Origin of the sequence: Streptomyces sp. SID10853 (assembly GCF_010548145.1) — a bacterium.
GTDB lineage: Bacteria > Actinomycetota > Actinomycetes > Streptomycetales > Streptomycetaceae > Streptomyces.
The window spans coordinates 1-55581 of record NZ_JAAGLN010000012.1 but is presented as its reverse complement, the minus strand read 5'-3'; the positions used below and the strand labels follow the sequence as shown (position 1 = coordinate 55581).

52 protein-coding genes and 1 riboswitch (1 of these 53 only partly in view) are annotated in these 55581 nt (G+C 71.1%); of the genes, 28 read left to right on the top strand and 24 right to left on the bottom strand.

The window, feature by feature from the left end:
- Both G3I19_RS04980 and G3I19_RS04975 read right to left on the bottom strand, forming a co-directional pair.
- A protein-coding gene (locus tag G3I19_RS04980; RefSeq protein WP_343234985.1) for a nucleobase:cation symporter-2 family protein crosses the window boundary here: on the bottom strand, positions 1-590 show its 5' end (the start). The gene continues 748 nt to the left of window position 1, outside the view; 590 of the gene's 1338 nt are visible here — the first part of the coding sequence; its start codon is at positions 588-590; its stop codon lies off the left edge, out of view.
- A 146-nt stretch (positions 591-736) separates the two neighbouring features.
- The gene (locus G3I19_RS04975) at positions 737-1819 is read right to left on the bottom strand and encodes an isopenicillin N synthase family oxygenase (protein WP_164259866.1); all 1083 of its coding nucleotides are present in this window, start codon (positions 1817-1819) and stop codon (positions 737-739) included.
- Positions 1820-2013: 194 nt separating this feature from the next.
- Between G3I19_RS04975 and G3I19_RS37265 the strand changes: the two genes are divergently transcribed.
- On the top strand, positions 2014-2298 hold the full coding sequence (locus G3I19_RS37265; RefSeq protein WP_164259884.1) for a hypothetical protein: 285 nt from the start codon (positions 2014-2016) through the stop codon (positions 2296-2298).
- A gap of 35 nt (positions 2299-2333) precedes the next feature.
- On the opposite strand, the gene G3I19_RS04965 is transcribed toward G3I19_RS37265, so the two are convergent.
- A complete protein-coding gene (locus G3I19_RS04965; protein ID WP_164259864.1) occupies positions 2334-2930 on the bottom strand; it encodes a TetR/AcrR family transcriptional regulator in 597 nt (198 codons plus the stop codon).
- 113 nt (positions 2931-3043) lie between these two features.
- On the opposite strand from G3I19_RS04965, the gene G3I19_RS04960 reads away from it, so the two are divergent.
- The gene (locus G3I19_RS04960) at positions 3044-4072 is read left to right on the top strand and encodes an aldo/keto reductase (protein ID WP_164259862.1); all 1029 of its coding nucleotides are present in this window, start codon (positions 3044-3046) and stop codon (positions 4070-4072) included.
- 101 nt (positions 4073-4173) lie between these two features.
- On the opposite strand, the gene metE is transcribed toward G3I19_RS04960, so the two are convergent.
- Entirely contained in the window at positions 4174-6498 is a 2325-nt protein-coding gene (gene metE / locus G3I19_RS04955; RefSeq protein ID WP_164259860.1) for a 5-methyltetrahydropteroyltriglutamate--homocysteine S-methyltransferase, read from the bottom strand.
- Between the two features lie 161 nt (positions 6499-6659).
- Positions 6660-6881: riboswitch (cobalamin riboswitch) on the bottom strand.
- Positions 6882-7098: 217 nt separating this feature from the next.
- On the opposite strand from metE, the gene G3I19_RS04950 reads away from it, so the two are divergent.
- On the top strand, positions 7099-7626 hold the full coding sequence (locus tag G3I19_RS04950; RefSeq protein ID WP_164259859.1) for a hypothetical protein: 528 nt from the start codon (positions 7099-7101) through the stop codon (positions 7624-7626).
- 98 nt (positions 7627-7724) lie between these two features.
- Here the strand turns inward: G3I19_RS04950 and G3I19_RS04945 are convergent, their stop codons facing one another.
- Complete coding sequence (locus tag G3I19_RS04945) at positions 7725-8558, bottom strand: SAM-dependent methyltransferase (RefSeq protein WP_239073971.1); 834 nt, start codon at positions 8556-8558, stop codon at positions 7725-7727.
- Positions 8559-8787: 229 nt separating this feature from the next.
- Here G3I19_RS04945 and G3I19_RS04940 point away from each other — a divergent pair, with 229 nt between their 5' ends.
- Positions 8788-10311 carry a carotenoid oxygenase family protein gene (locus tag G3I19_RS04940; RefSeq protein ID WP_164259855.1) on the top strand — a complete coding sequence of 508 codons (1524 nt, stop codon included), beginning with the start codon at positions 8788-8790 and terminating at the stop codon, positions 10309-10311.
- Between the two features lie 13 nt (positions 10312-10324).
- Here G3I19_RS04940 and G3I19_RS04935 read toward each other — a convergent pair whose 3' ends face one another.
- Complete coding sequence (locus tag G3I19_RS04935; RefSeq protein ID WP_164259853.1) at positions 10325-11218, bottom strand: LysR family transcriptional regulator; 894 nt, start codon at positions 11216-11218, stop codon at positions 10325-10327.
- A gap of 111 nt (positions 11219-11329) precedes the next feature.
- On the opposite strand from G3I19_RS04935, the gene G3I19_RS04930 reads away from it, so the two are divergent.
- From G3I19_RS04930 to G3I19_RS04905, 6 genes are all read left to right on the top strand, one after another.
- The gene (locus G3I19_RS04930; protein ID WP_164259851.1) at positions 11330-12859 is read left to right on the top strand and encodes an aldehyde dehydrogenase family protein; all 1530 of its coding nucleotides are present in this window, start codon (positions 11330-11332) and stop codon (positions 12857-12859) included.
- Positions 12856-14595: a hypothetical protein gene (locus tag G3I19_RS04925; RefSeq protein WP_164259849.1), complete on the top strand. Its 1740-nt coding sequence runs from the start codon at positions 12856-12858 to the stop codon at positions 14593-14595. Before G3I19_RS04930 ends, G3I19_RS04925 begins: the two co-directional genes overlap by 4 nt.
- Entirely contained in the window at positions 14592-15584 is a 993-nt protein-coding gene (locus G3I19_RS04920) for a membrane dipeptidase (RefSeq protein ID WP_164259847.1), read from the top strand. The genes G3I19_RS04925 and G3I19_RS04920 overlap by 4 nt, the downstream gene beginning before the upstream one ends.
- On the top strand, positions 15581-16330 hold the full coding sequence (locus G3I19_RS04915; RefSeq protein ID WP_164259845.1) for a hypothetical protein: 750 nt from the start codon (positions 15581-15583) through the stop codon (positions 16328-16330). The genes G3I19_RS04920 and G3I19_RS04915 overlap by 4 nt, the downstream gene beginning before the upstream one ends.
- 78 nt (positions 16331-16408) lie before the next feature.
- A complete protein-coding gene (locus G3I19_RS04910; protein ID WP_164259843.1) occupies positions 16409-16795 on the top strand; it encodes a RidA family protein in 387 nt (128 codons plus the stop codon).
- 171 nt (positions 16796-16966) lie between these two features.
- The gene (locus tag G3I19_RS04905; protein WP_164259841.1) at positions 16967-18316 is read left to right on the top strand and encodes an MFS transporter; all 1350 of its coding nucleotides are present in this window, start codon (positions 16967-16969) and stop codon (positions 18314-18316) included.
- A 103-nt stretch (positions 18317-18419) separates the two neighbouring features.
- Here G3I19_RS04905 and G3I19_RS04900 read toward each other — a convergent pair whose 3' ends face one another.
- Both G3I19_RS04900 and G3I19_RS04895 read right to left on the bottom strand, forming a co-directional pair.
- Positions 18420-18905 carry a TIGR03668 family PPOX class F420-dependent oxidoreductase gene (locus tag G3I19_RS04900; protein ID WP_164259839.1) on the bottom strand — a complete coding sequence of 162 codons (486 nt, stop codon included), beginning with the start codon at positions 18903-18905 and terminating at the stop codon, positions 18420-18422.
- Positions 18905-19729: an LLM class F420-dependent oxidoreductase gene (locus G3I19_RS04895; RefSeq protein ID WP_164259837.1), complete on the bottom strand. Its 825-nt coding sequence runs from the start codon at positions 19727-19729 to the stop codon at positions 18905-18907. The genes G3I19_RS04900 and G3I19_RS04895 overlap by 1 nt, the downstream gene beginning before the upstream one ends.
- A gap of 297 nt (positions 19730-20026) precedes the next feature.
- Here G3I19_RS04895 and G3I19_RS04890 point away from each other — a divergent pair, with 297 nt between their 5' ends.
- Positions 20027-20950, top strand: coding sequence for a TIGR03564 family F420-dependent LLM class oxidoreductase (locus tag G3I19_RS04890; RefSeq protein ID WP_164259835.1), 924 nt, complete (start codon positions 20027-20029; stop codon positions 20948-20950).
- Positions 20951-21042: 92 nt separating this feature from the next.
- Here the strand turns inward: G3I19_RS04890 and G3I19_RS04885 are convergent, their stop codons facing one another.
- Entirely contained in the window at positions 21043-21342 is a 300-nt protein-coding gene (locus G3I19_RS04885) for a hypothetical protein (RefSeq protein WP_239073970.1), read from the bottom strand.
- A gap of 26 nt (positions 21343-21368) precedes the next feature.
- Positions 21369-22232, bottom strand: a complete 864-nt coding sequence (locus G3I19_RS04880; RefSeq protein WP_164259833.1) for an isocitrate lyase/PEP mutase family protein — start codon at positions 22230-22232, stop codon at positions 21369-21371.
- Between the two features lie 338 nt (positions 22233-22570).
- Here G3I19_RS04880 and G3I19_RS04875 point away from each other — a divergent pair, with 338 nt between their 5' ends.
- Both G3I19_RS04875 and G3I19_RS04870 read left to right on the top strand, forming a co-directional pair.
- Complete coding sequence (locus tag G3I19_RS04875) at positions 22571-23161, top strand: Type-2Aa cytolytic delta-endotoxin (RefSeq protein ID WP_164259832.1); 591 nt, start codon at positions 22571-22573, stop codon at positions 23159-23161.
- A 255-nt stretch (positions 23162-23416) separates the two neighbouring features.
- A complete protein-coding gene (locus G3I19_RS04870) occupies positions 23417-24985 on the top strand; it encodes a glycosyltransferase family 39 protein (protein WP_164259830.1) in 1569 nt (522 codons plus the stop codon).
- 52 nt (positions 24986-25037) lie between these two features.
- Here the strand turns inward: G3I19_RS04870 and G3I19_RS04865 are convergent, their stop codons facing one another.
- Entirely contained in the window at positions 25038-25853 is an 816-nt protein-coding gene (locus G3I19_RS04865) for a class I SAM-dependent methyltransferase (protein WP_164259828.1), read from the bottom strand.
- A 183-nt stretch (positions 25854-26036) separates the two neighbouring features.
- The gene (locus G3I19_RS04860) at positions 26037-26480 is read right to left on the bottom strand and encodes a MarR family transcriptional regulator (protein ID WP_164259826.1); all 444 of its coding nucleotides are present in this window, start codon (positions 26478-26480) and stop codon (positions 26037-26039) included.
- Positions 26481-26793: 313 nt separating this feature from the next.
- Here G3I19_RS04860 and G3I19_RS04855 point away from each other — a divergent pair, with 313 nt between their 5' ends.
- Positions 26794-27663: an NAD(P)H-binding protein gene (locus G3I19_RS04855; RefSeq protein WP_164259824.1), complete on the top strand. Its 870-nt coding sequence runs from the start codon at positions 26794-26796 to the stop codon at positions 27661-27663.
- Between the two features lie 129 nt (positions 27664-27792).
- Positions 27793-28491, top strand: coding sequence for a hemerythrin domain-containing protein (locus G3I19_RS04850; RefSeq protein ID WP_203599186.1), 699 nt, complete (start codon positions 27793-27795; stop codon positions 28489-28491).
- Between the two features lie 252 nt (positions 28492-28743).
- Here G3I19_RS04850 and G3I19_RS04845 read toward each other — a convergent pair whose 3' ends face one another.
- The 4 genes from G3I19_RS04845 to G3I19_RS04830 all read right to left on the bottom strand — a co-directional run bounded on the left by G3I19_RS04845 (position 28744) and on the right by G3I19_RS04830 (position 32443).
- Complete coding sequence (locus tag G3I19_RS04845) at positions 28744-29712, bottom strand: amino acid ABC transporter permease (RefSeq protein ID WP_164259823.1); 969 nt, start codon at positions 29710-29712, stop codon at positions 28744-28746.
- Positions 29713-29735: 23 nt separating this feature from the next.
- Complete coding sequence (locus G3I19_RS04840) at positions 29736-30380, bottom strand: amino acid ABC transporter permease (protein WP_164259821.1); 645 nt, start codon at positions 30378-30380, stop codon at positions 29736-29738.
- Positions 30381-30391: 11 nt separating this feature from the next.
- Positions 30392-31336, bottom strand: a complete 945-nt coding sequence (locus G3I19_RS04835; RefSeq protein ID WP_164259819.1) for a transporter substrate-binding domain-containing protein — start codon at positions 31334-31336, stop codon at positions 30392-30394.
- Positions 31337-31507: 171 nt separating this feature from the next.
- Positions 31508-32443: a MurR/RpiR family transcriptional regulator gene (locus G3I19_RS04830; protein WP_164259818.1), complete on the bottom strand. Its 936-nt coding sequence runs from the start codon at positions 32441-32443 to the stop codon at positions 31508-31510.
- A 121-nt stretch (positions 32444-32564) separates the two neighbouring features.
- On the opposite strand from G3I19_RS04830, the gene G3I19_RS04825 reads away from it, so the two are divergent.
- Together G3I19_RS04825 and G3I19_RS04820 are read left to right on the top strand one after the other, a co-directional pair.
- Positions 32565-33761: a C45 family peptidase gene (locus tag G3I19_RS04825; protein WP_164259816.1), complete on the top strand. Its 1197-nt coding sequence runs from the start codon at positions 32565-32567 to the stop codon at positions 33759-33761.
- A gap of 1 nt (position 33762) precedes the next feature.
- Positions 33763-34581 (top strand): amino acid ABC transporter ATP-binding protein, encoded by an 819-nt coding sequence (locus tag G3I19_RS04820; RefSeq protein WP_164259813.1) that lies wholly within the window; start codon positions 33763-33765, stop codon positions 34579-34581.
- 90 nt (positions 34582-34671) lie between these two features.
- Here the strand turns inward: G3I19_RS04820 and G3I19_RS04815 are convergent, their stop codons facing one another.
- The 3 genes from G3I19_RS04815 to G3I19_RS04805 form a co-directional block, all read right to left on the bottom strand.
- Positions 34672-35100, bottom strand: a complete 429-nt coding sequence (locus G3I19_RS04815; RefSeq protein WP_164259811.1) for a subtilase-type protease inhibitor — start codon at positions 35098-35100, stop codon at positions 34672-34674.
- Positions 35101-35400: 300 nt separating this feature from the next.
- A complete protein-coding gene (gene bla, locus G3I19_RS04810) occupies positions 35401-36342 on the bottom strand; it encodes a class A beta-lactamase (protein WP_164259809.1) in 942 nt (313 codons plus the stop codon).
- Positions 36343-36439: 97 nt separating this feature from the next.
- Positions 36440-37402 (bottom strand): alpha/beta hydrolase, encoded by a 963-nt coding sequence (locus G3I19_RS04805; RefSeq protein WP_164259807.1) that lies wholly within the window; start codon positions 37400-37402, stop codon positions 36440-36442.
- 128 nt (positions 37403-37530) lie between these two features.
- Here G3I19_RS04805 and G3I19_RS04800 point away from each other — a divergent pair, with 128 nt between their 5' ends.
- On the top strand, positions 37531-38184 hold the full coding sequence (locus G3I19_RS04800) for a TetR/AcrR family transcriptional regulator (protein ID WP_164259806.1): 654 nt from the start codon (positions 37531-37533) through the stop codon (positions 38182-38184).
- Positions 38185-38336: 152 nt separating this feature from the next.
- Here the strand turns inward: G3I19_RS04800 and G3I19_RS04795 are convergent, their stop codons facing one another.
- A complete protein-coding gene (locus G3I19_RS04795; RefSeq protein ID WP_164259804.1) occupies positions 38337-39335 on the bottom strand; it encodes a helix-turn-helix domain-containing protein in 999 nt (332 codons plus the stop codon).
- 80 nt (positions 39336-39415) lie between these two features.
- Between G3I19_RS04795 and G3I19_RS04790 the strand changes: the two genes are divergently transcribed.
- Both G3I19_RS04790 and G3I19_RS04785 read left to right on the top strand, forming a co-directional pair.
- Complete coding sequence (locus tag G3I19_RS04790) at positions 39416-40786, top strand: amino acid permease (protein ID WP_164259802.1); 1371 nt, start codon at positions 39416-39418, stop codon at positions 40784-40786.
- A gap of 260 nt (positions 40787-41046) precedes the next feature.
- Positions 41047-42531 carry a GAF domain-containing SpoIIE family protein phosphatase gene (locus tag G3I19_RS04785; RefSeq protein ID WP_239073969.1) on the top strand — a complete coding sequence of 495 codons (1485 nt, stop codon included), beginning with the start codon at positions 41047-41049 and terminating at the stop codon, positions 42529-42531.
- Between the two features lie 171 nt (positions 42532-42702).
- Here the strand turns inward: G3I19_RS04785 and G3I19_RS04780 are convergent, their stop codons facing one another.
- From G3I19_RS04780 to G3I19_RS04770, 3 genes are all read right to left on the bottom strand, one after another.
- Positions 42703-43554 carry an MOSC N-terminal beta barrel domain-containing protein gene (locus G3I19_RS04780; protein ID WP_164259800.1) on the bottom strand — a complete coding sequence of 284 codons (852 nt, stop codon included), beginning with the start codon at positions 43552-43554 and terminating at the stop codon, positions 42703-42705.
- A gap of 88 nt (positions 43555-43642) precedes the next feature.
- On the bottom strand, positions 43643-44248 hold the full coding sequence (locus G3I19_RS04775) for a DJ-1/PfpI family protein (protein WP_164259798.1): 606 nt from the start codon (positions 44246-44248) through the stop codon (positions 43643-43645).
- A gap of 77 nt (positions 44249-44325) precedes the next feature.
- Positions 44326-45297 (bottom strand): DJ-1/PfpI family protein, encoded by a 972-nt coding sequence (locus G3I19_RS04770; RefSeq protein ID WP_164259796.1) that lies wholly within the window; start codon positions 45295-45297, stop codon positions 44326-44328.
- A 152-nt stretch (positions 45298-45449) separates the two neighbouring features.
- Here G3I19_RS04770 and G3I19_RS04765 point away from each other — a divergent pair, with 152 nt between their 5' ends.
- A complete protein-coding gene (locus G3I19_RS04765; protein ID WP_164259794.1) occupies positions 45450-46112 on the top strand; it encodes a hypothetical protein in 663 nt (220 codons plus the stop codon).
- A gap of 90 nt (positions 46113-46202) precedes the next feature.
- Here G3I19_RS04765 and G3I19_RS04760 read toward each other — a convergent pair whose 3' ends face one another.
- Complete coding sequence (locus G3I19_RS04760) at positions 46203-48227, bottom strand: hypothetical protein (protein WP_164259792.1); 2025 nt, start codon at positions 48225-48227, stop codon at positions 46203-46205.
- Between the two features lie 546 nt (positions 48228-48773).
- Between G3I19_RS04760 and G3I19_RS36790 the strand changes: the two genes are divergently transcribed.
- The 7 genes from G3I19_RS36790 to G3I19_RS04730 form a co-directional block, all read left to right on the top strand.
- On the top strand, positions 48774-48929 hold the full coding sequence (locus G3I19_RS36790; protein ID WP_203599184.1) for a hypothetical protein: 156 nt from the start codon (positions 48774-48776) through the stop codon (positions 48927-48929).
- Between the two features lie 173 nt (positions 48930-49102).
- Positions 49103-50098 carry an Lrp/AsnC family transcriptional regulator gene (locus tag G3I19_RS38210; RefSeq protein ID WP_343234984.1) on the top strand — a complete coding sequence of 332 codons (996 nt, stop codon included), beginning with the start codon at positions 49103-49105 and terminating at the stop codon, positions 50096-50098.
- 121 nt (positions 50099-50219) lie between these two features.
- On the top strand, positions 50220-51656 hold the full coding sequence (locus G3I19_RS04750) for an amidase (protein ID WP_164259790.1): 1437 nt from the start codon (positions 50220-50222) through the stop codon (positions 51654-51656).
- 23 nt (positions 51657-51679) lie between these two features.
- Positions 51680-51907: a hypothetical protein gene (locus tag G3I19_RS04745; protein ID WP_164259788.1), complete on the top strand. Its 228-nt coding sequence runs from the start codon at positions 51680-51682 to the stop codon at positions 51905-51907.
- Positions 51904-53352, top strand: coding sequence for a sodium:solute symporter family protein (locus tag G3I19_RS04740; protein WP_164259786.1), 1449 nt, complete (start codon positions 51904-51906; stop codon positions 53350-53352). Before G3I19_RS04745 ends, G3I19_RS04740 begins: the two co-directional genes overlap by 4 nt.
- A 113-nt stretch (positions 53353-53465) precedes the next feature.
- Positions 53466-54908, top strand: a complete 1443-nt coding sequence (locus G3I19_RS04735; RefSeq protein WP_164259784.1) for an acyl-CoA synthetase — start codon at positions 53466-53468, stop codon at positions 54906-54908.
- Positions 54901-55581: carboxyl transferase domain-containing protein (locus G3I19_RS04730; RefSeq protein WP_275402691.1), on the top strand; the 681-nt coding region annotated here is incomplete at its 3' end. The genes G3I19_RS04735 and G3I19_RS04730, both read left to right, overlap by 8 nt.

The following is a 55581-nucleotide window of genomic DNA, read 5'->3' as shown; positions in this document are numbered from 1 at the left end:
CCGAGGAAGCCACGCGAGATCCGCATCACCGCCACGACCAGGGCGAGCACCCCGCCGGCCAGTAACAGCCGTACGGGGGCCGCGTAACCGGGGGCAGACGGGTTGTCCCCGGCCACCATCTGGGTGCCCACCCCCAGCAGGGACAGCCCGATGACGGTGATCACGGTGCCGCCGACCAGCGGCGGGAAGTAGCGCACCAGACGGGCGAACGGCGCCGCGACGAGCATTCCGAACACCCCGCCGGCCAGCATCGCCCCGTAGACCGCCGCCATCCCGTACTGCTGCGCGATGAGGATCATCGGCGCCACGGCGCTGAAGCCCGCGCCGGCCACGATCGGCAGCCGCACACCGAGGACCCGGCCCACCCCCACGCTCTGCAACAGCGTCACCACCCCGGCCACCAGCAGATCCGCGTCGATGAGCAGGGTCACGGTGGCGTGCGGCAGCCGGGTCGCGGCGCCGAACAGCAGGGGGACGGCGATGGATCCGGTGTACATCACCAGCACATGCTGGGCGCCCAGCAGCAGGAGCGCGCCCCACGCCGGGCGCTGGTCGACCGGGTGGCGCGGGGGCGGGCAGGTGTCTTCCACAGGACGGGACCTCTCCATACCTCTCCACAGTCTCCGGGCGCGGTGCGTCTCCGCGTGCGCGGTGGTCTCTCCGCGCGCGGCCAGGCGGGGCCCCTCGCCCTCGGCCGCTTGCGGGCGGGCGAAGGACACGCGTTGCCGGGGGCCGGTCAGTGATCGCCGGTGCGGGGGGATTCGTCGGCGGCGAGCAGCCGTGCACTCTCGCGCGCCGCGTCCTCGTGCGGCCGCAGTGCGCGAGAGCCCGCGAGTTTGGCGGTGATGTGGTCGCCGATGGTGACCGGCGGGTAGAGCGGGTCGGCGCCCGCGGGAACGCAGCCCGGCAGCGGACTGATCACGGCGTCGTGGTTGCCGTCGTGGAAGTACGCGGCGGACCTGCGGCGCACCAGCCGCCCCTCGGCGTCGGTCGGCGGCAGCACCCGGTGCAGCGTGGAGCGCCACTGGTCATTGGTCCAACGGGCCAGTGCATCACCGAGGTTGACCAGCAGCGCGCCTTCGGCGGGCAGTACGTCGTGCCACTGGCCGGCGTCGCCGAGGATCTGGAGCCCGGGCGCCCGGTCGGCCCAGAGCACGGTGACGATGCCGTAGTCGGTGTGCGCGCCCATGCCCATCCGGCCCCGGTCGACGTGGGTCTCGCCCGCGGGCAGCGCGTAGTTGTTCATACGCAGTACGTCGACGGAGTGGTCGGTGTACGGACCGAAGAAGCCCTCGTCGAGGCCCAGCGCGTGGGCGAACACCCCGGTCAGCAGCCGCGCCAGACCTCCGGCGTGCCGGAACCAGGTGTCGACGGCCGTCCGGAAGCCCGGGACACGGCCGGGGTCGGGCCAGCGGTTCGCGGCGAAGTGTGTGGCGGGCAGGGCGCCGCCGGTGTGCCCGGTGCCGTCGACACCGACGTTGAACGCTTCGAAGAGGTCCTCCGGCGAGGTCACCCCCAGGCTGAGACTGAGTTTCTCCGCACGGGGCGGGGTGTAGCCCCGGTTGATCTCCGGCGGGGCGACCAGGGCGCTCTTCTCCGCCCTGGGGAGGGCGAAGAACGCGTCCATGGCGTCGGCCAGGTCCTGTCCTGCGGCCGCGGGAATGCCGTGGCCGGTGATCTGCATGAAGCCAACCGTGCGGGCCGCGGCGTCGACGGCCGACGCGAGGGCGGCGCGCACTGACGCGCCGCCCTCGGCCCAGCGCGCGACATCGATGACAGGGACAGTGAAGTCGCCTTGCTGCGGGGGGACTTCGGTCATCGAAGGGCCTCCATCCGTGCGGGCGTGGGCAGCGGATCTCTCCACTGACGGTGTGTCACACCGTGGCGGAAGCGCGGTGAGCGTGTAAATGCCCGGCTCCGGATTCTGGCCGTCCACCCAAGACGGACGTGTTCCGTGCCCGTGGACCTTGGTCGAACCTCCAAAGCGGTTCTCTTCTGCGGCACTTGGGGCAGATGCGCGGGACACACCCCGGATCCCTCATATTTACCAGCTGCGTTGATGACCTGAGCCGCATCCGTGATATTCCATCGGCGCCAGGGCCAATCCGGATTCCGGGCACCTTCGAAGCGGGCAACGGACCCGTGAAGGTGCTCGTCGACGGCAAGCTCACCAAGACCCTGCGGGTCCACGGGGCTCCCACGCTCTACAGGCTCGTGGACGGGAAGACCGCCCGCCGGGCCACGGTGGAGATCCGGCCCGCCGGGGGTATCCAGGCGTACTCGTTCACGTTCGGCTAGCCGCGGCGCAGCGGCGGAGCTGTGGACGTCGGCCGTCAGCCCTTCGGGGTGCCGTAGCGGAGCCCGTCGACCAGCAGGGCGATCATGCGCTGGGTGTGGCCGTCGTTGTTCTCCCCGGCGGGCAGCGTCAGGTTGCCTATGGCGCGCAGCAGGTCCCAGGCGTCGGCGTCGGAGCGGATCTCGCCGGCCCGCGCCGCACGGTCAAGGAGCGCTTCGAGTGCGGGCTCGAAGCGCCGCTGGAAGTAGGGCGGCAGGCTGTCGTACGCCGGGTCGCCCGAGTGTAGGGCGGCGCTCAGTCCGCGCTTGGTGGCGATGAAGCCGGCGAAGCGCTGCAGCCACCGGCTCAGGGCCTCGACCGGTTCGTGCTCGGCGGCGAGGACGGGGGCTGCGGCGGCGCAGGCGTCGACCTCGTTGCGGAAGACGGCGGCGATGAGGTCCGAGCGCTGCGGAAAGTGCCGGTAGAGGGTGCCCGCGCCGACTCCCGCCTTCGCGGTGATCTGCCGGACGGGGGCGTCCACGCCCGATGCGGAGAACACTTCAGCGGCTGCCGTGAGCAGGGCGTCGATGCTGCGCCGCGCGTCGGCGCGCACGGCCTGGCGGGGCTGGTCTCCCGTCGTCGGGACGTCCGTCATGAGGGCTCCTTTTGCCAACCGGAACAACGTTCCGTATTGTGATGGTGGAACGTTGTTCCGCTTCTGCCAGCGTATCGCGCTGCGGCGGGACGTCCCACCCCAGGAGGAACACCATGAAGTACCGCACGCTGGGCCGGACCGGCATCAAGGTCAGCCCTTACTGCCTGGGCGCGATGATGTTCGGGGCCATGGGCAACCCCGACCACGACGACTCGGTCCGCATCATCCACAAGGCGCTGGACGCGGGCATCAACTTCGTCGACACCGCCGACGCCTACGCGCGCGGCGAGTCCGAGGAGATCGTCGGCAAGGCTCTCAAGGGGCGCCGCGACAACGTCGTACTGGCCACCAAGGCCCACCTCCCGATGGGAGACGACCCCAACCAGCGGGGCAACTCCCGTCGCTGGCTGGTCCGCGCGCTCGACGACTCGCTGCGCCGGCTGGGGACCGACCACGTCGACCTCTTCCAGGTCCACAGGCCCGACCCGGACACCGACGTGGAGGAGACCCTCTCGGCCCTCACCGACCTGATGCGCGCGGGCAAGGTCAGGGCCATCGGCGGCTCCACCTTTCCCGCGTCGGACATCGTCGAGGCCCAGTGGGTCGCGGAGCGGCGCGGCCTGGAGCGGTTCCGCACCGAGCAGCCGCCGTACTCGATCCTCAACCGGAGCATCGAGCGCGAGGTGCTGCCCGTCTGCGAGCGGTACGGGATGGGGGCCCTGGTCTGGAGTCCGCTCGCGGGCGGCATGCTCAGCGGCCGCTACCGCAAGGGCCGGCAGGCCGACACCCACCGGTCCGGCTTCGGCTTCAAGCACCTGGTCGACGAGCGGCGGCTCGATGCCGTCGAGCAGCTCATCCCGCTCGCCGACGAGGCGGGAATGCCGCTGACCCATCTGGCGACGGCCTTCGCGGTATCCCACCCCGGCGTCACGTCGGCGATCATCGGCCCCCGCACCATGAACCACCTGGACGACCTGCTCGCAGGTGCCGGGACCACCCTGAGCGACGAGATCCTCGACCGGATCGACGCCATCGTGCCCCCGGGCACCGACGTCGGGACGCTGGACATGGCCTACAACCCGCCTGCCGTCGGGCGGGCCGCCCTGCGCCGCCGCCCGGCCGATGAGCGCTCCGCCGCCTGACCGGCCGCCCCGGAACGGGGCTCCGGGCACCGGCTCCGGCTCCGGGCTCCGGAGCCGGAGGCCCGATCGGCGGCGGCCGACCGGGCCCGTAGTGCCGGGGGTCAGGCGTCCCCGGTGGCCAGTTCGGCGCGGACCTCACGGGCGGCACTCACCAGGTTCTCCAGGGACGCCCGGGTCTCGGGCCAGCCGCGGGTCTTGAGCCCGCAGTCCGGGTTGACCCAGAGCCGTTCGGCCGGGATGGCCTCAAGTCCCTTGCGGAGGAGGGCTGCCGCTTCCTCCGCGCCCGGTACGCGCGGGGAGTGGATGTCGTACACGCCGGGCCCCGCCTCGCGCGGGTAGCCATGCTCGGCGAGTTCGCGGGCGACCTGCATATGGGAGCGGGCGGCTTCGAGGCTGATGACATCCGCGTCGAGGTCGTCGATGGCCTGGACGATGTCGCCGAACTCCGCGTAGCACATGTGCGTGTGGATCTGGGTGCCGGGCCGCACACCGCTCGTCGTGAGGCGGAAGGACTCGGTGGCCCAGTCCAGATACGCGGGCCGGTCGGCGGCGCGCAGCGGCAGCGTCTCCCGCAGAGCCGGTTCGTCGACCTGGATGACGGAGGTGCCCGCTGCCTCCAGGTCGGCGACCTCGTCGCGCAGAGCGAGCGCGACCTGCCGGGCGGTGTCGCCGAGCGGCTGGTCGTCGCGGACGAAGGACCAGGCGAGCATGGTGACCGGCCCGGTGAGCATGCCCTTCACCGGGCGGCCGGTCAGCGACTGGGCGTACGTCGTCCACCGCACCGTCATCGGCTCCGGGCGGGAGATGTCGCCGGCGAGGACCGGCGGGCGGACATAGCGCGTCCCGTACGACTGCACCCAGCCGTGCTGGGTGGCCAGATAGCCGGTGAGCTGTTCGGCGAAGTACTGCACCATGTCGTTGCGTTCGGGCTCGCCGTGCACCAGGACATCCAGCCCCGCCTCCTCCTGGAAGGCGATCACCTGCTGGATCTCGGCCCTGACGCGTTCCTCGTAACCGGCACTGTCGATGCGCCCGCTCCGCAGCCCGGCACGTGCCGTACGCAACTCGGTGGTCTGCGGGAACGAGCCGATCGTCGTGGTCGGCAGGAGCGGCAGCCCGAGGTGGGCGCGCTGGGCGGCGGCCCGCTCGGGGTACGGCTGGGAGCGGTGCGCGTCTGCTTCCGTCACGGCCGCGGCCCTGGCCCGTACGGCCGGGTCCCGGGTGATCGCCGAGGCGGCCCGGTCGGCGAGGCAGGCGCGGTTGGCGGCCAGTTCGGCCGCGATGGCGCCGGTCCCTTCGGTGAGTCCCCTGGCGAGCGTCGCGATCTCGGCGGTCTTCTGCCGGGCGAAGGCCAGCCAGCGCAGGATCTGCGGGTCGACCTCCCGTTCGGCGCTCGCGTCGAGCGGGACGTGCAGCAGCGAGCAGGAGGCGGCTACGTCGACCCGGTCGGCCAGCCCCAGCAGGGTCCCCAGCGTGGCGAGCGACTTCTCCAGGTCGTTGACCCAGATGTTGCGCCCGTCGACCACTCCGGCGACCAGGCGCTTGCCGGGCAGCCCGCCGACAGCGGCCAGCGCGTCGATGTTGGCCGCGGCCGTACCGGTGAAGTCGAGCGCCAGGCCCTCCACCGGGGCCTTGGCCAGCACGGGAAGGGCGTCACCCAGCCGGTCGAAGTAGGAGGCGACCAGGAGCCTGGGGCGGTCGGTGAGCGAGCCCAGTTCGCGGTACGCCCGTGCGGCGGCGTTCAGATCGGCGGGGGTGCGGTCCTGGACGAGGGCCGGCTCGTCCAGCTGGACCCACTCGGCGCCCGCTGCCCGCAGATCGGCGAGCACCTCGGCGTAGACGGGCAGCAGCCGGTCCAGCAGGGTGAGCGGTTCGAAGCCGGCCGCCACGCCCGGGGCCGGCTTGGCCAGCAGCAGATAGGTGACCGGGCCGACCAGCACCGGGCGGGCGGCGAGCCCGAGTGCGAGCGCCTCCCTGAGCTGCCCGGTCTGCTGTGTGGAGTCGGCGCTGAACACCGTGTCCGGGCCCAGCTCGGGCACCAGATAGTGGTAGTTGGTGTCGAACCACTTGGTCATCTCCAGCGGCGCGACGTCCTGGGTGCCGCGTGCCATCGCGAAGTAACCGTCGAGCGCGTGGGTTTCGACCGCCTCGCGGTGCCGTTCGGGGACGGCGCCGACCATGACGCTGGTGTCCAGGACATGGTCGTAGTACGAGAAATCACCGGTCGGCACCTCCTGGATGCCGTTGTCGGCCAGGCACTGCCAGTTCGACCGGCGCAGAGCCGCCGCGGTCTCCCGGAGGCCGTCGGCGCTGACGCGGCCCTTCCAGTAGCCCTCGACGGCCTTCTTCAGTTCCCGGTTCGGGCCCTGGCGGGGGTAGCCGTACACGGTGGCCCGTGCTGCCGCGGCTGCGGGCTTCGCTGTCACGGAAATCTCCTTCGCGAGATGACTCCTTGAGATCCCGGGGACGGGACGCGAGCGCGAAGGGCTGACGGATCCGGGCGGTCCGCGCGTGCCACCAGGCACGGCTGTCCGCCGGTATACGCGCCGACCCGCCCACGAGGTCACCGGGATGTCCGCACGCGATCGGTCACGCGCGGGCAACGGGCAGGTCTTCGGACTTGTGGGCGCGGGCACCCGGAAGGGCATCCACCTACTGGCCGTCGCTTCCCAGACCCGGCCGGGCCCAGTGCGTATGACGGCGGTCGTTCCCACTCACCGCTGCGGGGCAGTCCCGGATTTCCACCGGGTTCCCTCTTACGACGCATCCCGCCTGGCGGACGGGGCGAACCAGTTGCACCCGCCAGCCTAGGCCGAGATGTCCCTCCGCGGAGGCATCCGCCCACATCGCGGACCGGTCGTGGACCGCGGCGTGAGACACCGGCCCTCCGGGTCCGGATGGCCTAAATGCCGCTGTCCCGTGATCAACCGGGCACATACTGCACAGGCAGGGGCCACCCCAGGCCCCGGCGCGGCGGCCGTGCGGCAGAGCGCGGCCCGCGCCCCGAGAAGGACGGAGCACTCACGATGAAGCGCCTCACCAAGGCCGCGACCGCGGCGGCAGCCGGCCTCCTGCTGCTCGGCACCCTGGCCACCGCCACGGCCACCGCGGCGAGCGGGACGTCCGCGGCGCCCGGCGGTGTGCTGGGTCCCGACGGCTACAAGGGACTCAGGCTCGGGCAGTCCGAAAGCGACGCGGAGAAGACCGGCCTGCTGGTGAACAAACAGACCACGCCCGGCTGCGACTTCTACCGCCTCGCCGCGAGCGAGGGAAAGCCGAACCTCGGCGGCGGTGTCTTCGTCGAGCCGCGCAAGGGCGTGGTGGTGATCACCGGGACGAACCTGATCCACACCCCCGAAGGGGTCACCATGGGCACCGGCCTCGACCGAGTCAAGGCCGCCTACCCCCAGCTCACGAAGGTCGGCGACTACATCTTCGAGACCCCCGTCCCCGGCGGCACCCAGGACGAGCGGTACCGGTTCGCGGTCGACGAGCAGAACCTCGTGGCTGACTTCGCCCTGGAAGCCACGGACCGGGGCACCTGCGACAGCTGAGGACGGAGCGGGGGCCCGGCGGGCCTTTCGGGGCTGGCCGGGTGTGGTTCCGGAGTGAGCCCGGGATTCTCGGTGTTCCCGGCGCTCTCGGGGTCGCCCTACTTCTTCACTCCGAGCCCCGCCCAGATCGGTGCCGACGCGGCGCCCGGCCCGGCGGCCGGATCGCCGATCTCGGGTACGTCCGTCCTGGGCCGCCACTCGTGGGGCGCGACCAGACCTGGATCGATCAGTTCCGTGCCGTCGAAGAAGCGCAGCGTTTCGTCCCGGGTGAGGGGCCGCAGGGCCGTGCCCTCGGCCGCGAAATCGTCCTGCAGAGTGGCCGAACCACCCGCCAGCTCCCGTGCGAACACCGATATCATCAGACAGCTGCCGACGGGCAGGGCGTCCATCAGACGCCGGACGACGGCATGCGGCTCGTCCTTGGGGTCGATCCAGTGCAGCAGCAGGCCCATCGTCAGGGCCACCGGCTGCCCGAGGTCGAGTGTGTCGCGCAGCTCGGCGGAGGCCAGGATCGCTTCCGGATCGGTGAAGTCGGCCTGGATATAGGCGGTACGGCCGACCGCGCTGCTGACATGGAGCGCCCGGGAGTGGGCGAGGACGATCGGATCGTTGTCCGCGTACACCACACGGGATTCAGGCGCGGTTTCCTGCGCGACCTCGTGCAGATTGGGTGAGGTCGGTATGCCCGTGCCGATGTCGAGGAACTGGCGGACGCCCGCCTCACCGGCGAGATACCGCACGGCCCGCAGGACGAACTCCCTGTTGAGCCGGGCGGCCAGCTGGACCGACGGCATCTTCTCCGCCACGGTCGCGGCCATGGCCCGGTCGGCCGGATAGTTCGTCTTGCCACCCAGGAAGACGTCGTAGATGCGGGCCGGATGGGCCCGGTCGGTACGCAGGTCGATCGGCGCACGCGCGTCGGTGTGGCTCATCCACTCGTCCGGTGACGGCAACGGAATCTCTCCCTCAGGTCTCAACGCTATGGGACGATAGTGAACTTGATCTGCGGTCATGTCCAACACGGGGGTGGTGCGGGCACCACCCCGGATCCGGGTCCCAAGCCTCCTGACGCGCCGCGCTGTTCGGAGCACGCTTTCCCTGTCACCGACGGAAGGTCCGGCAGACCGCTGCCGGCCGTCGGCCACGAAGGGGGAGAGCGGGATGGCCAGTCATACGCGGCGGAGGATTCTGCAGGGCGCGGCGCTCACGGCGGCGGGGAGCGTGGTCGGGGGTCTCGGGCTCGGCCCCTGCGTCTCGTCGGCGTCCGCGGCGGACCCGGCATCCACGGCGGACCCGGGGTCGGGGGAGGGGGCGCGGTCGTTCCCCTTCCTGGAGGGCGCGTTCGCGCCCGTCACCGAGGAACTGACCGAGTACGGCCTCAAGGTGACCGGCCGGGTGCCGCGTGACCTCGACGGCCGCTATCTGCGCACCGGGCCCAACGCGCTCGGCATCGAGGACCCGCGGGCGCACCACTGGATGCTGGGCGACGGAATGGTCCACGGGGTGCGGCTGCGCGACGGGCGGGCCGAGTGGTACCGCAATCGCTGGGTGCGCTCCTCGCAGGTGGCGAAGAAGCTGGGCGAGAAGTACCGGGGAGAGGTGCCGCCCGACGACTTCGCCGCCAACACGCACGTGATCCCGTACAAGGGGCGCATCCTGGCGCTCCAGGAGAGCGGACCGCTGCCGTACGAGCTGGACGGCGAGCTGAACACGGTGCGCCCGTACGACTTCCGGTCCACGCTGGAGGGCGCGTTCACCGCGCACACCAAATACGACGCGGCTGCCGACGAACTGCACGCGGTGGCGTACTACCCGACGTGGGACCACGTCCGGCACATCATGATCGACCGGACCGGCCGGGTGGCGCGGTCCACCAGGATCCCGGTGGCCGGCGCGCCGATGATGCACGACTTCGCGCTCACCGGGACGTATGTGGTGCTCGTGGATGTGCCGGTCACCTTCGACGCGGCGGCCGCGGGGGCGGGCGCGGCCGTGCCGTACAGCTGGAACGACAGGCACCCGATGCGGCTGGGCCTGCTGCCCAGGACGGGCGGCGCCACACGGTGGTTCGAGATCGACCCGGTCTACTACTCGCACACTCTGAACGCGTACGACCAGGGCGACACCGTGGTGCTGGAGTTCACCTCGATGCCCGCACCGTTCTATGCGGCGGGCCGGGGCAACGGCGGGCCCTCCGCGACCGGCACGCCCACGGTCAACCGGTGGACGATCGATCCGGACAGCGGGCGGGTGGCCGCCACCCGGCTCGACGACCGCCCGCAGGAGTTCCCCCGGATCAACGAATCGCTGGTGTCCCGCAGGCACCGCTTCGCCTACACCGCCAGTGCCGCCGAGATGTGGGTCGCGTACGGGACGGTCGACGGGGTGCCGCCGGACGACACGTTCACCAACTGCCTGGTGAAACACGACATGCTGCGCGGCAGTACGCAGGTGCACCGCTTCCCGAGGGGCGCGGCCGTCAGCGAGCCGGTCTTCGTGGCGCGCCGGGGCGCACGGGACGAGGACGACGGGTACGTCCTGGCCTATGTGAACGACCCGGAGCGCGGAGCGACCGACCTGGTGATCCTCTCGGCGCAGGACTTCACCGGGCACCCGCAGGCCCGTATCCAGCTGCCGGGCCGGGTGCCGCTCGGTTTCCACGGCAGCTGGGTGGCGGACGCCTGATGACCGTCCCCGCTCACATGTCGCCGAATCGCAGATCCGCCACCGTGGCAAGGAAGTTGCGCACCGAGGGAGTGTTCTGCCGGTCCGCGCGGCACACGGCGGAGACCGTGGAATAGGCGAGAGGGTCGGTCAACGGCACGTACCGCAGGGCGGGAAGCCGCAGGACCCGCAGGCAGTCGGGAACGATGGTGACGCCCGTGTTGGCGGCGACGAGCCCCAGCAGGGTCGGGAACTGCACTGCCTCCTGGGCGGTTTCGAGCCGCAGTCCTGCGTGGTGGCACAGCGCGGCGATGTGGTCGTACAGACGTGACACCTGGTGCCGGGGGAAGGTGAGGAACGGTTCTCCCGCGAGGTCGGCCAGCTCCACGGAGCTGCGGCCGGCCAGCCGGTGGGACTCGTGCACGGCGACGATGAGCCGCTCGCGGTGGATGCGCCGGACGACAAGACCGTCCGCCGCGTCCATCTCGCGGGCGATTCCCACGTCGAGGCGGCCCTCGCCGATCGACTCCAGCTGTGCGTCGGTCGTGGCCTCGGCCAGTTCCAGGTGCAGACCCGGCCAGGACTGCTGCATCGCCAGCACACTGCGCGGCACGATGCTCAGCGCGGCCGAGCTGACGAAGCCGATCCGCAGCAGGCCGATGTCGCCGTGCGCGGCATGCCCGACGGCGGACAGCGCGTGATCGGCCTCGGCCAGCACCCGGCGCCCCTGAGCCAGCAGCACCCGGCCGGCTTCGGTCAGCTCGACGCTGCGCGTGGTCCGGCGGAACAGCGGCGTCCGCAGTTCCTTCTCGAACTTGCTGATCTGCTGGCTCAGTGCCGGCTGGGCGATGTGCAGCCGCTCGGCGGCACGGCGGAAGTTCATTTCCGTTGCGACGGCAATGAAGTACCGGAGTTGACGGAGCTCCATGCGATTGATACTTGCAGCCTATCAATGCAAAGGCAATAGATACTTCTCTCGTGTCCGGTGACTGCTTAACGTTTGACGCGAAGCCGCTGTCGAACACCGAGGAGCTCCGCCGTGCCGGACATTCCGAACACCCCTGACCGCCCGACGACGCTGCGGCATCTCGTCGCGGGAGAGTGGGTGGACGGCGAGGGTGCCGAGGCGTACAGCACCGACCCCGCGCACCCGGACCGGGCCGTCGCCGTGTACCGGACGGCAGGCAAGACGCTCCTTGACCAGGCGGTCACCGCCGCGCAGGCGGCGCAGCCGGACTGGTCGGCGCAGGGGCTGATCCAGCGCGGTCTGGTCCTGCGCCGGGCGGCCGCGCTGCTCGCGGACCGCGCCGAGGAGATCGCGCTGCTGATGACGCGCGAGGAGGGCAAGACCCTCCCGGAGTCCCGCGCCGAGGTCGGCGCCTCGGTCGAGACCCTCTACTACCACGCCTCCCGGGCCCGTGCGGCGGACGGCGCCACCTTCCCGTCGGCCCACCCCGAGGAGATCATCCGTACCCTCAGGCGCCCTCTGGGGACCGTCGCCGCGATCACCCCGTGGAATTTCCCGCTGCAGATCCCGGCGTGGAAGATCGCCCCCGCCCTGCTGTGGGGCAACGCGGTCATCTGGAAACCGGCCAGTGACACCGTCGCCGTGGCCGCCGCCTTCGCCCGGGTCCTGGCCGACGCGGGAGTGCCGGCCGGTGTGCTGAACCTTCTCCTCGCACCCGGCAGCGTCGGCGCGGCGCTGGTGGCCCGCGAGGAGATCGCGGGGGTGACCTTCACCGGGTCGGTGACCGTCGGCCGGTCCATTCAGGCGGCAGCGGTCCCGCGCGGAGCCAAGGTCCAGATGGAACTCGGCGGCCACAACGCGGCCATCGTGCTGCCCGACGCCGACCCGGCAGCGGCCGCCGCCGACCTGGTGGCCGGCGCGATGGGCAGCACCGGCCAGAAGTGCACCGGGACGCGCCGGATCATCGCCGTCGCAGAGGCGTACGACGCCCTTGTGCCCGAACTGAAGAGCCGGATCGAGGCCCTGGTGGTCGGCGACGGCCTGGCCGACGGTGTGGGGATCGGTCCCCTGGTCTCGAACAAGGCACGGCAGGAGGTCGAATCGGCGGTCGAGCAGGCCCTGTCGGAAGGCGCCCAGGTGCTCGCACGCGCCGACGCAGGCCCCGCATCCGGGCCCGCGTCCGGGCCCGCCTCCGGTTCCGCGTCCGACGGAAGCTGCTACTACCCTCCCACGCTCCTCGCCGGCCACCCCGGCCTGACGATCTGTCACGAAGAGGTATTCGGACCCGTCACCACCCTGGTGCGCGCGGCCGATCTGGACGAGGCGATCCGCATCGCGAACGGCACCAGGTTCGGCCTCACGGCAGCGGTGTTCACCTGCGACGAGCGGGCCGTACGGCGCTGCGTCGAAGAGCTGGACGCCGGGCTGGTCAAGGCGAACGCGCCCACCACCGGATCGGAGCTGCACGCGCCGTTCGGCGGACTCAGGGACTCCTCCTTCCCGGCCCCGCGCGAGCAGAACGGCGACAGCGGCGCCGAGTTCTTCACCTGGTCCAAGACGGCGTACCTGCGTACCGGTACTCCGGCCCGGAGCCGGTCGTGACCGGCGGGCCACGGCCGCGCCCGACCGAACGGCTGCGCCGGGCCCAGCAGTCGGCCCGCCCGGCGGACCAGGTCCTCGACCCCGAGGACCTGGGGTCCGCCCGCCACACCCGGCACAGCTTCGCCCGCTCCTTCCTCCGCGTCGCCGCGGCACAGCGCTGGACCGTGACCCGCGAGACCTGGGACATCGACGCCCAGGGCCGAGGCGAAGCCGTCTACCGGATCGACGCCGAAGGCCATGAGCTGCGGCTTGCCGTCTTCTCCACGGTCCTGCCCGACGGGCAGCGTACGGACAGGGTCGTCGCCGACGCGTGGGACATCACCGCCGCCCTGGTCGAAGGCCCCTGGAACGAGACGCGGCACGCGGAACTGCGGGCACAGGTGCCGGGGCAGGAGAAGGGCCGCGCCGATGCCGCGACCCTGGTGTGGACACGCGCCAACCGCAGCAGGCGGTTCTTCGACTACGTGGTGGACCGGCTCGCCGAAGGCCGGCAGCCCGATCCCGCCGAACTGGGCGACGCCGCGTACGTGCTGCGCAGCACCGCCTTCTACAGCAACGGCAAATTCGGCCTCGCCGACTACGGCCGGCTGCCCGCGGACCACCCGCTGCGGCTGCCCTACCGGTCGCAGATGCTGACCGCGTGGCTGCTGCGCGAACTCAGCTACGACCTGGTCGAACACTGCGCCGCCGCGAAGAGCCCGGATGCCGTGGTGCTGGACGGCGACTGGCGCTGCTTCCTGGGGCTCGGCAACGCCACCGGCCTGGGCATGGTCCCCTATGTCATCAACCACCCGCAGGTGCTCGACGCGTGGTGCGCGGTGCGTGAACTCCCTCTCGCGTACGCCCTCGGCCGGACCACCTCACCGCAGGACGCGCGTACGGCGCGGGTGCGGCTGCTCATCGACCGGGCACGCGCGTACTACCGCGAACGGGACACCCTGGCCACCGCGCCCTATCTGCCGGGCCCCGAACTGGCCGGGCAGCTCGACAAGGTGGCGGAACTGCTCGCCGAATACCTCGCCACCGGCTCGATCCTGGGACACCCGACCGACCGGGCCTGGCACGAGCTGCACACGGCGGCCGGGGAGATCGGCCTGGAAGCGCGCGGAGTCGTCGACTCGGTGCTGGTCGAGGTCCACGACGAGCTGGACCCGGACATCGACGCCCTGCTCCACTGCGACCAGACCCTCCAGGTGACGCCAGGGCAGACCTGCGGTGAGCTCCGCTCCGATGTGCTCGACCGCTACGGCTGGGTGCGCCGTTTCGACTTCGACGACCCCGGCCAGCAGGCGCACTTCTGGTTCTCGTCGCAGGACAACGAGGAACCCAGGCGCGGCCGGCGGGGCACCGATCCCGGCGAGGAGGTGGAGCACCCGGTCGACATCGCCCGCGCGGTGACCGCGCTGCTCGGCGACCTGGAGCGCGCGGACGACGGCCGGCTCGTCGGAGAGTTCCTGCTGGCGCACCCGTGGCACCGCGGCGCGGTCGGACGGGTCCAGTCGCTCGCGGGGCTCCCGTACGCGGAAGTGCGCGCCAACCTGCTCGCCGAGGACTTTCTGCCCCTGCACCTGCAACGGTTCCAGCTGGCCCTGTACGGCATGGACAACTACAGCCCGCAGTCGACCGACTGGCTCCGGGTCACGCTCTTCTCCGGCGCCCCGCGGGCGTCCGACACAGCGGCCGGGACCGACCACGACTGGTTCTTCGTCCGCAAACCCCGAAAGGAGGCACCGTGAGTTCGCTCGCGCATGAGGACCTGGTCGTCGTGGACGGCCTGGAGATCAACAACTGGGACCGGAAGGTGCTCGAAGAGCTCCGTACCGGCGGTGTCACCGGTGTGAACGCCACCTGTGCCGTGTGGGAAGGGCCGAGCGAGACCACCCGGGCGATCGCCGACTGGTACCAGCTGGCCAGGGACAACCAGGACGTCGTCGTTCTCGCCGGGACGGCCGATGAGATACGGGCGGCGAAGGCCGCCGGCCGGGTCGCGGTGCTGCTCGGCTTCCAGAACACTTCGCCCTTCGGTGACGACTACCGGCTGGTGGAGGTGTTCCACCGGCTCGGTGTGCGCGTCGCGCAGCTCACGTACAACATCCAGAACCTGGTCGGCGGCGCCTGCTACGACGCACACGACTCCGGGCTGACCGCCTTCGGGCGGCACATCGTGGACGAGATGAACCGGGTCGGCATGCTCATCGACCTCTCGCACGTCGGCAACCGGACCTCACGCGATGCCATCGAGGCATCCGAGGGTCCGGTGGCCATCACCCACGCCAACCCGACCTGGTTCTTCGAGCATCCGAGGAACAAGCCGGCCGACGTCATCAAGGCCCTGGCCGAACGGGGCGGAGTCATCGGATGCTGCCTGTACCCCAATGTGCTGGGCGGCGAGCTGACCACCCGTGACCAGTTCTGCACGATGGTCGCCCGGCTGGTCGACGAGATCGGCCCCGACCATGTGGCGATCGGCAGCGACTGCACACGGAACTGGTCGCAGGACTTCGTCGTCTGGCTGCGCAACGGGCGCTGGCGGCCCGCATCGGCCAACCCGGTCGAGCCCGAATGGCCCGCGTGGCCGCGGTGGTTCGGCGGCCCGGAGGACTTTCCCGCCGTCACCGAGGGCCTGCAATCCGCCGGCCTGGACGACACCACCGTCACGAAGGTGATGGGGGAGAACTGGCTCCGGCTGTTCTCGGAGGTCTTCGACACCACGGAGGCACAGTGAACGGCGGACCCGAAGGCGCCGGTCACCGGGTCGCGGTACGCGAGATCCGCGAGGCCGCCTTCCGCGCGGTCGTCGCGGCCGGAGCATCCAGCGGAGAGGCCGCGACGGCCGCGGACCTCGTCGTGCTCGGCGAGGTCCTGGACGGTACGGGGGTCCGCGCGCTGGCCGACGAACTCGACCGTGTCCCGCAGGGCAGGCAACCGGTCTCGTGTTCCGGCGACACCCTTGTCGTACTCCACGACCCGGCCGGACGCGGGCCCCTGCTGCTCGGGCCCCCGGCGGCGGATCTCGCGGCGGCGGGCCGGCGCCCGGTCCTGCTGCCCGGAGCATGGACATCGCCGGTGGAGTGGATCCTCGTCAGCGCCGTGGCCCGGACCCGGACACCGCTGCTGGCCACCCGGATACGAGCGGACGGCTCACCCGGCGCCTGCGCGCTGGCCACCGCCGACAGCACGCTCCACCGGGCGGACCACCCCCGCGCCTTCGACGAGCCGCACGACGGCCAAGCTGCGGACACGGTCGAACCGCGCATGGCCGTACCGCCCGGTGAGGGCATCCTGCTCAGCCGCTGGAACGGGGACGCCCGCACCCCGGACCTGCTCGCCGGCCTGCCGCCGGCCCGCACCCCGGCCCGGCAGCACGAGCGCTTCGCCGCCGCCCTGACACACGGTCTGCGGGTCGCACCCGAACCGTGGGCCACGGTCTACGGCGCCTCACGCCGCTACCTGGTCCCCGAACACCCCTGAGCCCCGACACCGCACACACCGCACACACCCGCCAACCGGTCTGCATACATCGCACCGCACCGCAGAGGACGTCCCACCATGCCGACTCCGACTCTCTTCACCCACCCCGACGGCCGGCCCCGGCCCTACGCCGCCGCGGCCGTCCACAACGGCACGCTCTGGGCCTGCGGCCAGGTCCCCGTCACCGCCGACGGCGAAACCCCCACCGGCATCGGTGACCAGGTACGGCTGGCGCTGGACAACCTCGAAACCGTACTGACCGCGGCCGGTGGCAGTCTGGCCACGCTGCTCAAGATCACCGTGTACCTGGCCGACCTCGCCGAATTCGACGCGTACAACACGGCCTATCTCGCACGTCTGGCGGATGTCCCGCTGCCGCCCCGCACCACGGTGCAGGTCGCCGCCTTCCGTGGTGCCAAACGGGTCGAGATCGACGCGGTGGCGGCGGTCGTCCCCGGCCCGTAACGGCTCCCGCGCGCCTATCCGCTCCCGCACCCCTTCCCGCTGCCGCACTGCTTCCCGCTGCCGCAGCCTCTCCCTACGCCTCTCCCTCTGCCGCTCCCGCTCCCGGTTCCGCCGACCGGGGCGCGTCCGGTCATACCCCCGTGCTCCTGAACCCTTGATGGGACGGACCCGATGGACGTCGATACCCCCGCCGCAGCCGGCCACCGGACCGGCTCCTCGCTCGACACCGCTCACCTCAACAAATTCCACATCAAACTCACGCTGGTCTCCTCCGGAGGGCCGTTCCTCGACGGCTACATCCTCGGCATCATCGGCATCGCCATGGTGCAGATACAGGACCAGTGGAAGATGAGCATCCTCTGGTCAGGACTGATCGGAGCGTCCGCGCTGATCGGCGTCTTCGTCGGCGGAGCGGTGTTCGGAGCGGTGACCGACCGCATCGGGCGCAAGTTGATGTTCATGATCGATCTGATCGCCATCATCGTCTGCTCCGTACTGCAGTTCTTCGTCACGAACGAGGTCGAGCTCTTCGTGCTCCGGCTGCTCATCGGCATCGCCGTCGGCGCGGACTATCCGATCGCCACATCCCTGGTGACCGAGTTCGCCCCCAAGGCGTGGCGCGCGAAACTCCTCGGCGGGCTGAACGCCATGTGGTTCGTGGGAGCGACAGTCGCCGCCTTCGTCGGGTACGTCCTGCTGCGCTCGCCCGACGGCTGGAAGTGGATGCTCGCGTCGTCGGCGATCCCCGCGGCCGTCATTGTCTGCGCCCGTGCCCGCATCCCGGAGTCCCCCCGCTGGCTGCACAGCAAGGGCCGTACCCAGGAGGCCGTCGACGTCCTGCGGCAGACGGTCGCCGAGGACGCCACCCTCGCTGACCTGCCCGAGGAGGAGGGCGCGGTCCCGATGCGCGCTCTGCTGACCGGCGGCTATCTCAAGCGCGTCATCTTCATCTCGGTCTTCTGGACCTGCACCATCGTCACCCTGTTCGCCATCTACGCCTTCGGGCCCCAGGTCCTCGCCCTGTTCAACCTGAACGGCGGCGCCGACGAGGCCAATCTGGGCTACGGCCTGATCAACCTGTTCTTCCTGATCGGCAATGTCGTCGCCCTGCTCCTCGTCGACCGGCTGGGCCGGCGCCCCGTCCTCATCGGCGGATTCGCGGTCTCCGCACTCGGTCTGCTCTACCTCGCGGTCGCACCCGACTCGGGCCTGTGGATGGTCGCCGTCGCGTTCGCGGTGTACGCGGTGTTCAACGGCGGCCCTTCGATCCTCGAATGGATCTATCCGAACGAACTGTTCCCCACCGAGGTCCGCGCCACCGCGGTCGGGCTGTGTACGGGGATCAGCCGGATCGGCTCCGCCATCGGAACCTTCGCGACCCCGTGGTCCCTGGCGTCACTCGGCCTGAGCGCCACGATGTACATCGCGGCGGGCATCGCTCTCGTCGGAGCCCTGGTCAGTTTCCTCATGGCACCGGAGACCAAGAACACGGACCTGCATGTGACGGCCGCCCTGGGCTGACCGGGCCGGGGGGGCGGGCTGACCGGGCGGGGACCGGTCAGTACCGGGACCGGTCAGTACCGGGACCGGTCAGTACCGGGACCGGTCAGCGCCGGGACCGGGGTCAGCGGCTCTCCCGCCCGGCCGGTTCCCCGGCTCGCTCCCCGCCCTGTTCCCCGGAGAACGCCCGCCACCCCGTCCAGCGCGTGACCTGGACCTCCACGACCTCGCCCGCCGGTGGCCGGTCCGCGTACTGCTGTGGGTACTTCGCGACGAGCAGAGCCGTACGCCGTGCCGCGTCCGACGACCGCCCGGCAGGCGGCAGCACCCGGGCCTGCCCGTCCGCACGGGCCCACCACAGCTGCTCCCAGTCCTCCCGGTAGCAGTCGGCGAGCAGGCACACCCCGGGGCTGGCCCGGATGTTGGCCAGCCGTTGGAGACGGGCCGACCGCTTGGGCTTGTGGTCGACGGCCATGACCAGCGTGTCGCCCGTCACCGCGAAGACCACCGGCACCAGATGCGGGCGTCCCGCGGCGTCGGTGGTCGCCAGCCGGGCCACCCTGGACGCCGCGAACCGCTCGTGTGCCTCGGCCGCGGTCATACGGGGCATCAGCGGAAACGCGCCGCGACCTCGGCGAGCCGGTCGAGCCGTGCCAGGGCGGCGGGCTCCGGATCGGACGGCAGATAGAACAGCACCCGCTCCACGCCGAGTTCCGCGTACTCCTCGATCCCCTCGGGAGCGTCGGGCACCGCGTAGACGGTCACGGGCACTTCGCGGCCCGCCGCGGCGCGTACCTCCGCGATCTGCGGCCGCAGCGTCTCGGGCGGCACGCTGTTGGCCAGCCAGGCGTCACCGAGGTTGGCGACCCGGGGGAAAGCGCCCCTGCCGCCGCCGACGTAAATCGGCGGGTGCGGCCGCTGTACGGGCTTGGGCCAGGAGTACACCGGGTCGAAGTCGACGAACTCGCCGTGGAACTCGGCCTTCTCCTCGGTCCACAACGCGATGATCGCGCGCAGCCGCTCGTCGACGAGCCGGCCCCGGGTGGCGGCGTCGGTGCCGTGGTTGGCCATCTCCTCACGGTTCCAGCCGACGCCGACACCGAAGACCGCCCGGCCCCCGGAGATCAGGTCGAGCGAGGCGATCCCCTTTGCGGTGTGGATCGGGTCGCGCTGCGCGACCAGGGCGATGCCGGTGCCCACCAGGAGCCGTTCGGTGACAGTGGCGACAGCGCTCAGTGCCACGAACGGGTCGAGCGTGCGGTAGTAGATGTCGGGAAGATCGCCGCCGCCGGGGTACGGCGAGCGGCGGTCGACCGGGATGTGGCTGTGCTCGGCGATGAACAGCGAGTCGAAACCGCGCTCCTCGATCGCCCGTCCGAGGGAAGCCGGCCGGATGCTCCGGTCGGTGATAAAGGTGGAGATCCCGAACTTCATACAGCTCCTTCGTCGCTGATTCCCGCCGGGCTCCGGCCCGCCGGTCCGGGGTGCGCGGGGCCGGGGCTACGACGGCGCGGCCCGCCGCGCATTGTCGGCACCGGTGGAGGACAGCAGCGGTGCGGCGCGCCGGTGCCGGGGCGCCGCCGCCGCTCGGCCGCCGTCCGGGACCGCTGTTCCGGCGGGCTCACCCTCCGGCAGCCCGTTCCCGGCGGTCCGGTCCCGTACACACAGCCGACAGGAAGTTGTCACACCAGGACCGGAATGCGGGGCAGCCTGCCGACCGTTGGGAGCGACATGACTGTGGGAGTAGCACTCAACGCGGCCGACGCCGGCAACCAGATCGACGCCACTGTCCAGCTCGCAGGAGAAGCCGCCGCCGCCGGGCTGCGGTCGGCCTGGTTCGGACAGACCTTCGGCGCCGACTCGCCCCAACTCGCGGCGATCGTCGGGCGTGAGGTACCCGGCCTGAACGTGGGTACGTCCGCCATCCCCGTCTTCGGACGGCACCCGCTCCTTGTCTCCAGCCAGGCCCAGACCGCCCAGGCGGCCACGCACGGCCGCTACCACCTCGGCCTCGCGATCGGTACCAAGCTCCTCACCGAGGGAGGCTTCGGGATCCCCTTCACCCGGCCCATCGCCCGGCTGCGTGAGTTCCTGGTGGCCCTGCGGCAGTTGACCGAGACCGGCACCGCGGACTTCCACGGCGATCTCCTCACGGCGACCACACCGGTCTCCGCACGCGTAGCGGGCGCCGAGGGCGGGGTGCCGCTGCTCGTGGCCGCCATGGGGCCGCAGGCGCTGCGGGCCAGCGGTGAGCTGGCGGACGGGATCCTGCCCTTTCTGGCCGGGCCCAGGGCTCTGGCGGAACACATCGTCCCGGCCGTCACGGCGGCGGCGGAGGCCGCCGGCCGGCCGGCGCCACGGATCGTGGCGCTCGTGCCCGGCGTGGTGACCGGCGACGCGGACGCCGTACGGCAGAAGGCAGCCGAACAGCTCGCGTTCTACGAGCAGATCCCCTCCTACGCGCGTGTCATCGAGCTGTCCGGCGGCAGGCGGGCCGCCGATGTGGCCGTGATCGGCGACGAGGAAACGGTCGCCGCCGAGGTGCGGCGCTACCGCGACGCCGGGGCGACGGAGGTGGTGTTCTCGGGCACGGAGATCGCGGGGGACGCGGACCGGCGCCGCACCTGGGCGCTCCTGGGCGAGCTGGCCCGGTGAACACCGCCGCCCCGCCCGCCCGGGAGACGGACTCCTGGGCGGGCGGGGCGGGGCGAAGGCGAGGACGAGGTGTCCCGGCCACGGGTGTTCCCTCAGTCACCCCCTTCGTGGTCGCTGCCCGCGTCGCCTGCGCCGGTCTGGGCGTTGGCCGTACGGTCGACCTCCAGCCAGGAGTCGGCCTGCGAGTTGTCCACTTCGAGCGCCACGATGCGGGTGGGCAGGGCCACGGAGGACACGAGCAGTGGCCCCTGCGCCGCGGCAGCCGAGGCCCCCTGGCCGCAGACGGCACTGATGGCCAGCCCGGCGGCCACCGTGAGGACGCCCCGGACGCGCGTCGCACGAGGTGACCCGGTGCAGGCGGGAAGGGCAGGTGGTTCGAGAGGGTGATTCATGGCGTGACGCTCCTCTCGGCCACTCGTCAGACCGGCAGGGGTGACGGTGCGTCGTGGTGGCGGCTGATGTTGCGCTCGAGGAGCTGTGTCGACTCCGGTACGCCGATGCTGCGCGGGCCGCCCACCTCGGGCAGCCGCCCCTCCGTTGCCCGCAGACCGCGCATGGCGGCGTCGATGGCCTCGTGCGCCGCGAAGAGGCAAGGGGTGGAGTAGATCGCGACGTCCACATCCAGCGCGTCCAGCTCCGGGAGCGAGAGCCGCGGTGACTTGCCGCCGGCGATCTGGTTGAAGAGCAGCGGTTTGTCCCCGATGACATCCCGGATGCGGCGGATCCACTCCACACTGCGTACGCCGTCGACCAGCACCACATCCGCCTCGGTCTTGGCCAGCGCGGCGGCGCGGTAGAGGATGTCGTCCTCCTCGACCGCGTCGGTGCGGGCCACCACGACCATCTCGCCCCGGCACTCCAGCACCATGTTGAGCTTGTCCAGGTACTCGTCGAACGGCAGGACCTGCTTGCCGTCGGCGTGCCCGCAGCGGCGGGGGCGTTTCTGGTCCTCCAGGATCACGCCGGACGCGCCGGCCCGGTCGAGGCGCTGTACGACGTGGCACGCGACCTCCGGGTCGACATACCCGTCGTCGATGTCGACGAGGAGGTGCCGGCCGGGGAAGGCGAGGCGCAGCCGCTCCACGAAAGCGACCATGTCCGGCCAGGCGATGTAGCCGATGTCGGGGAGTCCGTAGTGAGAAGCGGCGAAACCGAATCCGGAGACGAAGAATCCGTCGTAGTGCTGGGCGGCGACGGAGGCCGAATACATGTCGTAGATACCGATGAGTGGTGTGGTGCCGGGCGCGGCGATTTGCTCGCGCAGCGCTGGTCCATAACGCATTGAACCTCCAGGGTTCCGATGCCCGAAGAGCGGGATCGCCCTTCGCTTGACCCGGAATTTACAGATATTTGAAGTTCTGCTCGGCGGCTTCGGATCCCGGTCACCCGGCGGAAAGAGGTATTGGCGGCCCTTTGCGGATCTGGGCAGAATCGTTTCGACGTGAGAGCTGTTCGGATGACGTGGAAAGGTTTTCGGCCCGGAGAGTCTGGGCGTGTCGGCCCGGCGGTACGGCCGGCCGGGCATCGGACCGCCGTCCGTAGACCGGGACGCCGTCGCACGGTGGGAAGCCGGCTCGGCATACTGCCTCCGCTGGATCACCACGACACACAGGAGGAGTTATGGCCGGCAATTTCAGAACCGTCATCGATGTGGGCTCGGACCACCTCGATCAGGCCCGGGCCGTCGACCGGGTATTCCAGGAGGCGATCGCCCCGGCGACCGTCAACTTCGACTTCGACAACATCCGGGCGGCCGCGGCCGCGATACCGGACGGTGCGGTCGTCAAGATGGTCCGCGGCTGGGGACTTCAGGAACACGCCCCGATGGGGGTCGTCGTGGTCTCCCTGAAGGAGGCTGTGCGGCAGGCTCTCCCGGAGGGGCTCGCCGGGGCCTCCTTCTGGGACACGATCGACAAGGAACTGGTGCACGCCTTCACCGGTCTCGCCGCGCAGGAGGGCGAGCCGGGCCTCTCGTACTACGAGGAAGGCGCGGAACGCACCAGCTTCTACCGTGACCTGTTCTTCGCCCTCCAGGACGAGGAGACCGGGACGGGGATGTACGCCATCGCCTTCTGCGTGGATGCGACCATCGGCCTGGACAAGACCCGGGTCGGCGCCCTGGGGATCTCGGACATCGCCCCGTTCGCGATCCGGCTCAACGCGATTGTGGTGCGCCAGGATCTGCAGCCGGCCGCCCCGCTGACTGCCTGACGGGCGGTGACCCCGTCCGGCCCGCCGTCCCGGGCCGGTTGGCCGCCGCGCTCCGCACGGAGAATTCCTCACGTTTGCCGAAGTGAAGGAAACAGAATCTGCGCCGACGGCCAAGTCCCTTGAGACGTACGGGAGATGGCAGCAGCCGTCACCTTGCCCAACTGAGCGGCCGCCAGGTACACAGAGGGCGGACAGAGCACTGTATTCGTGCTTCGGGGCGCACGGAACAGGGTGAGGGGCAGGGGGGATCGGACCATGGTGAACACGTCGGAAGTATCGGCCGATGACGAGGGCGTTCGGCCGGATACGGGCCTACGCGAGGCGGAACCGGCCCCCCTTGCGGCCGCCTTCGACCGGCGGGTGCTCATCGTCGCGGCTCTTGTGTTCTGTGTGCTGATGGCGCTCTCGACGCGCTACGGCTTCCACCGCGACGAGTTGTACTTCCTCGACAGCGCCCGGCATCTCCAGGCCGGCTACGTCGACCAGCCTGTCCTGGCACCGCTGCTGGCCCGGCTCTCGCTGTCGCTCTTCGGCGTCTCGGTGGCGGGACTGCGGCTGTGGGCCGCGCTGGCGGCGGCCTGCACAGTGATCGTCGGCGGGCTGACCGCACGCGAGTTCGGCGCCACGCGCCGCGCACAGTTGCTCGCGGCCATCGCGACCGCCACCATGCCGGTCCTCCTGAGCAGCGGTCATGTCGCCAACACGACCTCGTACGAGATCCTGGCCTGGGCCTCGATCGCGCTGGTCATCGTGCGGATCGGCCGCACGGGCGACACCCGGTGGTGGCCGGCGGTGGGCCTACTCGTCGGCGTGGGCGCGGAGTTCAACCATCTCGCGGGTATTTTCGCGGTCGCCCTGCTGGTCGCGGTGCTGGCCGGCCCCGCACGCCGTACGGTGGCCAACCGCTGGTTCGCCGCGGGAGCGCTGATCGCCGTACTGCTCGTCCTTCCCGACCTGTGGTGGCAGGCGCACCACGGCTGGGCGATGCTCGCGATGACCCGGGCCCTGAACGCGGAGAACGGCGGCGTCGGCAACATCGCCACCTGGATCGTGGGCCAACTGACCATGTCCTGCCTGGCGATGGCCCTGCTCTGGCTGGCGGGGCTGAGGTTCCTGTGGCGGTCCGGCAATCCGCTGTGGCGGTGCCTGGTGACGGCGTACGGTCTGCTGTTCGTCGTCTTCGCCGTCACCACCGGCGCCCAGACGTACTACCTGGGCGGGCTGTACGTATGTCTGCTGGCCGCCGGGGCGGTCGGCATCGACGCGTGGCTGCACGCCGAACGGCCCCGCAGGTTCCGCCTCCTGACGGCGACCGCCGTCATGACGGCGATGTCCGCCGTGGTCGTCCTGCCGGTGCTGCCCCCGTCGAACGCGGGCTGGACGTACGAGGTCAGCGCGACGTCGGGCGAGACCATCGGCTGGCCGCAGCTGGTGAGCACCGTGGGGGAGGTGTGGAAGTCCCTCCCGGCTCAACAGCGCGCCGACGCGGTCGTGTTCGCGGCGGACTACAGCGAGGCCGGGGCCATCAACGAACTGGGCCGGGGCAGCGGGCTGCCCACCGCCGTGGGCAGCCAGAACACCGACTGGTGGTGGGGCCCGGGCAATCCGCACGCCACGACCGTGGTGGCCGTGGCGCCGGGCCCTGAGTACGCGCCCGACTACGCCGGTCATCTCCGGCGGTTCTTCACTCATGTCCGGGTGGCCGCGTCGCTGTCGAACCCGTACGGCGTGCACAACATCGAATGGGGCGGACACGTCTATGTCTGCACCGGCCCGCGTAAGCCCTGGGGCACTATGTGGCCCGGTCTGCGGCACTACGAATGACGCCCCCCGGCCCCGCGCCCCGCGGTCGCCAGGCCGCCGGGGCGGTGGTCCGTCACACCGTTCGCGACACCCGCAACTCTGCCAGGTACCGCTTGGTGATCCGGCCTCCGTACCGTCCTTCGATCAGCCGCGCGATGCACCTCAGCAGCCCTTCCCGGGCCGCGGGCGACAGGGCCCGGTGGCTGGAGTAGGTCCGCAGCACGTCCAGGTACTCCGCCGCGGTGTAGGTCAGGTCCCACTGGTAACGCCGGACGGTGACCGGGCCGAACCGGCCGCTGCGCGCGACTTCGTCCGCGTAGTACGAGGTGTCGACGTCCCCCGCGGCAGGCAGCCGCAGCCCTGGAGGCGTGGCCGGGTCAAAACGCTCGTAGCAGTGCTGGGCTGCGGCGAAGAACTCCTCGCTGCCGCCGGCGACATGCTGTGTGCCGACCACGGCGAGGGCGCCGCCGGGGCGCAGCGCGTCGGCGGCTCTGACCATCCGTACGGCCGGGTCGATCCAGTGGAACGCCGTCGCCGAGACCACCGCGTCGAACGGTTCGTCCGGCGGCGACCAGCTCTCGAAGTCCGCCGTCACGACCTCTACCGCCTCGTACCCGGCCAGGTTGCGCCGGGCCACGACGGCCATGTCGGCGCCCAGTTCGACGGCCGTGATCCGGCACCCGCGCTCGGCGAGCGGCACGGTCGCCTTGCCGGTGCCCGCCCCGACCTCCAGCAGACGGCAGCCGGGCCCGGTGCCGGCCAGTGTGCCGAGGTCGTCGAACAACTGCGGCGGATAGCCCGGCCTGGCCCGGTCGTAGAGCGCGGCGTCCTCGTTGAAGGTCCGGCTCAGGCGGGCACGACGTGTCTCGTCAGGGGTGTCGTCGCGCATGGGCCCATGCTAGGGCGCCCCGACGCGCGACAGCGGAAATGATCAGAAGAATTGACTAGATGGTCAGCGGTACTGACTAGGTCAGGGTGCAGTCGAAGTCTGCTGGTGCGCGGTGGTGCGCGGTGGTGCGCGGTGGTCCGAGGCGGAGCGGAGTGGGTGGCGGAAGGCTCGGCGCGGCCGCGGTTATCGCGCGTAGGGGTCGGTGATCTCGCGGAGTTGATCCAGGATCTGCTGCAACAACGCGAAGTTGCGGGTGCCCAAGTAGGCTTTCCACTCCGCGAGGATCTCGTCGAGTGTCGCCGCGGCCACCTCGACCGCCCGCCGGCCGCGTTCCTCGATCACGATCAGGCGGGCGCGGCCGTCCGTGGGGTCGGGGACCCGGCGGACGTAGCCCAGGTGCTCCAGTTGATCGACCAGTACGCCGGCGCTCTGTTTGCTCATTTGTGCCTGGTCGGCGAGGTCCGTGAGGCGCGAGCCTTCCGGGGCGATGCGTTGGAAGACCCGGCACTGCGTGAGGGTCCAGTCGTCGAACCCGGCTTCCTGGATGGCCCGGAAAATCCGGTCCTCGGTGTACCGGTACGGGATGAACAACGACACCCCTAGATCAACCCGCTGCTCGTCATTCATGCCGCTCTCGGCCCCATCGCTCACCTGATCCCACGAGGTTCACACCCTACGTCAACGCTGCCGGGCCGGATCGTCGGCTGCCCGGTAGCGGCGGCGGCGCGCGCAGCGCTGTGCGCGCCCCGTTCCGCACCCGGCATCTGCCCCTCGGCGGCTTCGTGCCTGCTGCTGTTGTCATCAGTGCCGCAGTATGGGTACGGTAGTAAAGAAAGCTGACTAGTTCGACCTTCTGGGCGGCGGGTAGGCCACCGCGGGGAACCGAGGACCGCCACGCACGCCCGTCATGCACACCGCACCTCTGTCGAAGGGAAACACCATGTCCACTGTCATCACCGGAGCCTCAGGCCATCTCGGCCGGCTCGTCGTCGATCAACTCCTCGCTGCCGGGACGCCGCCGGAGCAGGTCGTGGCCACCGGCCGGGACACCGGCAAGCTCGCCGGCCTCGCACGGATCGGGGTCACGGTGCGGCGCGCGGACTTCGCCGACCCGGGCAGTCTCGACGAGGCTTTCGCGGGAGCCGACACGATGCTGCTGGTTTCCACGACGACGGTCGGCGAGCGGTTCGACCACGCCCGCAACGCCATCGACGCGGCGCGCCGGGCGGGTGTCTCCCGCATCGTGTACACCAGCATCCTCAACGCCTCGACCGCGCGAATGACGCTGGCTGACGAACATCGCCGTACCGAGGAGTATCTGCGGGCCGGCGGTTCGGGGTTCGTCATCCTGCGCAACGGGTGGTACCTGGAGAACTACACCGACCAGCTCCCGATGATCACGCAGTACCACGCACTGCTGGGCAGCGCGCACGACGGGCGGGTCAGTGCGGCCGCCCGGCGTGACCTGGCGGCCGCCGCGGCCGCGGTGCTGACACAGGACGGACACCTCGGAGCGACCTACGAACTCGGCGGAGCACCGTTCACGCTGGCCGAACTCGCCGCCACGTTCAGCGAGGTCCTGGGCACCCACATCGGCTACCGGGACATGCCGGTCGCCGACTACACCGCGACGTTGACGGGTGCCGGGCTGCCTCCGGAGATGGCCGCCGCGGTGGCTGATGCCGATGCCGGGCTGGCCCGCGGAGAGTTGTTCACCGACCGTGACGACCTGGTCAAGCTCATCGGCCGGCCGGCGACCACGGCGCACGAAGCCGTCCAGACCGCCGCTGCCGCTGTCAGCGCTTCCTGACACCGGCCTGACGCCCCCACGTAACAGGTGCCCGAAGCCCTCGTCCCTCAGCCCCTTGACATCCATACGGGAATCAAGGCGTCGAGGGCAGTGGGCAGCACCCCCGAAAGTCACCCCCGAGGAGTCATGATGGCGGCAGCGGAAACGCCTGCTGATGCAACCCGGTCCGGCAGGAAACACGTCGACACCGGCGCGAGTGTCGATACCCACGAGATGGTTCTGATCCACCGCGTCATCCGGCGCGAGTTCGGTCAGCTCCCCCGGCTCTTCCGCTCCGCGGCCCATGACCGTGCGCGCTCCAAGGTCATTGGCGCGCACGCCCGGGAGATGCTGGAATTCCTCCACACGCACCACACCGGCGAGGACGAACTGCTCTTTCCCCTGCTGCGCGAGCGAGCTGTGCTCGACCCGGAGCTGATGGACCGGATGGATGCGCAGCACGCGCAGGTCAACGACGCGGTCGGGGCCATCGGCGCGGAGCTGCCGACGTGGACGGCGAGCGCGGATGCGGCCGCGGGCGAGCGGATGGCCGCTCTCATCGAGGCCATGATGCCGACCCTGATCGATCACCTGGCTGAGGAGGAGCAGTATCTGCTCCCGATCGTCTCGGTCACGCTGACGCAAAGCGAATGGGACGCGCTCGGCAAGCACGGTATGAGCGCCATTCCGCTCACGCGGCGGCTGGTCGTCCTCGGCCACATCACCGAGGAAACCGATGAAGCGGAACGGCAGAGGTTCCTGCAGGTCGTGCCGGCCCCGGCTCGCTGGGCCTACCAGCTGTTCGGCCACCGCCAGTTCATCCGCGAAACCACCGCGATCCGAGGCTGACCGGCTCACGCCCCGGCACCACGGCCCGAGTGTGCGCTCGGGCTGTGGTGCCGATCCAGTCGCGGTCCAGGACGTCGGCGGGGAAGCCCTTGGCTCCGAAGGTGCGGGCGATGGCGAGGCCCGTTCCGGCGCCGACGACAGCGATGGTGGGCCTGCCCAGGAGACACCTGCGAAGTGATGGCCCCAGGGTCACGCGCTCATGCCTGCTGGAACCCTGTCCGTGCGATCCCTTACTCAGACTCAGACTCAGGCTCAGCGCAGAGCCGCCGTGCGCCGTGCGGTCACGGTGCTCCGGTCCGGTGCGGAGGTCCGGCCCGCCGTACGTGACTCCACCCACTCGGCGAGCCGGGAGAGCAGCCAGTTCATCACCACGAAGATGACCGCGACCTCGAAGTAGACCTGGAGGAAGTCGTTCTCCAGATAGGAGCCCAGCACATTGCCCTGATGCATCAGCTCGGGGTAGCTGACCACATAGCCCAGGGTGGTGTCCTTCAGAGCGCGTACGGCCTGTCCGATGATGGTCGGCAGCAGGGCCCGTACCGCCTGCGGCAGCACGATGAGCCGCATGACCTGGCCGTGCCGCAGGCCGATGGCGTAACCCGCCTCGCTCTGGCCGCGGGGGAGCGCGAGCACACCGGCCCGGAAGATCTCGGCGAAGTTGCCGATCGAGTGCAGCACGATGGGGATGACCAGCTGCCAGAACGGTGGCAGCCGCAGACCCAGCGCGGGCAGCGCGAGCAGGAAGAAATACACCACGAACAACAGGGGCAGCGAGCGGAGCAGTTCCACCACCGCACCCGACGGTACGGAGACCAGCCGTCGCCGGGAGAGCCGCAGCAGTCCCATGACGGCACCCACCGGCAGCCCGATGGCGATGGACACCACACCGGCCAGCACGGTGTTGCCCAGAGCGCTGAAGATGAACCGCTGGATCGAGACCTGGCTCAGCGGCTGCCACCGCTCCCAGTCCAGCTGTCCGTGGCGGGTCAGCTGGATGAGGACCACGGCCACGCACAGGGCCACCACCGCTGACGCCGCCGCCGACGCGATGCCGCGCCGCCTGCGGCCGCGCTCGCCCGGCGGCTCGAAGAGCACACCTGCGGCGCCTCCCAACGGGCGTGGCGCGGATATGAGTTGGCGGCGGCCAGTGGTGGTCTGCCGAGTGGTGGTCCGCGGAGTGGTTTCGGTGGGGCCGCCGAGCGGCTTGGTCCCGGTCGTCACTGGTGTGCTCTCTTCCGTCCTGTTCACCGGCGGACCCGCAGTCGGCGCTCCAGGCCCCCGGTGATCAGCCCGCCCGCCAGGGTGAGTGCCACATAGAGCACGGTCGCGGACGCGAACAGCGCGATCGGTTCCACGTACTGCACGTTCAGCTGCCGGATGACCCCGGACAGCTCGTTGACGCCTGCCACCGAACCCACCGCCGTGCCCAGCGCGGTGGCGATGAACATGTTGCCGAGGGGCTGGACCATCGCGCGCAGGGCCTGCGGCAGTACGACCAGACGCAGGCACTGGGCGGTGCTCAGCCCCACGGCCCGGGCGGCCTCGACCTGTCCGGCCGGCACCGTCTCCATGCCGGACCGCAGGATTTCGCAGATGTAGCTGGCGATGTAGACAGCGAGTCCCACGGTCACGGATGTCTCGAGCGGCAGGGTGAGCCCGAGCTGCGGGAGCACGAACACGGTCACCACCACGACCAGCAGCAGCGGCAGGTTGCGGACGATCTGGACGTAGCAGGACGCCACCGCGCGCAGCACGCGCAGCGGCGCCACCCGGCAGAGCCCGAGCGCGCCGCCGAGGATGAGGGCGGCGGCGAAACTGACGAGGGTGAGCAGGACGGTGCATCCGAACCCGGCCAGGATTTCACCGAAGTGGTCGGCGACGACGTTCACGGCCCGTCCTCTCAGGAGTCCGCGGATGCCTTGGCGGAAGCGGCTGCGCCCGCGTTCCCCGGGGTGGGCGGCTGGGGCGCCGGGGCCTTGGTCAGGGGAGTGACGTTGTCCGTCCAGGACTGCTTCCACAGCCCCTGCTTCTCGACGGTGCGCAGGAATCCGTCGACGATCGCGGTGAACTTCGGGTCGTTCTTCGGCAGTCCGATGCCGTAGGCGGCCGCGCCGAAGGTGAAGGGCGCCACCGACAGGGTGGTGTCCTTCTTGGCCCGGGCCACGATGACGGCCTGATTGTTGACGAAGGCGTCCCCGCGGCCGTCGCGCAGCGCCTGGAGACACTGGCTGATGGTCTGGAAGACCACTGGCGTGGCATGCGGGGCGACCTTCTTCAGCGACTCCACCGACGGACCCGCCGTGGTGATCACCTTGCGTCCGTCGAGGTCGGACGCCTTGGCAATGGCCGACTGCCCCTTGCGGACGAGCACCGCCTGACCGAGGTTCATGTACGGGCCGCCGAAGGAGACCTTGCGCAGCCGCTCGGGTGTGATCTTGTAGGTGGAGAGGACGGCGTCCGCTGTCCCGTTCTGGAGCAGCGCCTCCCGGGTGTCCGCGTTGATCGCGACGTGCTTGACCTCCGGTTTGCCCAGCAGGTACTTGGCCAGCATCGCCGTCAGATCCGCCTCGAAGCCCTCGTACTTGCCGGTGACCGGGTTCTTCTCCGAGAAGCCCGGGTCGGTGTCGGAGGTGGCGGCTGTCAGCCGTCCGTTCTGCCGGATGCGCTCCAGGGTGGGGGTGCTGGGCAGGTCCTTGCCCACCGGGGCGCGTGAGAGCAGTGCGGTGGCCGGGTCCTTGCCGCCGGCGGACTTGGCCGCAGGCAGGGCCGAACCTGAGCCGCAGGCGGTGAGGGCTGCGGCGCAGGCGGCGGCGGCCACGAGCGCAGCGGTTCTCCGGAGAGTCATGACCGGGTTCCTTTCACGGCCGCGGACGGCGGGCCTGGTCACTGGAGAGTGGAGGCGGAGTCCGGGCAGGGAGGCAGACAGAGACTGTGTCGCAGAAACTACGAGAGGGTGAACCTCTGTAGTGCGCTCACCATAGCCGTGCTCCACGGCGTGTCAAGGGGCGGACGTACGTCAGCCCGCGCTGTCGCCCGCGCCCTGCCTCCGCTGCCGGCGCCTGGGCACATAGACCGCGGGGTCACGGCCGGTCAGGGCTTCCCGCAGGCGGTTCAGGGTCTCGCCGGCCTCGGACGCGCGGGCGGCGTCGCGCTCCTGTACGGCCAGGAGCAGCGCGTCGTTGAGTGTGATGGCCGCCAGCTCCTCGCTCGCCAGGCCGCCGCTGGAGTAGAGCGCCGTCAGGGCGACGTCGACCCGGTCGCCGAGTACGGGGCCGAGCGAGTCGGTGACCAGGATGCTCGCCGCCCCCGTCCGTGCAGCGTGGTCCAGGACCACCTCGACGTCGGTCAGCAGGCGCCCGGGCGCGTACACGACCACGACGTCGTCGGCGGTCAGCGGCAGGAGGGCGTCGGCCAGTTGGAAGCCGGTCGCCGCGGCCACCTGGGTACGGAACCCCAGGCGCCCCAGGCGGAGCGCGAGATGGCGGGCCGACAGCTCCGACGCCCCGACCCCGAAGGCCGTCACCCCGCGCGCGCCGGCCAGCAGGTCCACCGCGCGCCCGAACGACGTGGTGTCCAGCAGGCGGCGGGTCTGCTGCAGCCGGTCCACCGCCTCGTCGAAGATCTGGTCCAGAGCCGCGTCGCTGTCACCCGATGTGGTCCGGCGCCGCACGGTCGAGGGGCGGCTGCTGTCGACGAAGCGCTGCCCCAGCTCCCGCTTGAGCTCGGGCAGGCCGCTGTAGCCGAGCGCCTTGGCCGTACGCACCACCGTGGCGTCGCTGGTCCCTGCGGCCTGGCCGAGCTGCTCGGCGGTGGCGAACGGCACGTCCTGTACGTGGTTGCGCAGATACTCCGCCACCTGCCGTTCCGCCGGGGAGAGGTGGGCCAGCCGCTCGGCCACGCGGGTGTGGAATCCGGGCTGCGCCGCGCCGGAGCCGCTTTCGGTAGTTGTCATGACGGGTATTGACTCCTCTGTAGTGTCCACTACTACTATCGGGTGCCCGTAGCTACGAGGGCCCGAGCGACTCGTAGCGGATGCTACATACGCCGAGCGCGCCATTCCGGAGAGAAGCCCCATGCAGACACCCCTCATCCCCTTGATCGAGATTTCCGGGCCGCCCCGGGAGCGCGGTCGCCAGTACGGCGAGGCGGCCCGCCCGCAGATCGAGACAGCTCTCTCCTTCTACCGGGAGTCCTTCGCGCGCCGCCCCGGGCTGGAATGGCACGAGGTCACCCAGCGCGCCAGACTCTGGCTGCCCTGTGTCGAGGACTTCGCACCCGACCTCCTGGAGGAGCTCCGCGGTGTCGCCGAAGGCGCGGGCACCGGACTCCTGGACCTCATGGCGCTCAACGCCCGGGGGGAGATCGCCTACGACCGGACCTTCGCCCGGATGGGCGCCGAAGGCGGCCGGCCCGCGGCGGGCCAGGACGGTGCTGACGCCGCTGCATCCGATGCCGCTGAGCCCGACGCCGACGGCTGCTCGTCCTTCGCCCTGCTGCCGCCCGCCGCGGGGGACGGGCACGTCTGGTGCGGACAGAACTGGGACTGGCGAACCGGCGCCGGTGCGACACTCGTCGCCCTCCGAGTCGTCCAGCCGCCGCTGCCGACCGTGGTGATGGTCGTCGAAGCGGGCCAGATCGGCAGGCACGGAGCCAACTCCGCGGGCATCGCCCTCAACGCCAACGGGCTCGGCGGACGCTTCGGGGACGAGATCGGCGTACCGCAGCCGTTCATCCGGCGGCGAATCCTGGACCGGGCCGGATACAAGGACGCCCTCCAGGTCCCCTTCACGGCCCGCCAGCAGATCCCCACCAACCTGCTCCTCACCCACCGCGACGGCGTCGCCATCGACCTGGAGACCACCCCGGCCCGCCACCAGTGGCTGTATCCGGAGGACGGCCTCCTGGTGCACGGCAACCACTACCAGGCGGCCGTCCCGCCCCAACTCGCCTCCACCTACCGCCCGTTCTCGGTCGACTCGCTCTACCGCGTCCCGATCATCGAATCGGCGCTGCGCGGTGCCCGTGAACGTACCGCTTCGGCGGACGTCCGTACGGTGATCGAGCGGAGCCTCACCGACCACTTCGGTCTGCCGCACTCGGTCTGCAACCACCCGGAGCCCGGGACGGATCCGCTGCTGCGCACCAGCACCATCGCCTCCAACATCGTCGACCTGACGACCGGCGAGTACCACGTGGCCGCGGGACTGCCCTGCGAGGCGCCCTATGCGCCCCTGCCGTGGAACATCTACGACGGACCCGGGGGACAGTGACATGGCGTCCTCCTCTCCCTCCGGCGTGGCGTCCCCCTCTCCCTCCCCGGCGGACGCGGCCGGGCCGCCCGCGCCGGACACGGCCGAACCGGTCATCCACCTGCGGGGTGTCGGCAAGTCGTTCGGTGCGCACCAGGTTCTGTACGACATCGACCTGGACGTCCGGGGCGGTGAGACCGTCGTCCTGCTCGGCCCGTCCGGGTCCGGCAAAACCACCCTCTGCCGTTGCGTCAACCGCCTGGAGACCATCGACTCCGGCACCATCACGGTGAACGGCTCCCCGCTGCCTGAGGAGGGGAAGGAGCTGGCGCGGCTGCGGGCTGACGTAGGAATGGTCTTCCAGTCCTTCAACCTCTTCGCGCACCGCACGGTGCTGGACAATGTCACGCTCGGCCCGCTGAAGGTGCGCCGGATGCCGCGGTCCGCGGCCGAGGACCGGGCGCGCGCTCTGCTGGAGCGGGTCGGTCTGGCGGACAAGGCCGGTGCCCGGCCGGCGGAGCTGTCCGGCGGCCAGCAGCAACGGGTGGCCATCGCACGGGCGTTGGCCATGGAGCCCAAGGCGCTGCTCTTCGACGAGCCCACCTCGGCGCTGGACCCCGAGATGATCAACGAAGTGCTCGATGTGATGGTGGATCTCGCCGACGAGGGCATGACCATGCTGGTGGTCACCCATGAGATGGGCTTCGCCCGACGCGCCGCCGACCGGGTCGTGTTCATGGACGGCGGGCGCATCGTGGAGTCGGCGCCGCCGGAGCGGTTCTTCGGCCATCCGGAGACCGGCCGTGCGGCCGAGTTCCTCTCCAAGGTCCTCCAGCACTGACGTGCCCGCAGCCTGTTGGTCCGGGGCGGGCTGTGCGACCCCGCTCGTTCACGGGGTCGCACAGCCGCGCGGCAGGTCGGGGGAGGCGGGTCAGAAGTTGAAGACCGCGCTGTCGGAGAGAGCCGCGTTCATCTGGCAGGCGTTGCCGTAGGTGGCCCGCCAGGCCACCCGCCGGCCTTGCCAGACGCCGTCGGCCGTCACGGTCACGGGTGCCCAGAGGAGTGAGCACCGCTCGTCCGTGGGGGCTCCGGAGAGAAGCGTCAAGTCCCCTCCGACCGCCTCCAGTTCGGTACACGCGGCCTGGCTCGCGGGGTGGGTGCCCCGAGGCTGGGGCGAACAGCTCAGGGTGACGGCGCGCGCGACCGTCGACGCCGCCTCATCGCCGCGGCCGATGGTGAGGACCAGGGCGGAGGGGGCGTAGATGCTCGCCGTCTGCGCGTGTGCCGTTCCCGCGATGCTCGTCACGCAGGCCGCCGCCGCGAGTGCCACCGCGCCGAGCGTCTTGAGGCTGTGCCGCATGTCGAATCTCCTGTCGGGAGGGGGTGGTTGATTGCGGACAGGAGTCTGACCGGTGCGGAGAGTTGCCGCACGTCGCTGATCGATTTTCGGACGCGGATGTCCGTTCAGGGCGCCGCGCGGGGAGATCCCGGCAGCTCATACGGGGGGAGGGGTGCGAGGGGCGCGTGTCCAACATGTGGACAAAGTGAATTGGTCTCATCGTAAACCGCCTTCTGATCTGCGGAGACAAAGATCTGGTTTCTTTTTCAAGCGCACGCTTTCGGCTCGAAACAGGTGCGATCGCCTGCCGTACCTCCGGTGTCAACGCAGTGCGGCGAGCGTGGCCTTGGTGGCGTCGGCGATCAACGCGTCGTCGGATGTGGCGTTCTGCCGGCCACGGTCCGAGAGGACGGCGAGCACGACAGGACTGCCGTGCGGTGGCCGGAGAACAGCGATGTCGTTGCGGGTTCCGTAGCCCCCGTTACCGGTCTTGTCGCCGACCTTCCAGCCGGCCGGGGCCCCGGCGCGGATGTAGGGGCCGCCGGTGGTGTTGTGGAGCAGCATGGTGTTCAGCTCGTCCCGCCGTTTCGCGGGCAGGAGGCCGCCCAGGGCGAACCCCCGCAGATCGGTGCCGAGGGCGCGCGGTGTGCTGGTGTCGCGTACGTCCCCCGGAACGGCGGTGTTGACGTCCGGTTCCGGACGGTCGACATGGGTGGTGGTGTCACCCAGGCCGCGCAGGGCCCGTTGGAGCGCCTTCGGCCCGCCGATCCGGTCGAGCAGCAGGTTGGCCGCGGTGTTGTCGCTGTACCGCAGGGCCGCGTTGATGAGGGCGCGCAGGGTCATTCCGGTGGACAGGTGCGGGCGGGTGACCGGCGAGTAGTCCTGGAGGTCGGCGGCACGGTAAGTGATCACATGGTCGAGGTCGGCGTCCGACGCGGTACGCAGCAGAACGGCGGCGGCCGGTGCCTTGTACGTGGAGGCGTACGCGAAACGCTCGTCGGCGCGGTATCCGATGGTCCGGCCGGACCCGGTGTCCAGCGCGTACACACCCAGCCGTGCGCCGTAGCGGTGTTCCAGCTTTTTGAGGGCGGGTGCCGCGGAGTGCGCCGATGACGCCGGAGCCGGCGCGGACGAGGCCGGGGTGTGGTGGGCCGGGGTGTGGTGGGCGGCGGTGGACGAGCGTCCACCGCAGGCGCCCAGTGCGGTCACGACGAGCAGGGCCGATGCGATGTGCCGGAGACGGCGGGCCGGAAAGTTGTTCATGGGACCAGCCTGTCCCGCCGCGGCCGCTGTGCGAAGTCCCGCACCCCGAAGAAGCGTGATCCGCGACGGGCAGTCCGGAAGCGGCAGTCCGCCTCCGTCACTTCGCCAGGGCCGCTCGGAGGAACGCGAGGATCTCCGCCCGGGCGGCCCCGGCCTGTGGTTCCACGCCGGGCAGGGTGAGGAACGCGTGCTTCGCTCCCGGGTATTCGGAAAGCCGCACAGGGGTCCCTGCCGCGCGCAATCGCTCCGCATAGCGGCGCCCGTGATCGGCGACTGCGTCCTGCGTGGGTACGACCACGAGTGCCGGGGCGAGCCCGCTCAGGTCGTCCGCGTACAGCGGTGAGAGGGCCCGGCCGTCGGTACCCGGCGGGACGGCGAGCCGCTGGAAGAGCCGCAGTTGCGGCAGGTTCCCGGTCGGGCTGTTCGCGTACTCGGCGATCGAGGGGTGGTCGTACATCGTCCCGGACACGTCGACCGCCGGGTTGACCAGCACCTGTGCCCTGAGTTCCAGCCCGGCCTCCCGGGCCCGAAGGGCCGTCAGCGCGCTGATCAGCGCGCCGCAGCTCTCGCCGAACACAGCTGCGCGCGCCGGGTCGGCGCCCCACCGCGCGGCGTGCCGCACCACGTGCTGGAGCACGTCCCAGCCGTCATCCGCGGCGTTCGCGAGCGGGCTGCCAGGGGCGAGGAGGCGGTGTTCGACCGAGACGACGAGGGCGGGCAGCCCGGCGGCGATGTGGCTGTTTGCCCAGTCGCACTGCGCCGCCGTGCCTACGAAGCTGCCTCCGTGGACATGGATCACGAGCGGCAGGGCGGTCCGGATCGCGGCTTCGCCGTCCCCTGCCGTGGCCGGCCGGTGAACCCGCACCGGCAGGTCGCGGCCGGGCAGTTCGATCTCCTGCCAGACGATCGCGGCGCCGGGATCCGGCTCCCCGAGGACCGTCCGCGCCGCACCGGAGGCCCGGAAGCGGTTTTCCGCGTCGCGGTAGGCGATCAGTTCCGCGGTCGTGATCGCCGAGAAGTCCGGCTCCGGCGGCCGTGTCGTGGCGGGTGTCTCGCTCATGACTCCCTCTCGTCTCCCGGCTGGATGCCGGGTCCGTCGTGACGTCCTGCACTGTTGCCCTCATTATGCACGCACCGCGTGCATTGCCAAGTGCATAGGTTAGGCTGAGCGCGGACGAGAGGGGCACGATGACTGGCCGAAGGCGATGGTCGACCGAGGAGATCCTGGACACGGCGGCGGAACTGCTGCGCACGGGCGACGCCGAGTCGTTCAGCGTGCGCAAGCTCGCCGCAGCGCTCGGGACCGACTCCTCCAGCCTCTACCGGCACTTCCGTAACAAGACCGAACTGCTGCGCGCGGTCGCCGACCGGATCCTGCTGGCCGCCATGGATGGCTACCGTCCCGAGGGCGACTGGAAGCAGCGCGTCACAGCCCTGGCCCTGCGCCTGCGAGCGGCGTTCGGCGAGCAGCCCCAACTCGCTTCGGTGTGGGGGCGTCACGCGTCAGGCGGCACCGGATCCCGGCTGGTCATGGAGGAGCTGCTGGAGGCTCTGCGCGCGTCCGGTCTGCCCGACGAGCAGATCCCGGCGCGGTACCACCGCGTCGCGGTCCTCCTCGCCGCGCTGATCGCCTCCGAGGCCGGTATCAGCACCATTACCCCCGAGGAGTACGAACAGGGCATGGAGCAGTTCCGCGTCGCGGTGCTCGGCGCCGACCCTGAACGCTTCCCCGCCCTGGCTCACTTCGCCCGCGACATCCGCCCCCTCGGAGCGGACCGCGACGCCGCGTTCGAGGAAATCCTCGCCGCCCAGCTCGCCCACATCGAGGCCCGGGTCCCCTGATGTACCGGGTCGCGAGTGCGTACCGGAGGGCCGACCCGGCGGTGGCGCACCAGGCCCGGCATGTTCTCGTAGCGGAGCTACCAGGGCATTTCGGCAACGCCGCGATCGTGCGTGCCGGACGCCGCGCGGCAGGCGGCAATTGACGACAGGCCCTACGGCCGGAGCGGCGGACCCTCCCTGAACGGAGGCGCTGTGCCCAGGAAGGCGAGGCGGTACGCCTGGGGTGCGAGGCCCACGCAGCGGACGAAATGACGGCGTAGATTCGCCGCACTGCCGAGCCCGCTGGCGGCGGACACCTGTTCCACGGGCAGTGTGCTGGTCTCCAGCAGGTGCTGCGCGCGGCGGATGCGTTCCTGCTGGAGCCAGCGCATGGGCGGCACCCCCATCGCCTCGTCGAAGCGGCGGGCCAGGGTCCGGCGGCTGAGGCCGGCCCGGCGTGCGAGGTCCGTGAGGGTGATGGGCCGGTCGAGCCGGGCCCTGGCCCACTCCAGCAGGGGCCCGAGTGCGGTGTCGTCGCGGGCCACCGCGGGCAGTTCGACGTACTGGGCCTGGCCGCCCGTGCGGTGCGGAGGCGTCACCAGGCGTCGGGCGAGCGCGTTGGCCACGGCGGCTCCATGGTCGGTACGCACCAGTTCCAGGCAGAGGTCGATACCGGCGGCGGTGCCTGCGGAGGTGTAGACCCCGCCGTCCTCGACATAGAGAACCTTCGGATCGAGCCGCACGTCCGGGTGGCGGCGGGCGAGTTCACCGGCGTGCATCCAGTGGGTGGTGGCACGGCGCCCGTCCAGGAGGCCGGCCGCGGCCAGGACGAAGGCGCCCGAACAGATGGCCGCGATGCGTGCCCCGGCCGTATGGGCCGCCCGGACCGCGTCGACCAGCTCGGGCTGCGGCCCACGGTGCACGTTCGCGCAGGCCGGCACCACCACCGTGTCCGCGCGGACCAGCTCGTCCAGGCCGGCGGCGCCGTGCGCGACGAAGCCGTGCGCGACCGTCGTACCGGGGTCGGCCGCACACACCCGCAGGTCGTACCACGGGTCGGCCAGGTCGGGGCGGTCGATGCCGAACACCTCGCAGGCCACCGCCAGTTCGAAGAGCGGCGCCTGGTCAGTCACTGCGATGGCCACGCGGTGCGCGGCAGGATCCGTTCGCATGTCGGCAAGCTTGCCACTGGTCCGTGGACGGCGGAATACCGAATCTGGGAGGGAGACCGCCGCGAGAGAGAAGGACCGGGATGAGCGCCACCGGGCACCCCCCGAACACGCACGAAAGCAGCACTGCGGAAGCCTCCCCTCCACAGGGCACGATCGGCTACGGGCAGGCCGTGGCTCTGTACGTCGGAGCCGTACTCGGCGCCGGAGTGCTGGTACTGCCCGGTCAGGTCGCGTCGGCCGCAGGGCCCGCTTCGTTGGTGTCGTGGCTCTTCATGGGCCTGCTCGGCCTGCCGCTCGCGATGACGTTCGCGGCCCTGGCCACCCGATTCCCCGACCCCGGTGGAATCTCCACCTACGCCACCCGCGCCTTCGGGCCGACGGCGGGCGGGCTCGCCGGGTGGTTCTACTTCGTCGCCGGGTCGGTCGGACAGACCATCGTGCCGCTGACCGGGGGTTACTACATCGTTGCCGCGCTCCGCCTGGACCAGGACCGCGCGTTCCTCTTCGCCGCGGTCATCCTCGCGCTCGCGGTCGCGGCCAATCTGGTGGGGCTGCGGCTCAGCGGCCGCGTGCAGCTCGCCCTCTCGGGCGGTGTGGCGCTGCTGCTCCTGGCCGCCGCGCTGACCGCCCTCGCGCGTGTCCACACGTCCGGGTTCTCCTCGTTCTCCGCCTTCGCGCCGCACGGCCTGTCCGGTATCGCCGACGGGGCCGTCGTACTGTTCTTCGCCTTCGCGGGGTGGGAGGCGGTCGCCCATCTGGCGGGTGAGTTCCGTGACGTACACCGCGACCTGACCCGGGCGACGGTGACGACGGTCGCCGTGGTCGTCGTGCTGTACCTGGGGGTCTCCTTCGCCGTCGTCGGCACCGGGACCTACGGCAACGCCCGGCTGGACCGGATCGCGGTCGGGCAGGTGCTGGGGGCCGGGCTCGGGTTCAGCGCCACCGTCGCCGCCGCTGTCCTCGCCACCGTGATCAGCCTCGGCACCACCAACGCCTTCATCGCGGCCGTCTCCCGGCTGGGCTACGGGCTCGGCCGGGACGGCTGGCTCCCGGCCCCCCTGGCGCACCGCAACGCGCGCGGCGTCCCGGTGGCCGGGGTGCTGACCGTGGGCGGGACCGGAGCGGCCGGGCTTGTGGTCACCCGGCTCGGCGGCTGGGGTACGGAGGACATCGTCGGCCTGCCGGCCTCCCTCGTGCTGGTGACCTACCTCATCGGCACGGCGGCCGGGGTCCGGCTGCTGACCGGCCGGGCCCGGGGTTACGCCCTGACCGCCCTGGTCCTCACGGTCGTGATCGCGCCCTTCGCAGCCGGATACATCGCCGTCCCCGTGCTCGTCGCGGCCGTCGCCCTCCTCTACCGGTGGAGCAGTGGCCGCTTTCCGCGCCTCCTCGGCGGCGACAACGCGGCGGCGCGAAGGCCCCGAGGGCCGCGAGGGCCCCGACGGCCGTGAAGTCGCGAGGGCCGGGAGGGCGAAGTGCCGGGCGTCGAAGCGGTGTTACGGACAGTCCGGCGGCGCGGGCGCGGAACCCAGCGCGGACCCGGGCGGACGGTACCCGCGGGGAGCGCCGCCGGCCCGGCAGCCGCCGACCCGGACATTCCGCAGGGGTGACGCGCGTACCGGACATGCCGGGGCACCTGGTGGGTCGCAGAATGTGAGGGCGGGCGGCTTTCCCCTTCGCCGGCCGTCCGCAGCGGAGGCAAGGAGCCGGCATGTGCGCGCTGCAGGACCCCTCGGCCGGGAAGCCGGAGAAGGACGGCCCGGCCGAGAAGGACCGCCCGCCGGAGAAGGACGGCCCGGCGGAGAAGGACCGCCCGGCCGAGATGGACCCCCCGCCGGAGAAGGGCGGCCCGGCGGGGGAGGGGCGTGCCGCCGCCGACGAGGAGCCCTACGAGGTCGACGAAGAGGTGCAGCATGCACTCGACCGGCTCACGCTCCTCATCAATGCCGCCGAAGCCCTGGCCAGCACCCTCGACACGGACACCGGAATCCGGCGGCTCTGCCGCACCCTGGTCCCCGGCCTCGCCGACTGGTGCGCCGTGGACCTGCTGGACGGGGAGGGACAGCTGCGCCGTGTCGCCGTCGAACACCGGGAGGCCGAGAGGTCGGCCCCCGGCCTGTACGAGGGGCCCCTGCCGTCGGCCGAGGGATCCGAGGCGGGGTGGGCCCGTGCGCTGCAAGGGGTGGGGCCCGTGCTGCTCACGGACTTCCGCTCCCCGCGTGCCGACGACGACCCGCTGCTGGCGCGTGAACTCGAACTCTTCCTGAGTCTGGAGACCGACACGGCGGTGGTCGCTCCGCTGCGGGCGCGGCGCCAGGTGTTCGGGGTGCTGACCCTGGCGCGTACCCGCAGGGAGGCGGCGCTGACGGAGGACAGCCTCGCGCTGGTCGAGGACCTCGCCCACCGGGTGGCGCTGGCCATCGACAACGCGCGCCTGCATTCGGAGGTGCAGCACACCGCTGAGCACCTGCAGCGTTCACTGCTTCCCGACCTGCCCGCGCACGGGCCGCTCGAACTCGCTGCCCGGTACCAGTCGGCGATGGCCACCACACGGGTCGGCGGCGACTGGTACGACGCCTTTGTGCTGCCCGACGGCGCCCTGGCACTGATCATCGGCGATATCGCGGGACACGATCTGCGTGCGGCGATCATGATGAGCCAGACCCGCAATGTGCTCCGGGGTATCGCCTGCGACCGCAAGGAACCACCCGGCAAGATCCTTGCGCGGCTGGACGCCGCGCACCAGATCCTCTCCCCGCACCAGACGCTGACCTGTATCTACGGGCTGGTCGAGAAGACGGCGCCCGACCAGTCCTGGCAGTTCCACTACTCGGTGGCGGGGCACCCCGCGCCCCTGCTGGTGACCCGCGAGGGGGAGACCCGCTTCCTCGACGGCGGCCGGGGGATGCTGGTGGGGATGGACCCGGATGAGCACCGCTCGGGCGCGGTGGAACGACTGCCGCCCGAATCCACCCTCCTGCTGTACACGGACGGTCTCATCGAGCGCCGGGCCGAAGGGCTGGACCGCGGTCTGGCCCGACTGCGGCAGCACGCGGCAGCCCTCGCCCGTAAGCCGCTTGAGGTGTTCTGCGACGAACTGCTCGCCGGGCTGGCGAGCGACGGAACCGACGATGTGGCGCTGATCGCGGTCCGTACCGGCCCACCGCGGACCGGGCCCGCCGTGGCGGTTCCGTGAGGGGCCGCCGACGGGCGCTGTCGCGGCGGGGGCTGCCGAACATCACCCGGCCGACGGGCACCACCGGTCGGCGGTCACCACCGGCCGACGAACACCACCGGCCGACGGTCACCACCGGCCGACGGGCATCACCCGGCCGACGAACACCACCGGTCCAGTGTCACCGGCGGGTCATGACCGGCCGGTCGGGCCGTGCAGCTCGGAGACACCCCACCGGGTGACTTCCACGGCGTCACCCAGCGAGACCTTCCCCGGCCGCAGCACCGCGTACTTGGAGCCGAACGCGACACCGCCTGTGGCCGCCCTGCGGTACAGGGCGAGCGTGCGCATCGGTTCCGGGCCGGCCTTGGCCGCTGTCTCCTGGTCCACCAGGGTGACGGCGCACCGGATGGCGAGCTTGGCGTACCCCAGTTCGGCGTCGCCGACCCGGATACGCAGGGCGCGGTCCTCGGTGTGCGGCTCGGCCCACCCGTCCACCACGATGTTGGGCCGGAAGCGGTTCATGGCCAGCGGATGCGCACCGCGGGCCAGGAGCCTGCCGTTGAGGTGGTCCAGACTGGACGCCGACACGATATGCAGGGCGCAGCTGTCGGCGTAGCCCGAAGTGCCCGGCGTCCGCCCGTCGGTGACGCGGCCGTGTTCCGGCGGTACGCGCACCAGCCGGCTCCGCACGCCCAGGAAATCCGAAAGCCACCGGGCGGCCGCGGCTCCCTGGTCGATGCCCCGGTACGGTCGACCGAAGAGGTCCACGTCCCGGCGCGGGCCGGTCGTGTCCACGGGAACACGCACCGCCCCGTGGCGTTCGTCCGCGCGCAGTGTGAGGGTCTGCTCGTCCGCGCTGACGGCGGGCGCGATCAGTGCGAGCCGTGGGTGACGGCGCTGGGTCATGAAGACGCCCTCTTCGCTGACGACCATGAAACTCCGGTCGTGCGTCAGCCCGGCCGACGTCACGGTGGCGGCCGTCGTCGATACGACGCCACACCCCTTCACCGGGTAGTACAGCAGTCCAGCGACCTTCGGCATGGTCCGTTCCCTCCCTCGCAGGCGTTCAATGACCCTACGGGTGCGGCGAGTTGTGGGGAGAGATCAGGCCCCGCCCGCCGTACCCGTCTCAGGCGCCCAGCGGCTCGTCGGCGAGGTAGGGCGGCGCGGGCTCGTACTGGATGTAGCGGCGGACGGCGCGTGCGTGGTCGCGGCCGTGCAGACGGCCGACGAGCCACAGGGCCATGTCGATTCCGGCGGAGACACCCTGGCTGGTGACGAGCGACCCGTCGACGACGTAGCGGGCATCGCGGACCACAGTGATGTCACCCCTGGCCTCCAGGGTGTCCTCGAACAGACAGTGGGTCGCGACCCGCCGGCCGCGCGCCGGACCCGCTTCGTGCAGCAAGAGGGCGCCGGTGCAGACCGCTGTGGTCCAGGATGTGGTGGCGGCGGTCTCGCGGATCCACTCCATGAGTACGGGGTTGGACACCTCGCGGCGGGTTCCGTTGCCACCCGGAACCAGCAGGACGTCCAGCGCGGGGTGGTCCTCCAGGGTGTGGTCCGGCAGGACCCGCATGCCCTTGTTGCAGCGCACGGCGCCGGGTTGCTCGGCGATGAGGACCGCGGTGTCGGCCTGGTCGCGCAGCATCGATGAGGCGGTGAACACCTCCCAGGGCCCGGCGAAGTCCAGCTCCTCAGCGCCGTCGAAGATCAGCAGTCCATGGGTGGTCATCGGTGCTCCCTGCTCATGGGTCATGGGTAATGGGTACTTCCCGGTCATCGGGATGCTTACGGCACCGGGATCTCCGGTCACCGGTGTTCCTTCGTGGACCGGAACCGGTCGCGGTAGTCGGACGGTGCGACGCCGAGGTGCCGGTGGAAGGCACGGCGCAGCGTCTCGGCGGTGCCGAAGCCGTACCGCCGTGCGAGGGTCTCGACGGGATGGTCGCTCTCGGCCAGCGCCCGCTTCACAGCCTCGACGCGTACGCCCTCGACATACGTGGTGGGCGGTACGCCCAGTTCTCCCGTGAACCTGCGCTGGAAGTGACGGGGGCTCAGCCCGGCGTGGGAGGCGAGGTCGTTGACGGCGTGCCGGGCGCGGGGATCGGCGTGGATCGCCGTCACGGCGGCACGGATGGGGTCGGTGGCCGGCTGCGCGGACCACAGCGACACACTGAACTGCGACTGGCTGCCGGGGCGGTGCAGAAACATCACCATCTCCTGGGCGATGGCGTGCGCGACCTCCCGGCCCACGTCGTCCTCCACCAGGGCGAGCGCGAGATCCATCCCGGCTGTCACTCCCGCCGACGTCCACACCGGCCCGTCCCTGAGGTAGATGGGGTCGCAGTCCACGACCAGGTCGGGGTGCTCCCGTACGAGCTGCTGCTCACGCGCCCAGTGGGTGGTCACCCGCCGTCCCCCGGCCAGACCGCTCGCAGCCAGCAGGAAGACCCCGCTGCACACCGACGTGACGCGCCGGGCACCGGCCCCCGCGGCGGAGAGCCAGGAGGTCAGCGCCGGATCGTGCCGGGCCTCGTCGACTCCACCGCCGCCCACGACCACCACGGTGTCGAACCCGGCAGGGTCCAGGTCGGCCACCCCCTGGGGAACGTGTACGGAAAGGCCGCTGCCGGACCTGACCAGGCCCGGCAGCGGCGCCGTGACGAGGCAGGAGTAGCCGCCGGTCAGCCGGCCGGCATGGTGGAAGACCTCGTAGGGGCCGGAGAGGTCGAGGGACTGGAAACCCTCGAAGATCACAAAGACGGTGCGGCGCTGTTCCACCCCTCCACCCTGCGGTCCGGGCCGGATGGCGTCAACGACACACACCCCACGTTTTGCGCCATGTCCCGGAGCGAAGGGCGCGTTCCTGGGCGGTGTGCACATGCCGGGGCTCGGTAACGTGTGCGCGGAGAACGAGGAGAGGGGACGGCACGATGACGGACGGCCTGGCCTGGATCGGCGAGCACTGGTACAGCGGTGCGATCGCCAAGAGCGGGATGCTCTCGGACATCTCCCTCACGGCGGTGCGCGGGGTGGACCCGGTGGACTTCGTGGTCCGCCTCGGCGCCGACCGCCGCATGGCCGAACGGCCGCCGCTGTTCAAGGACTTCGACAGGCTGAGCGTGGACCTGGGCGACAGCGTGGCGATGTTCGGCCGCAGCGGAGAGTGGTCGTACGTCGTGGAGGTCGAGCGGTCCACCTGGCACCTCGTCTTCCTCGACCGGCTGGGCCAGGACACCTTGGTGGAGCCGGGCGGCGAACTGGTCTGCCTGGACCGCTTCCTGCACGAGCACCCGTGGGTGTGCTACGTCGACGCGGCGGGGGAAGTGGGCTCGGGGGAGCCCGGTGACAGCCTGCTGGAGACCGCGGTCCCGCCCGGGGACCGGCTCGGGAGGCTCGCGGCACTGGACGCGGCCATGCGCACGGCCGGGGCAGTGCGGGACACTTTCCCGGGCTGCGACGACCCCGAGGACGAGGACGAGGAGTTGGCGAAGCGGCTGTTCACCGCGGTGGGCGATACTCTCGGGCTCTCGCTGCCACGTCGGGAGATCGAGCTGGGGCTGCTGCCCGCGGTGCACCTGCCGTCGCCGGTGTGAACCGGTGGCGGCGGGGGCGCCGCGCCCTCCCGGCGCGGCGCCCCCTGTGAGCCGTTCTCTGTGAGCTGCCCCCTGTGAACCGGGGTGCGGCTACTGGTTGTTCGCGGTCATGGTGCACTTCACGGTCGCGCTGTCGGCGGAGCACGCCGCGCTCATGTTGGTGTCCAGCCAGTACGGGTCACGGTCCAGCAGCCGCTGGTTCGCGTTGAAGGCCCCGAACCCGGCCATCGAACCGCTGTTGTCGTTCCCGGAGATCGCGGACCGCCCGCAGACCTCCTTCCACGTCGGCGTGGAGCCGTCGATGTTGAACAGGTGCACGGTGGTGCCCTGCTTGCTCGCCAGGGTCTGCACACAGGCGTCCCCGCTGCTGACCGGGTTCAGGCCGCCCGCGAGCGAGGGCATCCCGCCGCTGTTGTAGGTGGCGTTGAAGGCGAACTCGTCGCAGTTCAGCTCCTTGTCCGTGGCGCCGTTGAGGGCGCTGGTGTCGCCGTTCGCAGCCGCCCATCCGGTGGGACAGATCACCGTCCGGTTGCCGCTGATGTCACCGTCGGGCAGGAAGTACAGCGGCTTGCTGTCGGCCTTGCTGCCGGGGTGGTTGGCCAGCTTGTGCTGGATCAGCCAGGCGTGTGACGACGCCTGCGGGTACTTCGCCGCGTTGAAGGTGTAGGTCGGCACGTAGTTGTGGAACACACAGCCGGTGGTCGGCACCTTGCTGATGATCTTGGTGTTGTCGCAGCGGATCTGGTCGGGGGCTCCGCCGTTCTCCAGGTCGCCGCCCGCGACGTCCATGAAGTACGCGGGGGTCGTCTGCACCGTCTGGCCCGGGATCTTCGGGTTGCCCTGCAGTGCGACGGCGACGCCGAGCTTCATCACCTGCGGCTTGGTGCTGTTCGGCCCGGTCAGGTCCGGCCCCCAGATGTAGGAGGCGTCCGCGGACACGCTGTGGTGGTCGCCCGGCACCCACGCTGCCGCACCCGTCCAGCCGCTGACGTCCTGGACGCCGCAGTTCCCTGAGGGCTCGCAGTCGATCTTCGGGGGGTCCAGGGTGAACGCGGGGATGGTCGCCGGAACGTCCACGTCGGTGACGTTGATCCGCTCGGTGATGTTCCCGGACTTCGGGTCGAGCTGACGCTCGTTGACCACCAGCGCCTTCACGGTGCCCACGGGAGCATCGTTGAGTGTCGCCTCCCACTCCATGGTGAACGACGAGCACTCCTCGAAGCGCGTCGTCCACAGCCCCGCCCGCGGGTTGGCCGGGTCGCAGCCGCTGACCAGGGACGACGGTGCGGCGGCCTTGGCCTGCGGGCCGGCGCCGCGGTGGAGCGTGAAGTTGTGGCCGTCGTAGGGCTCGGCCGTGCCGCACACCTTCACGCCGTCCGACGAGGTGGTGCAGTGGGTCCCGAACGCCCCGGGTGCGACGGAACGGTCACCGCTCGGGCCGGCCGCGGTCTGCCAGGGAGACGGCGGCGCCGGAGTGTCGGTGTACGGCTGGGCGGTCTGGTCCGGGTTCGCCGCCGAGGCATTGGGGTTGGGCAGGGTCAGGTCGACGGGCATCGTGACGCGGAACCGGGCCCAGGGCGACCACGACGTCTCGTACAGACCGCTGTCCTTGGCGTAGGCGGACGTGTGGAAGACGTAGTCGACGTTCGGCTTCAGATATCCGGCCCCCACGGTCACGGATGCGGTCGAACCGGACTTGACGAAGCCGGACACCAGGACGCCGTACTGGTCGTCGCTGATGGCCACCTGGGTCTTGGCCTTCCCCGCGGAGTCGGCGGTCCAGACCTCGAAGGTGAGGTCGGCCGTGCTGCCGTCGGAGTTGGTCACGGTGTTGCTCAGCTTGACCTTGGGGGTGCTGACCTGCCAGGCGCCTGAGGTGTCCTTCGTGCCCGGCCCCGCCGAGGGGTTCTTGCCCGACACGGGCCGGGACGCCGCTGCGGTCATGGGTTTCATCGCGGGCCCGGCGGCCGGCCTGGCCGACGGCGCGGCATTCGGATTCGGGTTGCGGACGAAGCCCCCGCCCCCGCTGCCGTCGGCTGCGGTCGCCGTCGCCACCCCGGATCCCAGGAACAGCAGCGCCGCGACACCGACGGCCGTCCGGCGAAGGACGCGCATCCTTCTGGACCTGCCGGGCAGGGGGTTTCCCTTCCCGTTCTGCCCCTCCGGTCTCTCGGGCCGGAGCTGAGTCCTTCTTAAGTTCTTCCCAGACACGGGTGTTGGTCCTCTCACGCTGCCCGCGCCCACCGGCAGCGACTCGTAGCTGACTGCGACACGCGTTCGATGTCGCGGCACCTTCTTATGATGACCAGCGCATGACATGCCACCGGAAAAATCGCAACGAACCAGACAGGGCGCCCAACTCGACTGTGACGATCCCCATGGTTTGTTCATGGTTGTGCTCCGGCCGTGAAGTTTTCTGGTTCTCCTGACGGTTCGATCCGCGGGTGGGGAACGGGCCGCCCGCCGGAGGCCGGTGATCCGTGCGTGCATGGGTGGCCGGGGGCGGGGCACACGGTTGAGCACGAAGGGATCCAGCAGCCGCCGATCGCGTGGCAGGCCGGGATTCACCTGGCCCGGAACGCAGCGGGCAGGGAAAGGGTGCGGCGGATCTCGCGGGACGAGACCCGCACGCACCGAAGAGATGTGAAGATCGGAGCTGTCATGATTGTTCTTGGTGCAATTCTGCTCATCATCGGCCTGGTGGTCGGTGTCTCGCTCTTGACGACGGTCGGCGGGGTGCTCGTCGTGGTCGGGGCGATCCTGTGGATCCTCGGGGCGACCGGACGCAAGGTCGGCGGACGCAAGCACTATTTCTGAGCCCTGTTTCCGGGCCGGCGCCGCTTCTGGGCCGGCGCTGCTTCTGAGTCCGCGTCGCTGCTGAGCCGGCACTGCCGGCCGGCCTGGCTGTCAGGTGCAACCCGGGGCCCGGCGGAGGGGAATATCCTCCGCCGGGCCCCGAGCCACGTACACGGACCGCATAGGGTCGCGTGGTGACGCCTCCGACGACTGTGACATCGCCCGTCGAGCAACTCGACGCCCTCGACCGCCGTATCGCCGCCGCGCTCCAGATCGACGGGCGGGCACCCTGGCGGCGGATCGCCGCCGCGCTCGGGGAGCCGGAGCGTAAGGTCGCGCGGCGCGGTCTGCGGCTCCTGGAGAGCGGCCGGGTGTCCGTCACCGGCCTGGTGGTACGCGGGGAGACCGTGATCCTGCGGATGAACTGCCGCCCCGGTGCCGTACGGGAAGCGGCGGCCGCTGCGGCCGGGCGCGACGACGCGATCTTCAGTTACGTACTGGCCGGAGCGGTCGACTGTGTGGCCGAACTGCAGTGCTCGCCGGGGCAGTTGGCGCACCTGATGCTCGACGAGGTGCCCGCCCTGCCCGGACTGCTCGCCCAGAACGTCTCACCCGTCCTGCGGTACTTCCGTACGGTGCACGAGTGGCAGCCGGAAATCCTGGACGAGGACGAGATCGCGGCACTCGGCGGCCGGTCTCCCGTCGCGGACGGCGTCGGTGTGCCGGACTCCGATGTGGGCCCGGAGGAGCGGGCGATCCTGCGGGCGCTGGCCGAGGACGGCCGGTGCACACACGAGGAACTGGCCGCGGTGGCCGGTGTCTCGCTGGCGACCGCGCGACGGCGCGTGGAGTCGCTGACCCGCGACGGGCTCGTCAGCATCAGGGCCTGTGTGGAGCCCGCCCTGCTCGGACTCCCGGTCGAGGCGCTGCTGTGGATCAAGACGCGCCCCGATGAGGTGGAGGACGTCGGCCGGCTGCTCGTGGCATCGCCGCTCGTGCGGTACGCGGCCGTGGTCATGGGGGAGTACCAGCTGCTCGTGGACGTCACTCAGCCCTCGAAGGCCGCGCTGCACGAGTTCCTGACCGCGGCGCCGTGGGTGCGGCGGGTGCAGGCCGTGCAGTCCCATCTGGTGGTCGAGGCGCTGAAACGGAGCGGGACGGCCACCCCCCTCCTGCGCCGCCGCACCTGACGGCCGCACCCAGATCTCACTCCCCTGACCATAATTTTCAAGAAGGGTAAATCCGCGTCTGAAACACTCACTCGTGCAGAGGTGTTGACTTATATGATCAGTCACCCTCAGTGTGTGCGGCATGATCGAAGACACGGCCGACGGCCTCTGCATGCTCGACGCCACGGACCTCGCGGAGCGTCTGCGCAGCCGCGACCTCTCTGCCCGTGAGGTCGTCCGGGCCCACCTCGACCGCATCGCGCGGGTCAATCCCGCGGTCAACGCCATCGTCACGCTGGACGAGGAAGGCGCGCTCCGCGCGGCGGCCGCGGCCGACGAGCGCATGGCCAGGGGCTCGGCGACCGGCCCCCTGCACGGGCTGCCGATCGCGTTCAAAGACACCCACCTGACCCGCGGAATGCGCACCACACACGGCTCGCCGCTCTTCGCCGATCATGTGCCCGACGAGGACGAACTCCTCGTCCAGCGCATCGAGTCGGCGGGCGCCATCCGGATCGGCAAGACCAACGTGCCGGAGTTCGCGGCGGGTTCGCACACCTTCAACCCCGTCTTCGGCGCGACCCGCAACCCGTACGACACCGGGCGCTCGGCCGGTGGCAGCAGCGGCGGCGCAGCGGCCGCGCTCGCCGCCGGGCTGCAGCCGCTGGCCGACGGCAGTGACATGGGCGGCTCACTGCGCAACCCCGCCTCCTTCTGCAACGTCGTCGGGCTGCGGCCCACCCCTGGCCGGGTGCCGTCCCATCCGTCCGGCGATGCGTGGGACACCCTCGCCGTACCGGGCCCCATGGGCCGTACGGTCGCGGACACCGCCCTGCTGCTGTCCGCGATGGCCGGGCCTGATCCCCGCTGCCCGCTCTCCCTGGAGTCACCGGGCCGCACCTTCCGACCGCCCCTGAACCACAGGGATCTGACGGGGCTCCGGGTCGCCTGGGCGCCCGACCTCGGCGGGCGGGTGCCCGTCGACCCGGACGTGTCCGACGTCCTGGACCGGCAGGCGGCGGTCTTCGAGGAGCTGGGCTGCCATGTCGAAGAGGACTGCCCGGACCTCTCGGGCGCCGAGTACGTCTTCCGGACGCTGCGCGCCCAGGCGTTCAGCCTCGGCTTCGGAGCGTTCCTCGACGAGCGGCCCGACGCGCTCAAGCCCAGCCTCATCCGGAACATCGAGGAGGGGCGGCGGCTCACCGGCGCGGACCTCGCCCGCGCCACCGCCGAGCACACCCGCATCCATCTGGCCGCCACCGGCTTCTTCGAGCGCTACGACGTACTGCTGGCACCTGTCAGCCAGGTCTCCCCGTTCCCCGTCGACGACGAGTACCCCACCGAGATCGACGGGCAGCCGCAGCAGAGCTACCTCGACTGGATGCGCTCCGCGTACTTCCTCTCCGTACTCGGCGCACCCGCCCTCTCGGTGCCGGCCGGCTTCACCCGCGCCGGACTCCCCGTCGGCCTGCAGATCGTGGGCCCGCCGCGCGCCGACGCGGCCGTGCTCGAAATCGGCGCCGCCTACGAGGCCGTGACCCGGCACGGGCGCCGGCGGCCGGTCCTTCCCCCTGCCTGAAGCTGTCACACCCGGGAGCCCTCATGAGGAAACTGCACGTGATCTGGGCCGTCGTGCCCGTCATGGCATTCATCTGCACACCGTTCCTGCCCTTCGTGAACGGTCCGTACCTGTGGCTCGGTGTCCCCTCGGTGCTGGCCTGGTGCCTGCTGTGGACAGCCGGGACGACAGCCGGGCTCGCGCTCACCGACCGCTTCGCCCGGCCCGCCGACGCGGGCGAGCACCACACCGAGACGGAGACCCCGGCATGAACAGCACCAGCGTCATCGCCACCGTCGGCATGCTGGCCATCGCCGTGGTCGGTATCGGCAGACACCGGCCGGCCAGGGGGCCGCTGGGTGAATGGACGGTGGGGGAGCGGAAGTTCTCCACCTTCACCACCTGGTTCCTGCAGGCGGGCGAGTCCTTCACCACCTTCAGTTTCCTGGGCCTCGCGGGCCTTGCCTTCGGCGGCGGAGTCGCGGCCTCGTACGCCCTGTGCTATCTCGCCATCAACTTCGTCCTGCAGTACTTCACCGCTCCGCGGATGCGTCAACTCGGCAGCGAGCACGGCTATCTGACGCAGGCGGACTTCTTCGCCGAGCGCTACCGAAGCCCGCTCCTGGGCAAGGTCGTCGCCGTCGTCGGGGCCGTGTTCCTGCTGCCCTACCTCCAGTTGCAGATCACCGGGCTCGGCCTGATCGTCCAGCTGGCGACGGGCAGCCGCACGGGCGGCAACCTCAGCATGATCCTGGCGACGGTCCTCACCGTCGGCTTCGTGCTGTGGTCCGGTATCCGCGGAGTCGCCCGCGTCGCCTACCTCAAGGACGCCCTGATGGTCGTCGGGCTCCTCGTGCTGTTCATCGGGGTCGCGGTCTCGGTGAAGGGCGGCATCGGCGGACTCTTCGAGACCGTGCGGGACACCCGCCCGGACCTACTGACGCTGCATCAGAAAGACTACGACGCGACCTTCTTCGTCAGCGCCGTCATCATCTCCGGTATCGGCGGCGGCCTGGGCACCATGGCCCATCTGTGGCCCCCGGTCCTCGCGGCCCGAAGCGGCCGCGCGCTGCGTTCCAACGCCGTCTGGCTACCCCTGTACCAGATAGCCCTCGGCATCCCGGTCATCGTCGGCTTCGCGGGCATCCTCATGGTGTCGCCCCACTCACCGGGGAACGCGGTGGCGCTGACCCTCGCCGGTCAGACTCTGCCCGGCTGGCTGGTCGGTGTGGTCGCGGTGGCCGCGGCATCGGCCGCGATGGTGCCCTCCGCCGCCATCATCGTGGGTATCTCCAGCCTGCTGTCACGCAATGTCCTCAGCGCCCGCAGCGAGCGCACCCAGCTGCGTACGAACCATGTGTGCGCGGTGGCCGCCGCGGCCCTCGCGCTCTGCCTCGGGCTGTCCCGCCCCGACCTCCTCGCCAATCTGCTGCTGCTCACCTTCGGCGGACTCAGCCAGCTGGCCCCGGCCATCACCATGGGACTGGCCGGAAAGGTGCGCCTCGGCGCCGTCCCCGTCCTGCTCGGCATCCTCACCGGAGTGGCGGTCCTCACCTGGCTGACCTTCGGCGGCGTGGATCTCGGGACAATGGACCCGGGCCTCGTGGCGCTGCTGCCCAACCTCGTCGTCACCGGCGCGGCACAACTGGTGGTGCGGTCGCGTGGGGCCCGTGAGCAGCCCGGTGGCGTACCGGGTAAGAGGGTCGGGGTGGTCTGAGAGGAGCAGACCCGTCACCGTCCGCCCCGGAAAGCGGCCGGCCCCGTAGCCCAGTTCCCGTATCCCCATACCGACCAGCCCGCATAATCCCCCGTACTGAGGAGTCCCGACCCATGCCCTCTCTCTTCCCGGCCCTGACCGCGGGCTCGGCCCGCCCCGCGCTGACCTTCGGCGACCGGTCGCTCAGTCACGCCGGACTGGCCGCGGCGGCGGGAGCCCACGCGGCCCGGCTCGCCGGCGCCGGACGGGTCGCCGTCTGGGCGACCCCCACCCTGGAGACGGCCGTGGGCGTCGTCGCCGCCCTGCTCGCCGGGGTGCCCGCCGTGCCGCTCAACCCGCGGACGGGAGAGCGCGAGCTGGCGCACATCCTGTCCGACAGCGCCCCGTCGCTGGTCCTCGCGGCGCCCGGTGACGTACTTCCGCCCGTGCTCGCCGGGACCGACCGGATCGACATCGACGTACGGCCCGCGTCCGGAGCGCCGACGCTCCCCGACGAGCCGTCCGCCGGGGCGCCCGCGCTGATCGTCTACACCTCCGGCACCACCGGGCCGCCCAAGGGCGTCGTCCTGCCGCGCCGGGCGATCACCTCCACCCTGGACGCGCTGGCCGGCGCCTGGGAGTGGACCGGGGACGACGTACTGGTCCACGGCCTTCCGCTCTTCCATGTCCACGGCCTGATCCTGGGCATCCTCGGTCCGCTGCGCCGGGGCGGCTCCGTGCACCACATCGGGCGCTTCGACACGGCCGCGGTCGCCCGTGAACTGGCGGCGCACGGCACGATGTTCTTCGGCGTCCCCACCATGTACCACCGCGTCGCCGAAGCACTCGCCGACGACCCGGCGCTGGCCAAGGCCCTGTCCGGAGCCCGGCTCCTGGTGTCCGGATCGGCCGCGCTCCCCGTGTACGACCACGAGCGGATCGCCTCAGCGACAGGGCGGCGGGTCGTCGAGCGCTACGGCATGACCGAGACCCTGATGAACACGAGCGTCCGCGCCGACGGCGAACCGCGTCCCGGCACGGTCGGTGTGCCACTGGACGGGGTGCGGGTGCGGCTGGTCGAGGAGACGGGGGAGGAGATCACGGCGTACGACAGCGAGACCGTCGGCGAGATCCAGGTGTGCGGCCCGAACCTGTTCACCGAGTATCTGAACCGTCCGGACGCGACCGCTGCCGCGTTCGACGGCGAGTGGTTCCGTACCGGCGACATGGCGACCCGGGACCCCGACGGGTATGTGCGCATCGTCGGCCGGAAGGCCACCGACCTCATCAAGAGCGGCGGCTACAAGATCGGTGCGGGTGAGATCGAGAACGCCCTCCTGGACCATCCCGCGGTACGCGAGGCGGCGGTCACCGGAGCGCCCGACCCGGACCTGGGCGAGCGCGTCGTCGCCTGGATCGTCCCCTCCGACGCACAACACCCGCCCACAGTCGATGACCTGGCCCGGCATGTGGCGCAGCAGCTCGCCCCGCACAAGCGCCCACGCGAGGTGCGGCTGCTCGACGAGCTGCCCCGCAACGAGATGGGCAAGATCATGAAGCGTGCGCTGCATGACTGACACGTGGACGGCCCGCGAGGCGATCGACGCAGTGGCGGACCCGGGCTCCTTCACCGAGCTGACGCTTCCGCCCCGCGCGGGGGAGCCCGACGGTCCGATCGGCTGGCCGGGGTACGACGAGTCGGCCGCGCGGGCAGCGGAGCGGACCGGGGAGCGCGAGTCCGTCGTCTGCGGGGCCGCTTCGGTCGCGGGGCGGGAGACGGTCATCGTCTCCTTCGAGTTCGGCTTCCTCGGCGGCTCGCTCGGAGAGCACACGGGCGACCTCCTGGAGGCCGCCTACACCCTGGCGGGGCAACGGCGCGCCCCACTCGTCTCACTGATCGCCACCGGCGGCAGCCGGATGCAGGAGGGGATGCGCGCGCTGGCCCAACTGCAGCGTGTGACACGCCGGTCCGCCCTGCTGCGCGCCGCCGGTGTCCCGCAGATCGCGGTCGCGCGCGACCCGTCGACGGGCGGCGGCTGGGCCACCCTCGGCGCCGGGGCCGACGTCGTCCTCGCGCTGCCCGGCGCACAGGTGGGCTTCGCCGGATCGCGGGTACGGCCACCGGGCGCCGACCCGGCCGCCTACAGCGCCGAAGGGCAACTGGCCGCCGGGCAGATCGACGCACTGGTGGACCCCGGGGAACTGCGCACGGCCCTGGCCGACTGGGTGTTGCTGCTGTCCGGACCACGG

Excerpts from the sequence above, each read along its gene's own strand:
- G3I19_RS04835 (WP_164259819.1), bottom strand. The coding sequence starts at position 31,336 with ATGACTCTCCGGAGAACCGCTGCGCTCGTGGCCGCCGCCGCCTGCGCC.
- G3I19_RS04855 (WP_164259824.1), top strand. The coding sequence starts at position 26,794 with ATGTCCACTGTCATCACCGGAGCCTCAGGCCATCTCGGCCGGCTCGTC.
- G3I19_RS36790 (WP_203599184.1), top strand. The coding sequence starts at position 48,774 with ATGATTGTTCTTGGTGCAATTCTGCTCATCATCGGCCTGGTGGTCGGT.
- G3I19_RS37265 (WP_164259884.1), top strand. The coding sequence starts at position 2,014 with ATGCGCGGGACACACCCCGGATCCCTCATATTTACCAGCTGCGTTGAT.
- G3I19_RS04790 (WP_164259802.1), top strand. The coding sequence starts at position 39,416 with ATGAGCGCCACCGGGCACCCCCCGAACACGCACGAAAGCAGCACTGCG.
- bla (WP_164259809.1), bottom strand. The coding sequence starts at position 36,342 with ATGAACAACTTTCCGGCCCGCCGTCTCCGGCACATCGCATCGGCCCTG.
- G3I19_RS04880 (WP_164259833.1), bottom strand. The coding sequence starts at position 22,232 with ATGCGTTATGGACCAGCGCTGCGCGAGCAAATCGCCGCGCCCGGCACC.
- G3I19_RS04800 (WP_164259806.1), top strand. The coding sequence starts at position 37,531 with ATGACTGGCCGAAGGCGATGGTCGACCGAGGAGATCCTGGACACGGCG.
- G3I19_RS04735 (WP_164259784.1), top strand. The coding sequence starts at position 53,466 with ATGCCCTCTCTCTTCCCGGCCCTGACCGCGGGCTCGGCCCGCCCCGCG.
- G3I19_RS04820 (WP_164259813.1), top strand. The coding sequence starts at position 33,763 with ATGGCGTCCTCCTCTCCCTCCGGCGTGGCGTCCCCCTCTCCCTCCCCG.
- G3I19_RS04875 (WP_164259832.1), top strand. The coding sequence starts at position 22,571 with ATGGCCGGCAATTTCAGAACCGTCATCGATGTGGGCTCGGACCACCTC.
- G3I19_RS04765 (WP_164259794.1), top strand. The coding sequence starts at position 45,450 with ATGACGGACGGCCTGGCCTGGATCGGCGAGCACTGGTACAGCGGTGCG.
- G3I19_RS04775 (WP_164259798.1), bottom strand. The coding sequence starts at position 44,248 with ATGACCACCCATGGACTGCTGATCTTCGACGGCGCTGAGGAGCTGGAC.
- G3I19_RS04905 (WP_164259841.1), top strand. The coding sequence starts at position 16,967 with ATGGACGTCGATACCCCCGCCGCAGCCGGCCACCGGACCGGCTCCTCG.
- G3I19_RS04830 (WP_164259818.1), bottom strand. The coding sequence starts at position 32,443 with ATGACAACTACCGAAAGCGGCTCCGGCGCGGCGCAGCCCGGATTCCAC.
- G3I19_RS04865 (WP_164259828.1), bottom strand. The coding sequence starts at position 25,853 with ATGCGCGACGACACCCCTGACGAGACACGTCGTGCCCGCCTGAGCCGG.
- G3I19_RS04900 (WP_164259839.1), bottom strand. The coding sequence starts at position 18,905 with ATGCCCCGTATGACCGCGGCCGAGGCACACGAGCGGTTCGCGGCGTCC.
- G3I19_RS04870 (WP_164259830.1), top strand. The coding sequence starts at position 23,417 with ATGGTGAACACGTCGGAAGTATCGGCCGATGACGAGGGCGTTCGGCCG.
- G3I19_RS04950 (WP_164259859.1), top strand. The coding sequence starts at position 7,099 with ATGAAGCGCCTCACCAAGGCCGCGACCGCGGCGGCAGCCGGCCTCCTG.
- G3I19_RS04890 (WP_164259835.1), top strand. The coding sequence starts at position 20,027 with ATGACTGTGGGAGTAGCACTCAACGCGGCCGACGCCGGCAACCAGATC.
- G3I19_RS04850 (WP_203599186.1), top strand. The coding sequence starts at position 27,793 with ATGGCGGCAGCGGAAACGCCTGCTGATGCAACCCGGTCCGGCAGGAAA.
- G3I19_RS04745 (WP_164259788.1), top strand. The coding sequence starts at position 51,680 with ATGAGGAAACTGCACGTGATCTGGGCCGTCGTGCCCGTCATGGCATTC.
- G3I19_RS04760 (WP_164259792.1), bottom strand. The coding sequence starts at position 48,227 with ATGCGCGTCCTTCGCCGGACGGCCGTCGGTGTCGCGGCGCTGCTGTTC.
- G3I19_RS04940 (WP_164259855.1), top strand. The coding sequence starts at position 8,788 with ATGGCCAGTCATACGCGGCGGAGGATTCTGCAGGGCGCGGCGCTCACG.
- G3I19_RS04945 (WP_239073971.1), bottom strand. The coding sequence starts at position 8,558 with ATGAGCCACACCGACGCGCGTGCGCCGATCGACCTGCGTACCGACCGG.
- G3I19_RS04825 (WP_164259816.1), top strand. The coding sequence starts at position 32,565 with ATGCAGACACCCCTCATCCCCTTGATCGAGATTTCCGGGCCGCCCCGG.
- G3I19_RS04815 (WP_164259811.1), bottom strand. The coding sequence starts at position 35,100 with ATGCGGCACAGCCTCAAGACGCTCGGCGCGGTGGCACTCGCGGCGGCG.
- G3I19_RS04860 (WP_164259826.1), bottom strand. The coding sequence starts at position 26,480 with ATGAATGACGAGCAGCGGGTTGATCTAGGGGTGTCGTTGTTCATCCCG.
- G3I19_RS04960 (WP_164259862.1), top strand. The coding sequence starts at position 3,044 with ATGAAGTACCGCACGCTGGGCCGGACCGGCATCAAGGTCAGCCCTTAC.
- G3I19_RS04795 (WP_164259804.1), bottom strand. The coding sequence starts at position 39,335 with ATGCGAACGGATCCTGCCGCGCACCGCGTGGCCATCGCAGTGACTGAC.
- G3I19_RS04750 (WP_164259790.1), top strand. The coding sequence starts at position 50,220 with ATGATCGAAGACACGGCCGACGGCCTCTGCATGCTCGACGCCACGGAC.
- G3I19_RS04885 (WP_239073970.1), bottom strand. The coding sequence starts at position 21,342 with ATGAATCACCCTCTCGAACCACCTGCCCTTCCCGCCTGCACCGGGTCA.
- G3I19_RS04785 (WP_239073969.1), top strand. The coding sequence starts at position 41,047 with ATGTGCGCGCTGCAGGACCCCTCGGCCGGGAAGCCGGAGAAGGACGGC.
- G3I19_RS04910 (WP_164259843.1), top strand. The coding sequence starts at position 16,409 with ATGCCGACTCCGACTCTCTTCACCCACCCCGACGGCCGGCCCCGGCCC.
- G3I19_RS04935 (WP_164259853.1), bottom strand. The coding sequence starts at position 11,218 with ATGGAGCTCCGTCAACTCCGGTACTTCATTGCCGTCGCAACGGAAATG.
- G3I19_RS04895 (WP_164259837.1), bottom strand. The coding sequence starts at position 19,729 with ATGAAGTTCGGGATCTCCACCTTTATCACCGACCGGAGCATCCGGCCG.
- G3I19_RS04740 (WP_164259786.1), top strand. The coding sequence starts at position 51,904 with ATGAACAGCACCAGCGTCATCGCCACCGTCGGCATGCTGGCCATCGCC.
- G3I19_RS04965 (WP_164259864.1), bottom strand. The coding sequence starts at position 2,930 with ATGACGGACGTCCCGACGACGGGAGACCAGCCCCGCCAGGCCGTGCGC.
- G3I19_RS04780 (WP_164259800.1), bottom strand. The coding sequence starts at position 43,554 with ATGCCGAAGGTCGCTGGACTGCTGTACTACCCGGTGAAGGGGTGTGGC.
- G3I19_RS04805 (WP_164259807.1), bottom strand. The coding sequence starts at position 37,402 with ATGAGCGAGACACCCGCCACGACACGGCCGCCGGAGCCGGACTTCTCG.
- G3I19_RS04975 (WP_164259866.1), bottom strand. The coding sequence starts at position 1,819 with ATGACCGAAGTCCCCCCGCAGCAAGGCGACTTCACTGTCCCTGTCATC.